The 57,671-nt window shown below is 56.3% G+C and carries 47 protein-coding genes and 1 pseudogene (1 of these 48 running past the window's edge); 19 read left to right on the top strand and 29 right to left on the bottom strand.

Features of this window, described 5'->3' with window-relative positions; translation table 11 throughout:
- The 9 genes from CFT68_RS20495 to CFT68_RS20460 form a co-directional block, all read left to right on the top strand.
- A protein-coding gene (locus CFT68_RS20495) for a HAMP domain-containing sensor histidine kinase (RefSeq protein ID WP_088845561.1) crosses the window boundary here: on the top strand, positions 1–1,389 show its 3' portion. The gene continues 390 nt to the left of window position 1, outside the view; 1,389 of the gene's 1,779 nt are visible here — the last part of the coding sequence; its start codon lies beyond the left edge, outside the window; the stop codon is at positions 1,387–1,389.
- Between the two features lie 515 nt (positions 1,390–1,904).
- Positions 1,905–2,192 (top strand): ArsR/SmtB family transcription factor, encoded by a 288-nt coding sequence (locus CFT68_RS20490; protein WP_088845560.1) that lies wholly within the window; start codon positions 1,905–1,907, stop codon positions 2,190–2,192.
- A 345-nt stretch (positions 2,193–2,537) separates the two neighbouring features.
- The gene (locus tag CFT68_RS21990) at positions 2,538–2,777 is read left to right on the top strand and encodes a hypothetical protein (protein ID WP_212590449.1); all 240 of its coding nucleotides are present in this window, start codon (positions 2,538–2,540) and stop codon (positions 2,775–2,777) included.
- 158 nt (positions 2,778–2,935) lie between these two features.
- On the top strand, positions 2,936–3,211 hold the full coding sequence (locus CFT68_RS20485; RefSeq protein ID WP_088845559.1) for an ArsR/SmtB family transcription factor: 276 nt from the start codon (positions 2,936–2,938) through the stop codon (positions 3,209–3,211).
- Positions 3,212–3,214: 3 nt separating this feature from the next.
- Entirely contained in the window at positions 3,215–4,054 is an 840-nt protein-coding gene (locus CFT68_RS20480; protein ID WP_394340123.1) for an NADPH-dependent F420 reductase, read from the top strand.
- A 46-nt stretch (positions 4,055–4,100) separates the two neighbouring features.
- On the top strand, positions 4,101–5,006 hold the full coding sequence (locus CFT68_RS20475) for an NmrA family NAD(P)-binding protein (protein WP_170934879.1): 906 nt from the start codon (positions 4,101–4,103) through the stop codon (positions 5,004–5,006).
- A gap of 88 nt (positions 5,007–5,094) precedes the next feature.
- Complete coding sequence (locus tag CFT68_RS20470) at positions 5,095–6,219, top strand: LLM class flavin-dependent oxidoreductase (protein WP_088845556.1); 1,125 nt, start codon at positions 5,095–5,097, stop codon at positions 6,217–6,219.
- A 74-nt stretch (positions 6,220–6,293) separates the two neighbouring features.
- Complete coding sequence (locus tag CFT68_RS20465; protein ID WP_088845555.1) at positions 6,294–7,340, top strand: LLM class flavin-dependent oxidoreductase; 1,047 nt, start codon at positions 6,294–6,296, stop codon at positions 7,338–7,340.
- Between the two features lie 150 nt (positions 7,341–7,490).
- Positions 7,491–8,516, top strand: a complete 1,026-nt coding sequence (locus CFT68_RS20460; RefSeq protein WP_141106650.1) for an EthD domain-containing protein — start codon at positions 7,491–7,493, stop codon at positions 8,514–8,516.
- Between the two features lie 80 nt (positions 8,517–8,596).
- On the opposite strand, the gene CFT68_RS20455 is transcribed toward CFT68_RS20460, so the two are convergent.
- The 4 genes from CFT68_RS20455 to CFT68_RS20440 all read right to left on the bottom strand — a co-directional run bounded on the left by CFT68_RS20455 (position 8,597) and on the right by CFT68_RS20440 (position 13,352).
- Positions 8,597–8,797 (bottom strand): hypothetical protein, encoded by a 201-nt coding sequence (locus CFT68_RS20455; RefSeq protein WP_088845553.1) that lies wholly within the window; start codon positions 8,795–8,797, stop codon positions 8,597–8,599.
- A gap of 855 nt (positions 8,798–9,652) precedes the next feature.
- Positions 9,653–11,794, bottom strand: a complete 2,142-nt coding sequence (locus CFT68_RS20450) for a type IV secretory system conjugative DNA transfer family protein (RefSeq protein ID WP_170934878.1) — start codon at positions 11,792–11,794, stop codon at positions 9,653–9,655.
- 40 nt (positions 11,795–11,834) lie between these two features.
- The gene (locus CFT68_RS20445; protein WP_088845551.1) at positions 11,835–12,860 is read right to left on the bottom strand and encodes a DUF5712 family protein; all 1,026 of its coding nucleotides are present in this window, start codon (positions 12,858–12,860) and stop codon (positions 11,835–11,837) included.
- 15 nt (positions 12,861–12,875) lie between these two features.
- Positions 12,876–13,352 carry a hypothetical protein gene (locus CFT68_RS20440; RefSeq protein WP_088845550.1) on the bottom strand — a complete coding sequence of 159 codons (477 nt, stop codon included), beginning with the start codon at positions 13,350–13,352 and terminating at the stop codon, positions 12,876–12,878.
- A gap of 806 nt (positions 13,353–14,158) precedes the next feature.
- Between CFT68_RS20440 and CFT68_RS20435 the strand changes: the two genes are divergently transcribed.
- The 3 genes from CFT68_RS20435 (at position 14,159) to CFT68_RS20425 (ending at position 17,499) form a co-directional block, all read left to right on the top strand.
- Positions 14,159–14,887 (top strand): ParA family protein, encoded by a 729-nt coding sequence (locus CFT68_RS20435; protein WP_088845549.1) that lies wholly within the window; start codon positions 14,159–14,161, stop codon positions 14,885–14,887.
- Complete coding sequence (locus CFT68_RS21625; RefSeq protein WP_141106649.1) at positions 14,887–15,387, top strand: hypothetical protein; 501 nt, start codon at positions 14,887–14,889, stop codon at positions 15,385–15,387. Before CFT68_RS20435 ends, CFT68_RS21625 begins: the two co-directional genes overlap by 1 nt.
- A gap of 129 nt (positions 15,388–15,516) precedes the next feature.
- Positions 15,517–17,499 (top strand): PAS domain-containing sensor histidine kinase, encoded by a 1,983-nt coding sequence (locus CFT68_RS20425; protein WP_088845548.1) that lies wholly within the window; start codon positions 15,517–15,519, stop codon positions 17,497–17,499.
- Between the two features lie 306 nt (positions 17,500–17,805).
- Here CFT68_RS20425 and CFT68_RS20420 read toward each other — a convergent pair whose 3' ends face one another.
- From CFT68_RS20420 to CFT68_RS20410, 3 genes are all read right to left on the bottom strand, one after another.
- A complete protein-coding gene (locus tag CFT68_RS20420; RefSeq protein ID WP_088845547.1) occupies positions 17,806–18,099 on the bottom strand; it encodes a hypothetical protein in 294 nt (97 codons plus the stop codon).
- Positions 18,100–18,197: 98 nt separating this feature from the next.
- Positions 18,198–18,569, bottom strand: coding sequence for a hypothetical protein (locus CFT68_RS20415; RefSeq protein ID WP_088845546.1), 372 nt, complete (start codon positions 18,567–18,569; stop codon positions 18,198–18,200).
- Positions 18,560–18,916: an ArdC-like ssDNA-binding domain-containing protein gene (locus CFT68_RS20410; protein WP_170934877.1), complete on the bottom strand. Its 357-nt coding sequence runs from the start codon at positions 18,914–18,916 to the stop codon at positions 18,560–18,562. The genes CFT68_RS20415 and CFT68_RS20410 overlap by 10 nt, the downstream gene beginning before the upstream one ends.
- A gap of 493 nt (positions 18,917–19,409) precedes the next feature.
- Between CFT68_RS20410 and CFT68_RS20405 the strand changes: the two genes are divergently transcribed.
- The 3 genes from CFT68_RS20405 to CFT68_RS20395 are packed head-to-tail and all read left to right on the top strand — an operon-like array spanning position 19,410 to position 24,175.
- The gene (locus CFT68_RS20405) at positions 19,410–21,833 is read left to right on the top strand and encodes a PAS domain-containing protein (RefSeq protein ID WP_170934876.1); all 2,424 of its coding nucleotides are present in this window, start codon (positions 19,410–19,412) and stop codon (positions 21,831–21,833) included.
- A 13-nt stretch (positions 21,834–21,846) separates the two neighbouring features.
- Positions 21,847–23,250: a conjugative transposon protein TraM gene (gene traM, locus CFT68_RS20400; RefSeq protein ID WP_170934875.1), complete on the top strand. Its 1,404-nt coding sequence runs from the start codon at positions 21,847–21,849 to the stop codon at positions 23,248–23,250.
- A gap of 46 nt (positions 23,251–23,296) precedes the next feature.
- Complete coding sequence (locus CFT68_RS20395; RefSeq protein WP_088845542.1) at positions 23,297–24,175, top strand: hypothetical protein; 879 nt, start codon at positions 23,297–23,299, stop codon at positions 24,173–24,175.
- 200 nt (positions 24,176–24,375) lie between these two features.
- Here CFT68_RS20395 and CFT68_RS20390 read toward each other — a convergent pair whose 3' ends face one another.
- The 5 genes from CFT68_RS20390 to CFT68_RS20370 form a co-directional block, all read right to left on the bottom strand.
- The gene (locus tag CFT68_RS20390; protein WP_088845541.1) at positions 24,376–25,458 is read right to left on the bottom strand and encodes a sensor histidine kinase; all 1,083 of its coding nucleotides are present in this window, start codon (positions 25,456–25,458) and stop codon (positions 24,376–24,378) included.
- A gap of 1,036 nt (positions 25,459–26,494) precedes the next feature.
- Positions 26,495–27,319, bottom strand: coding sequence for a vanadium-dependent haloperoxidase (locus tag CFT68_RS20385; RefSeq protein WP_170934874.1), 825 nt, complete (start codon positions 27,317–27,319; stop codon positions 26,495–26,497).
- Between the two features lie 829 nt (positions 27,320–28,148).
- Positions 28,149–28,913, bottom strand: a complete 765-nt coding sequence (locus tag CFT68_RS20380; RefSeq protein WP_141106648.1) for a DUF4386 domain-containing protein — start codon at positions 28,911–28,913, stop codon at positions 28,149–28,151.
- A gap of 291 nt (positions 28,914–29,204) precedes the next feature.
- Complete coding sequence (locus CFT68_RS20375; RefSeq protein ID WP_088845538.1) at positions 29,205–29,681, bottom strand: hypothetical protein; 477 nt, start codon at positions 29,679–29,681, stop codon at positions 29,205–29,207.
- Positions 29,682–29,800: 119 nt separating this feature from the next.
- A complete protein-coding gene (locus CFT68_RS20370) occupies positions 29,801–30,292 on the bottom strand; it encodes a hypothetical protein (protein WP_088845537.1) in 492 nt (163 codons plus the stop codon).
- A gap of 504 nt (positions 30,293–30,796) precedes the next feature.
- Between CFT68_RS20370 and CFT68_RS20365 the strand changes: the two genes are divergently transcribed.
- Complete coding sequence (locus CFT68_RS20365; RefSeq protein WP_088845536.1) at positions 30,797–31,897, top strand: sensor histidine kinase; 1,101 nt, start codon at positions 30,797–30,799, stop codon at positions 31,895–31,897.
- Positions 31,890–32,582, top strand: coding sequence for a LytR/AlgR family response regulator transcription factor (locus tag CFT68_RS20360; RefSeq protein ID WP_088845535.1), 693 nt, complete (start codon positions 31,890–31,892; stop codon positions 32,580–32,582). The genes CFT68_RS20365 and CFT68_RS20360 overlap by 8 nt, the downstream gene beginning before the upstream one ends.
- A gap of 438 nt (positions 32,583–33,020) precedes the next feature.
- On the opposite strand, the gene CFT68_RS20355 is transcribed toward CFT68_RS20360, so the two are convergent.
- Together CFT68_RS20355 and imm9 are read right to left on the bottom strand one after the other, a co-directional pair.
- The gene (locus CFT68_RS20355) at positions 33,021–33,548 is read right to left on the bottom strand and encodes a hypothetical protein (RefSeq protein WP_088845534.1); all 528 of its coding nucleotides are present in this window, start codon (positions 33,546–33,548) and stop codon (positions 33,021–33,023) included.
- Between the two features lie 187 nt (positions 33,549–33,735).
- A complete protein-coding gene (imm9, locus tag CFT68_RS22450; RefSeq protein WP_088845533.1) occupies positions 33,736–34,221 on the bottom strand; it encodes an Imm9 family immunity protein in 486 nt (161 codons plus the stop codon).
- Positions 34,222–34,359: 138 nt separating this feature from the next.
- Here imm9 and CFT68_RS21620 point away from each other — a divergent pair, with 138 nt between their 5' ends.
- Complete coding sequence (locus tag CFT68_RS21620) at positions 34,360–34,704, top strand: hypothetical protein (protein ID WP_141106647.1); 345 nt, start codon at positions 34,360–34,362, stop codon at positions 34,702–34,704.
- Positions 34,705–35,383: 679 nt separating this feature from the next.
- Here CFT68_RS21620 and CFT68_RS22445 read toward each other — a convergent pair.
- From CFT68_RS22445 to CFT68_RS20320, 4 genes and pseudogenes are all read right to left on the bottom strand, one after another.
- A complete protein-coding gene (locus tag CFT68_RS22445) occupies positions 35,384–35,737 on the bottom strand; it encodes a transposase (protein ID WP_394340122.1) in 354 nt (117 codons plus the stop codon).
- An 8-nt stretch (positions 35,738–35,745) separates the two neighbouring features.
- Positions 35,746–37,008, bottom strand: coding sequence for a GDSL-type esterase/lipase family protein (locus CFT68_RS20330; RefSeq protein ID WP_088845530.1), 1,263 nt, complete (start codon positions 37,006–37,008; stop codon positions 35,746–35,748).
- 77 nt (positions 37,009–37,085) lie between these two features.
- A pseudogene (locus tag CFT68_RS20325) lies at positions 37,086–37,838 on the bottom strand (IS982 family transposase); the annotation flags it as partial.
- Positions 37,839–38,040: 202 nt separating this feature from the next.
- Positions 38,041–38,799, bottom strand: coding sequence for an arylamine N-acetyltransferase family protein (locus tag CFT68_RS20320; protein ID WP_088845528.1), 759 nt, complete (start codon positions 38,797–38,799; stop codon positions 38,041–38,043).
- 591 nt (positions 38,800–39,390) lie between these two features.
- Here CFT68_RS20320 and CFT68_RS20315 point away from each other — a divergent pair.
- Positions 39,391–39,900: a hypothetical protein gene (locus tag CFT68_RS20315; protein ID WP_088845527.1), complete on the top strand. Its 510-nt coding sequence runs from the start codon at positions 39,391–39,393 to the stop codon at positions 39,898–39,900.
- A gap of 862 nt (positions 39,901–40,762) precedes the next feature.
- On the opposite strand, the gene CFT68_RS20305 is transcribed toward CFT68_RS20315, so the two are convergent.
- From CFT68_RS20305 to CFT68_RS20255, 11 genes are all read right to left on the bottom strand, one after another.
- Positions 40,763–45,028, bottom strand: a complete 4,266-nt coding sequence (locus CFT68_RS20305; RefSeq protein ID WP_088845525.1) for a malectin domain-containing carbohydrate-binding protein — start codon at positions 45,026–45,028, stop codon at positions 40,763–40,765.
- 579 nt (positions 45,029–45,607) lie between these two features.
- On the bottom strand, positions 45,608–46,849 hold the full coding sequence (locus CFT68_RS20300; protein ID WP_088845524.1) for a WcaI family glycosyltransferase: 1,242 nt from the start codon (positions 46,847–46,849) through the stop codon (positions 45,608–45,610).
- 50 nt (positions 46,850–46,899) lie between these two features.
- A complete protein-coding gene (locus CFT68_RS20295) occupies positions 46,900–47,307 on the bottom strand; it encodes a VanZ family protein (RefSeq protein ID WP_088845523.1) in 408 nt (135 codons plus the stop codon).
- 3 nt (positions 47,308–47,310) lie between these two features.
- The gene (locus CFT68_RS20290) at positions 47,311–48,192 is read right to left on the bottom strand and encodes a glycosyltransferase family 2 protein (RefSeq protein WP_088845522.1); all 882 of its coding nucleotides are present in this window, start codon (positions 48,190–48,192) and stop codon (positions 47,311–47,313) included.
- 3 nt (positions 48,193–48,195) lie between these two features.
- Complete coding sequence (locus tag CFT68_RS20285) at positions 48,196–48,762, bottom strand: DapH/DapD/GlmU-related protein (RefSeq protein WP_088845706.1); 567 nt, start codon at positions 48,760–48,762, stop codon at positions 48,196–48,198.
- A 95-nt stretch (positions 48,763–48,857) separates the two neighbouring features.
- Entirely contained in the window at positions 48,858–50,099 is a 1,242-nt protein-coding gene (locus tag CFT68_RS20280) for a glycosyltransferase (protein WP_088845521.1), read from the bottom strand.
- Positions 50,100–50,719: 620 nt separating this feature from the next.
- A complete protein-coding gene (locus tag CFT68_RS20275) occupies positions 50,720–51,661 on the bottom strand; it encodes a glycosyltransferase family 2 protein (protein ID WP_088845520.1) in 942 nt (313 codons plus the stop codon).
- Between the two features lie 96 nt (positions 51,662–51,757).
- Positions 51,758–52,963 carry a glycosyltransferase gene (locus tag CFT68_RS20270; protein ID WP_088845519.1) on the bottom strand — a complete coding sequence of 402 codons (1,206 nt, stop codon included), beginning with the start codon at positions 52,961–52,963 and terminating at the stop codon, positions 51,758–51,760.
- A gap of 124 nt (positions 52,964–53,087) precedes the next feature.
- Complete coding sequence (locus CFT68_RS20265; protein WP_141106646.1) at positions 53,088–54,743, bottom strand: hypothetical protein; 1,656 nt, start codon at positions 54,741–54,743, stop codon at positions 53,088–53,090.
- A gap of 68 nt (positions 54,744–54,811) precedes the next feature.
- Positions 54,812–56,350: a lipopolysaccharide biosynthesis protein gene (locus tag CFT68_RS21610; RefSeq protein WP_141106645.1), complete on the bottom strand. Its 1,539-nt coding sequence runs from the start codon at positions 56,348–56,350 to the stop codon at positions 54,812–54,814.
- A 520-nt stretch (positions 56,351–56,870) separates the two neighbouring features.
- On the bottom strand, positions 56,871–57,671 hold an 801-nt coding region (locus tag CFT68_RS20255), incomplete at its 5' end, for a T9SS type A sorting domain-containing protein (protein ID WP_141106644.1).

Below are 57,671 nucleotides of genomic sequence, written 5' to 3'. Positions count from 1 at the left end.
AACACCAACGCCCTGGCCCGCAAAAATGAGCAGGCCAACCAGAGCGCCGAGCGGGTAGAGCGTTACCTGTTCAGCTTTATCGTCCTGAGCCTGCTGCTGGGGCTGATGCTGTTGCTAAGCGTGCCCGAGGCGGCCGTGGGCCCGGTGCGCAAGCTCCAAAGCAGCCTGCAGCACGCCGCCGACCACGATTTCCGCGCCACCATTCCCCTGGAAAGCCACGACGAGTTCGGGCAGCTGGGCCGGGTATTCAACCGCATGCTGGTGCAGCTGCAGGAGTACCGCCGCTCCACCCTGGCCGAGCTGCTGACCGAGCGCAACCGTGTGGCCAGCATCGTGAGCGGCCTCGACGAAGGCCTGCTGCTGCTGGACGAAAACCGCCGGGTGCTGCTGGCCAACCCCGTGGCCTGCGAGCTGCTGGGCTTGCCCGCCGAGCGGCTGGTGGGCCGGCCCGCGGCCGAGGTGGCGCTGGAAAATGATTTGCTGCGCGAAATCCTCACCCCCCTGGACGTGGATGCCGCCCGCCGCGAGCAGGCCGTGGCCGATGCTCCGCTGCTGCGCATTGCTCAGCAGGGCGAGGAGGCATTTTACCGGCTGGCCGTGCAGGAGCTGGTCAGCTACAACGAGGCCCGGGACAAGATGGAGTTTGTGGGCCAGATTCTGACCCTGCGCAACGTTTCGGACTTCAAGAAGCTCGACCAGGTCAAGTCCAATTTCCTGGCCACCGTCTCCCACGAGCTGAAAACGCCGCTTTCCAGCATCCACCTCAACGCCAAGCTGCTGCAGGACGAGCGCTTGCCCGCCGAGGAGCGGGGGCGGGTGGCCGGCTTTATCCGCCAGGAAACCCAGCGCCTGCAGCGCATGGTGGCCGAACTGCTCGACGTTTCCCGCCTCGACGCCGGCGCCGGCATTCAGCTGGACCTGCGCGCTACCAGCCTGGCCGACGTGGTGACCTACGCCGCGGCCACCGTGCAGGCCCAGCTCGACGACAAGCAGCTGCGCCTCCACGTGCAGCTGCCCGCCGACCTGCCCCTGGCCCGGGCCGACGTGGAAAAAACTACCTGGGTGCTCATCAACCTGCTCAGCAATGCCATTCGCTATTCCCCGGCAGGCGAGGCCCTGACCGTCAGGGCGCAGGCCGCTGACCAGTCCGTGCGAGTGAGCGTGCAGGACCGGGGGCCGGGAATTGCCGCCGTGCACCACGACAAAATCTTTCAGCGCTTTGCCCAGATCCCCGATAAGGCCGGCTACCGGGGCGGCTCGGGCCTGGGGCTGAGCATAGCCCGCGAGTTCATCAATGCCCAGGGCGGCCGGCTGTGGGTGGAAAGCGAGCTGGGCAGCGGCAGCACCTTTCACTTCACCTTGCCCGTGGCTAGTGTACCCGCAAACTGAGGCATATCTATAAATCCGTTCATAAAGCTCTTCTCGCCCCGCACAGCCACTAATCCGGCAAGGGTGGGAGGTAGAGCAACGGAACGTTCGTGAACACCAGGCTAACCGCCAAGCCGCTCGGATCGGCAGGCTCTTATACGAACGGGGGCACACCCTGCAGCAGTTTAGGTTCAGCCAAGCTAAGGTGCCACTGACGCGCAAGCACCTGGAAACCCGGGGCAATGCTGAACCCAAGCTGGTGCCAGAGATTCTGCAGTCGGCTATGCAAAGGGATGCCTAATTTGCCTTCGTCTACAAGCTAAAAACTGATAAAATCAAGGCTACCAAAAACCCGGGCGGTCTGTTCTTAAAAATGCAGAGCTTGCGTTAACCGAATGAAGCCAGCACAGTAGTAGCGGCTCGGTCACCTTATTTATCAAACTGAATGGAATAAGCGGCCAGAACCTTTTCATCACCCTAAGAGTTGCTCATGCATCAACTCATGCGCATGAGTTTAAAATGCATACCTTTGCTCCATGGATACTAAGTCCCTCGTAAAGTTAGCTAAGTCGCTCAGCGACCCCACCCGTCTTCGTTTGTTGCAGGAAATTGCAAAAGGGGAGATTGCGGTGTGCGCCGACTTGTTTCAGTACGTGCCTATCAGCCAGCCTTCTATGTCCCAGCACCTCAAGGCCCTCTCCGAGGCGGGCTTGATTGCGTCGCACAAAGAAGGCCGGAATATGCACATGTCCATCAATGCCGAAAAGCTGCAGGAGTTAGAAGACTTCCTGCAACTACTTAAACCGGCTACTGTTAAAGCTTAACTAATTCCCTGGCCGTTGGCGGTATCGCCAGCGGTTTTTGCTTTTTTAAAACATAATTGATTGCTTATGAATTTATGGCTCGTGCTTTTTCTGAAACTTCGCGGGTAGGGTACCCGCTGCCAGCAGAGGATTTTTTTGTCCCAATACTTAATAACATGCTTATTAAATGATTCATTAGAATCACTTAATAGCCTTCCACCGCACCTGCCATTTCACTCCCTGCCCTCGTTTAGGTCGCTTTTTTCTCATGAAACTAACTTCTCTTCTAGCCGGCAGCAAGCTGCGCGGAGCCGCAAGCCCCACAACAGGCCCTGCACCCGGCCCGGCCTCCTGCGGGTAAAGGCGGTGCACACCGATACCAAAACCACCTTTCAATATTACCGCGCTCCCCTTGAGGACATCGTCAACGTGGAGATTCGGCCGCAGGTAGCAGCCAAGCTGGAGCGCATCCTGGCAGATGAAGGCGTGGCGGTGCTCAAAGGCCCGGCGAAGACCAATGCCAACCTGCTATTCCGCAGCGGCCTGGCCAGCTACCTGGAAGTCATCACGGCCCAGAGCAAAGCGAGCTGGAGCTGGCATCGCTGAAACGCAACCAGCTAGGGGCCCATGTAAAGTTGTACCGGGCCGTGGGCGGCGGCTGGCAATAGTAACCTTCTTACAAGCCGCTAACCACGCTATTCACGCGCCCTACTTCGGGCAGCGGATGCCAAGCAAAATCCTTCTACTCCCACCCTCCTGCTGCTATGGATACCAAGTCCCTCGTCAAGCTAGCCAAGTCGCTGAGCGACCCAAACCGCCTGCGCATGTTGCAGGAGATTGCGCGGGCGCAGCGGCTGGGATGCGCCAATCTGTATGAGTTTGTGCCCATCAGTCAGCCCTCCATGTCGCAGCACGTGAAGGCCCTGGTAGAGGCGGGGCTGGTCCATTCGTGTAAGGAAGGCCGCAACATGTACCTGACGATCAACACGGAAAAGCTGCAGGAGCTGGAGAGCTTTCTGGAGCTGCTGAAGATGAGCTAGCTCTTGCACCACCAGTCACTGCTTAAGAATGCGTTTTCAGAACGGCCCGCAGGAGGTCATCGTCATGGAAACGATAAACCACTCAACCCCCATCCCATGAAAATCGGAATTATTGGCACCGGCCCGGTCGGCGGCTCCCTCGCCAAAAACCTGGCCGCCCTAGGCCACCAAGTGAAAGTAACGAATACCCGCCAGCCGGCCGAGCTGGCCCGCAAAGCCCAGGAATTGGGGGCTAGCCCCGCCACTCTGCAAGACGTGGTACAGGATGTGGACCTCGTTTTTATCGCCGTGCCTTTCAAGGTGATTGGCGAGTTTCCCAAGGACCTGTTCCGGTCGTTGCCCGCCGAGGTAATAGTGGTGGACACCGGCAACTACTACCCCTTCCGGGACGGGAAAATCGACGCGCTGGAGCAGGGTCAGCCGGAGAGCGTGCTGGCGGCCGAGCAGTTGGGCCGCCCCCTCCTGAAAGCTTTCAACAACCTGCTGGCCGAAACGATTGCCGACGGCGGCACCGCGCCCGGCACGCCCGGCCGCATCGCCCTTTCCATTGCGGGCGATGACGAGCGCGCGAAACATATCCTATCCGACCTCTGCAATGACCTCGGCTTCGACGTAGTGGACGGGGGCACTCTGGCCGACTCGTGGCGGCAGCAGCCCGGCACCCCGGCCTACTGCACCGAACTCACGGCCCCGGAGCTGACCCAGGCCCTGGCCGCCGCCGTGCCCGGCAAGGCCCCGCGGCTGCGCGATGAAATTATCGGGGAACTGCTGCAACGCAAAGACTGGCCTACCCGCGAAGAGGTAGTGGCCGGCAACCGCGCCCGGCAGCTAGGTAATGCGTAGCCAGTCCTGGCCTTACCAACCGAATTCAACTTCAGTACAAACTCACATGGAAAACCAGCAAAAACCGACCGTTCTGGTCCTGGGCGCCAGCGGCACCATCGGCCGTCAGGTTGTCAAAGACCTGGAAGGTCAAGCCGTCAACGTACGCATCACCTCGCGCAACCAGGAGGTGGTAGCGCAGCTTACCCGTGAAGGCAAAGACTGCAAATACCTGGACCTGGATGACCCCAGAACCTTCGCGCTGGCGCTGGCCGGGGTGGACCGGGTGTTTCTGCTAACCGGCTACACGGTGGCCATGCTCACTCAGAGCAAAACCCTGGTGGACGCGGCCAAGAAAGCGGGCGTCCGTCATATCGTGCACGTGGGCGTGTTTGCGGAGTGGGATACGACCGATGCGCACTTTGCCTGGCACCAGATGATTGAAAAGTACATCGAAGCCAGCGGCATGGCCTGGACCCACCTCCACCCAAACATGTTTATGGAGGTGTTCACGGGGCTGTATATCCCCAAGAACTTAACCTACACCGGCTACTGGGACGACCGGCGAGTCGGCTACATTGCTTCCAGTGACATCGCGGCGGTGGCCGCCAAAGCCCTCGTAGACGGGCCAGAGCGGCACGGTGGGCAACACTACTGGCTGAGCGTGGAAACCTTCAACGGCCAGGAAATTGCGGCGCTGTTGAGCGAGGTGACCGGCCTGGAAATCAAGTATGAGAACAAAGGGCTGGAAGGGTTCAAAAAGCTGATTGATACGTTACTGGCTAATGGGGCGGAGAGCTGGTACGCCAAGGCCAACCTGGACTTTGTGACGCAGATGCTCGACGGCCGAATGTCCTACATGTCCATGGTGCAAAACGATGTTCCTTACGTCTTGGGCCGACCCGCCAAGACCCTCCGGGAGTTTCTGGAGGAGCACAAGGCTGCGATTACGGAATCAGCGGGGGCAATATAGACATGCAGGTGCTGGATAGTATCGGCCAGGACCTACGCCCACGGAGAAGGTTCTGCCAGGGCAAAAGCACCCACTCATAATCCACGTGATGAACAACATAAAAACGTTAAAGCTGGCAGCCGTTATTGACGGGCCGGGGTGGAATTTTTCCTCCTGGCGCCACCCCGCCATGCCTGCTGACGCCGGCGAAAACATCGATTTTTTCATTCAACAGGCGCAGCTGGCGGAGCAGGCCAAATTCGAAACCCTGTTTTTGTATGATGTCAGCCACGTCGGGTCCGGCAACATTCCCTACTACCTGAGCATGTTCGAGGGGGGGACGCTCATGTCGGCCCTGGCCATGAAAACGGAGCACATCGGCCTTTCCCTGACGGCTTCGACGTCCTACACCGACCCCTACAACCTGGCCCGGCAGGTCTTGTCGCTGGACAAGCTCAGCAAGGGCCGGGCCTCGCTAAATGCCATCACTTCCAATCCGGGCGGGATGGTAAACTTCAGCCGGGGCCACTTGGGCAAAGCCGACCAGTACCCCATGCATGAGGAGTTTCTGGAAATTCTGCTGGGCCTCTGGGACACGTATGAGGACGACGCCTTTCCCCGAAATAAAGAGAGCGGCGTGTTCCTGAACCCGCGCCAGATGCACCCCGTCAACTTCCGGGGCCAGTACTTCTCGGTGGATGGCCCGCTGAACCTGAGCCGCTCGGTGCAGGGCCGGCCGGTGCTGTACATGGCTGGCAGCTCCCCGACCTTCGTGGACCTGGCCGCGTCCTATACCGACGGCGTCTTCATGGCCGGCAGCACCTTCGAGGAAACGCTATTGTTGGCGAATGCGCTGACCGCGAAGCTGCTTGAAAAAGGCCGGCAGCCGGAACACTTTGTGCGTTCGGTGTCGCAAAACCCCATTGTGGGCCGCACCGATGCCGAGGCCTACCAGAAGTACCAGGAAATCCGCGCGCTGGGCCCGTACTCGCCCACCCCTGTTCCGCTGTTTATGGGCTCAGCCGAACGAGTTGCCACGGAAATACAGCGGTGGTATGAAGCCGGGGCCATCGATATGTTCATGGTTCGGCAAGACCATCCCCACGGGCTACGGGACTTCATCGAGCTGGTAGTTCCCATTTTACAGGAACGTGGTCTCTTCCACCGAGAATACGAAGCGGAAACCCTGCGGGGAAATCTTGGCCTGCCAAAACCAGCGTTTCGAACCATTTGAGCAGCGCCCTCTTCTGCTCCTGCTAGTCAACCGTGGGGCCTGCTGCTACCAGCGGCCCCTTATCCAAAGAACGTATGCCTACTCCTGTGAACGAGTCCCACCGCCCGGAAAAGCCACCGGTCGCGTATTCCATCTTAGACCTGGCCATCGTCTCGCAAGGCGATACGGTGAAGCAGACGCTGAACAATTCGTTGGCGCTGGCTCAGGCCGCCGAAGCAGCTCACTATACCCGCTACTGGCTGGCCGAACACCACAACTCTGATAACATCGGCAGCAACGCGCCTCCCTTGCTCATCGGGTACGTGGCGGAAAACACGACGACCATCCGGGTGGGCTCCGGCGGCATCATGCTTCCCAACCACTCGCCCCTGCTAGTGGCCGAGCAGTTCGGCACCTTGGCACAGCTCTATCCGGGCCGCATTGATTTGGGGGTGGGCCGGGCGGCGGGTACCGACTCGCCGACCGCAAAGGCCATCCGGTCCGATTTCATGCTGGCCGCCCAGGCCTTTCCGCAGGAAATCGGTAAGATTCAGACCTACTTCTCCCCGGCCAACAAGCAGGCTGCCGTGCGGGCCCCGATTGCCGAGGGCACCGAGGTACCGCTGTACATCTTGGGTTCCAGCACCGACAGCGCCCACCTGGCGGCCAAGCTGGGCCTGCCCTACGCGTTTGCCAGCCACTTTGCCGCCACGTACTTACACCAAGCGCTGCAGATTTACCGCGACGAGTTTCAGCCTTCGGCGGCGCTGAGCCAGCCTTACGCCATCGTGGCCCTCAACGCCTACGTGGCCGACACCGACGAAGAAGCGCAACGACAGTTCACAAGCGTCATCCGGATGTTTGTCGGCATGCTGACCGGGCAAACGAGAGAGCCCCTGCAGCCGCCGACTGCCATGACCGAAGAGCTGCAAGACCTGTGGCAGCACCCATCCGTCTACCAGATGCTCAGGTATTCGTTTGTCGGCAGCAAACAAGCCGTCAAACAGCAGCTGCAAGGCTTTCTGGCCGAAACCCAGGCCAATGAGCTCATCACTGCGTCCAGCATGTATGCCCTGGAAGACCGGCTCAAATCCACCCGGTTGTTTGCAGAAATTATGCAGGAGATTAACGAAAACAGGTAACGCCAAAAGGCAAGTAGCCCCTAACAGGCTGCTCAACCTTACTTCCGAAATGCGCCCAGACTGGCTCCTTCCGTAGGGCCGTTTTCTGATTATCACCGTAAGGAAGTGGGTGGCCATCCGGATGCCCGCTTTTTCTTTTCCTTCCTGCCTATGCCTTCGCTACATCCCAGCACCGCTACTGACAACGAGCTGACCGATAACCGCCACCGTCCGCCCGTGCGCACCGAGTACCGTACCACCGACGCACCGCTCATCGTCACGCCCACCTTCCTGACGCGCGCCGACAACACCCCGCGCGCCGCGCGCACTATGGACCCCGGCTCGACCAAGGGCCGCCACGGTGAGGGCATCGAAAACCCCGACGCTGAGCCGGCTGAAATTGCCCTCGAAGCGAATCCAAACCTGGCCTATGAGCACTGGGACGAATATTGGCGCAAAGTGCACGGCCCCAAGTTTGCTTACGAGGAACCCGGCACCGACAACGAGCCCGTGCTGCGCTACGACCAGGTGCACCGCTTCGCGGGCGGCCCGTCATCATACTTCCGCCCGCCCTACCAGGCCATGATTACGGAAGACAAAAAGCTGGTGCGTGACCCCTACGCCCAGGTGCCGGCCTACCAGCGCCCACGCTTCGACGGCTTCGCCTACATCGCCTACGCCGCTGAGGCCGACATCCAGAAGGTGCTTAAGCAGCCGCAGTACGATAAGCGCATCATCGCCGACGAGCAAACTGTGTTCCGCCTGGTGACCCGCGAGATTGCCCGCGAGTACATCCTGCTGCCCAGCCCCCAGCATCGCGACCCGCTGAGCTTGGTCAAAATTCACTACCGTCGGCCTGAGCTGAGCCGGGAAGAATTCCAGCAGCGCCTGCTTGTTACACACGCCGCGTTGGTGATGGCCCAGCCGGCCACCCACACCTACGTGCGCCGCTACGCCCAGCTGCACAACATCGGCTCAACCCAGCAGCCCGACCCGGAGGGAAATCCCATCGATGCGGTTTCGGTGCTCTCTTTCGCCAGCGTCAACGACGTGGAGGACTACCTCGCCACTGATGACTACCAGGCTGTTGAAGCAGATGAGGCTACATTCATCGACTCGGTGCGGTCCGAGTTCTGGACCGGTCTCAACTACAGCGTCATCAACCGTTTACTGCCCGAGTTGGCTACCCGCCGCTAAGCGGTTCGGAGTAGACTGGGTCCGGCTGCGAGTAAAACCCCAAATGCATAATGCTGGCATTGTGTGAGTAGGACTTGATGTTAATCCGGCATTTCCAGCGACATCCACATACGACGGGTGTCACAAGCAGTGCATTCCATAAGGAACTCCGTGGCTAGTGCATAGCGCTCCAGCACTTCCACATGGGCGTGTAGGGTTTCCTGCTGGCAGGTGGCGCAAAACAGCAATTCGGTAGCCTCAAGTTGCTCCTGCATAAACTGGAGTTCATCGTCCTTCATCATTGGCAAGGTAGCAGTTGGCTCCGGTCATTTGTGAACTACACGTTATTAGGTTGGTTTTCCCGGACGGCTATTTTCCAGCTTAAGCTGCTCGCCCAGCGCATTTAACCCCTGATCAATACGCTCGAAGGGAGCAAAGTGCATCGGCACGGCGGTGGGACCCGGTAGGTCGGCCGCTTTGACGCCTTGAAAGCCGGCCTCCCGGCGGGTTTGCCCAGCCCACTCGAACGTATCCTGAAATAGATGGTGATGCCCAGCCCGCAGCCGCTGGGCGTTAAAAGTGTCGCCTTGGGGACCATAGCCGGCGGCTATCTCTTGCAGGCGGCGCAGCGACGCATCCTTGGTGCCCTGCTCGAGCTCCTACGCGGCGGAGATGCCGAGCTTGTTGTAAAAGACGCCGTGGGGGGGCCGTAAAATTATCCATCGCGGGTAAATACAAGAGCGGTGATTCTCGTTAGCAGGGGCCAAAAAATTAGCCCGACCGAAGCCGGGCTAATGCAAATAAAGACCTGAGAAGGAGCCGAGTTAGGCCACGTGCGATAGGGTGTGCTTGAAGTCGTGGACCTTCAACTGGCGCAGGTGCCCATCGTGGGGGCACCCACGGTGGGCAAGTCAATATAGCCGGCGATGTACTGCGCGTGCAGCTCGGCCAACCATTCGGGCTCCTGGTAAGCGGCCCTGGCTGCGGGTGATGCCCAGCGACTGGTTTATGGTATACCGCCGCTGCTCATGAGTTTGTTCGCGGGGACCAAACTACTGATAGTAACAACCTTAAATGTTCATAAGGTACAGTACGTAAAAGCAGAATGAGAGTAAAAATTAATTAAAAAACCTGACATTATGGTGCCCCGGTGCCCTTTACAGCATGGGCTCATTATCAGGCATCTGCCCTGGCTTAAGGGTGTTGGCATACTGCCCTACAATGCCCGCCACGTCCTCGCGGATAAGCTCAAAATTGGCTTGAATCACCGATTGAAGCGCGTTTACCGGGCCTGTGCTGGGGGTAATACCGGCCTGGCGGGCTGCGCGCCACTGACTTAGCCAATCCTGCGCCCGCTCCTCCCCTGCCGGCGCCTCGGCCAGCGCCGGCAGGGGTCCTCCCTCAAAGGTGGCCAGCGGGTGTAGCGGGTACGAGCCGGGCGCCGCTTGGCGCTCCACTTTGCCTTGGAAAAAGGGCTGCTCGGTTTCCACGGTCTGGCCGATGAACTCGCCGGTTTCGAGCGTAATGGTGTCCTGCAGGCGCACTAGGCTGCGCTCCTGCCAGCTCACGCTTTGGCTGGCGTTACTGCCCGCCCCCCGGCTGCCGCCGCTCTGACTGCGGCCCCGGCTGGCCGACACCATTTCCCGGTCTTCCTTGCCCACCAGCTCCGAGACGAATTTGGCCGTTTCCAGGGAGTTGACCTTGCCGAAAAACTGATTGTTGAGGTTGCTCACCATCACTTGCATCTTGTCGCGGCCGTAGGCGTCAATCATCTGACTTAAATCCTGGGTCATGTAAATCATGGCCACCTTGTTGCTGCGGGCCGTGGCCGGTATCACCTCCAGGTTGGGCACGTAGATGGTCGCGGCCTCGTCGAGAAACACGTAGCTCGGGTGCTTGTGCTGCTGGTTCATCAACTTCAGCGCCACAGCCACAATGCAGCTGATAACCGGCGAGAAGGTTTCCTTCAGCGTGGGGTCGTTGCCCACCACCAGCACCTTGGGTGCCTGCGGGTCATTCAACTCCAGCGAAAACCCCTCCCCTCTTGCCTCGTCGGGTGTGAGCACCCAGGCAATTTCTGGCGAGTTGATGCGCGTGAGCACAATCTGCAGGGAGGCAATGACACCGGCCACCTGCTTTTCGGCCCGCTGCTTTACGGCCGTGGTGATGGAGCGTACCATGTCCCCACACTCGGGGTCGGTGTCGAGCATGCTCAGCACGTGGGTGAAGTCCGGGTGCAGGGCCGTGTTCACCACGTGGGGCAAAGTGCAGAAGACGGGGAAGTTTTTCTTGTAAAACCAGATGATGGCCGTCAGGAAGGCGTTGGCGCTGGTGTCGAAGAAGTCCATCTTCTTGATGCTCTCCGGGTTCAGGTTGGCCATGATGGCGCGGGCGTACTCATTGGCATAAGCTACCACCGGCATCTTGTCGGCCCGCAGCGGGTTTACTCGCTCGCTGCGCTCCAGATCTTTAAAGTTGATGATGTGCAGCTGCACTTCAGGCCTGCCCCCCTCCCCTACCGCCGCGGCTTTCGCATCGGCCAGTACAAACGCCTTCTGGGCGGCCTCGGCCAGCACCGGAAACTTAAAGTCGTAGATGAGCCCGGCAAAGCCCTTTTCGGTGAACTGCTCAATCAGGGGCTCCCCAATCGAGTACGACTTGCCGGCCCCTGCCCCGCCGAGCACCAGTGTGCCCCGAAACGGGTTAGGAATGTTTATCCAGCCCCCGTCCGTGGTGGCCAAACTAAAGCCGTGCTCGGAGACCTGCTGCCGGCGCTCGGTGCGCAGCCCGAACCGCTCGGTTTTGTGCAGGGCCCGCGCAATACCAGCCGCCATGCCCGCCCCCAGCACGAGCAGGGCGGCGCTAGGGTACAGCCAGGCAATAACGCCAGCGGAAAACGAAGCCAGCGCCAGCAGCAATGCCCCACCCACCAGGCCTACGCCGGCGGCCCCCAGTTGAATGCGCCGCAGCTGCAGCTGCGTGGGCTGCCAGCGGCGCTGGCCGGGCCGGGCGGGCGGCGCTTGGAGTAGCAGCGCGAGCAATAGCCCGGTTACCAGCACCGCTGCGCGCACAGCCAGGCCATAGCGCTGGTAGAAGCTCACCAGCCCCGCCAGCAGGCGGCTGGTGATGGACGCTCCTAGGCCAGCCGTGGGCACGCTTGGATCCGCCGCAGTGGCTTTGAATGCCGGATGGGACAGCAGGTAGTACTCGCCGGCAGCCAGCAATACTAACAGTAGGCCTAAGGCCAGATACAGGCCGGTCAGGCGGTGGGTAGCCGGCTGCCGGGGAGCGCTCATCATGCTCATGAGATAATGGAATGAAGTGGTTGGCTCATTGGGGTTATAGTTCAGGCTCCCATTGCCGGTGCCCGCGCTGCTCGCCGATGTCCTGGGTGGCAACATGGTCGGGGCCGCTGGTGGCGCGCAGGGCCTGCTGAAAGCTGTGCAGGGCTTGTCGCACCTGGTGGCCGGTTTGGTCACGGGCGGGCTCCTCGCGTCCGGTGGCTAGCAGGTGGTAGGCATTATCCAATGGCTGCCCCTGCCGGGCGCGCCCCTCCAGCCGGCGGAGCCGGTCGTAGAAAATGCGGTCGTAGCCCCGCCCCTGCGCAATGCGCTGCACCCGCGCCTCATCCAGCCGCTGGCTTGGGTCCGCCTGCCGGTTTAGCTGCGCGACGCGCTCGGCAATGCGGGAATTTCGCTTGGGGTTGGGCTCGGTGATGGCCGGGGCAGCTCTTCGGCTGGGAGTTGGGCCTAGGTAGTGAAATTGGCGCTCGAATAGCACCCGGGCCTCGTCCTGCCAGTCACGCAGGCAGAACCGGCTAATCCGTCCGCCGGGGTTCAGCGTGACGCGCTGCGCTCTATCCCGGGCCGAAACGATCACGTGGATGTGGGCCTGCAGGCCGGGCCGCGCCTGCCCCGGTCGGGCCTCCCCGGCCCGCACGGCTGCGTCGGTGCCGCGGTGGGTGCGCTCGTGGTGGATGATGGCTCCCCACACCAGGTCATCTTTCCCCACGGCCCTGCCGTCTTTGAGACGAAAGCCGGCGGCGTAGGCGGCCATCACCTCCCGGGCATAGGCACGCAGCTTCGCTTCGTCGCCCCCGCCGATGTGCGCTAATTCCTCGGGGCTCGGAGAAAGCACCAGGGAGTGAAACTTGGCCTCCCCTACCCGCAGTCCTTTGACGTTGCCGTCCAGGGAAGCCAGCACCGCCTCCCGGTCCAGCCGGTCCTGCTGGCCATCAAAGAAGCGCGCTTCTTGGCCGTTTTGGTGGGCCTCGTGGGTCAGATAATTTAGCGCCTGGGCCGCACTCCCCTGATTATTGTAGGCTTTTTTGCCGTTTGTTTTAGGATTAATAAGCTTGGCGTGCATGGCATCAACCCGGATTTAACACGTTTTCTTAAGCGCCCTACTATCCAAGGCAGCTGCCCCAGCTGCCACAGCTTCGGCGATGCGTGCCTGGTTTTTCTGCTGTATTTTATGCAACGCCTCGCCTCCTTCCGGGGCCAGTAAATTCTCTACCACGCGTAGCGTTTGTTCCTGCACTGCCTGCTGCCGCAGCTGAAAGCGCAGCATTTCCAGCAGTAGCCCCCGCTCCTGCTCCTGCAGGTAAGAGAATACCCGGTCGCCCAGTCGCTTCACCTCGGCCATGATGAGCTGGCCTTCCCGGGCCTGCGATTCCACCGGGTTCAGGCCTCGCTCCGCGAAGTAGCGAATGGCCGCATCAGCGTACTCGGTGCGGGTAATGCCCAACCGCGACGCCTCTGCCCCCACCAGGCGGTGGGCCGGGCCACTCACGGTAAGGTGCTTGACGGCGGAGCTATTTCTGGGCTGCGGCAGGGTGTTCTGTGGTTGGTTGTGCATACCAGTAACTTTAATTTTTAGAGATTGACAATCAATATTTTAGCTTACCGGATTAAGCAATATCAACTCTGTTGATATTTAACCAGCATTTAATCTGCGCGTTAGCGCGGATAAATACTGGTCTTCTTGCTAAGTACCATCAGGCTAGCTAAGTACCATCAGGCTAGCTAACTACCATTAGGCCGGCTGCTCACTACCGGTAGTCTTGCTGGCTAAGCAGCTTCCAGCTACCAACCTATCCATGCGACGTGCTTACAGTCGTTCCCGTTTAATGACACGCCGGCGGAATCACGCGGTGAAGTCATTGAAAAGGCTATCTGGACGGGGTTAGCAAGGCTAATGGAGCCCATCAGTCGATTTATTTATTTCTCAGGAAACAAGTAAACTCTAAAAGCAACTTCAAATCTTGGTCGCTTTACGACTCGTATTGCGCTTTGTTTCTTAGGATTATAGGAAATAAGTTTCTTGAGAACTTTTGCATAATGTTTACTGAGGAATTTGCTTCTTGATTTATCAAGAAATTCTTATTCTTATTTTTTAAGAAATAAATAAATTGGAAAATAAGTATTGTATTTGCTCACTTTTTTAAGAAATAAGAAAATTGGGAAATAAGTATTATGCTTGCTCGTATTTTTAAGAAATAGAGCAAATGGAAAATAAAGATTTTAGTTTCTTAATATTTTACTTGTTTTATTTTCCAGGAAATAAAAAAACAAGTTTACAAGTAGATTTGAAAACCGGGAAATAAGTTGCTTATTTTGCAAACTGCTTCTCCGGTGGCTTTCCTCATTAGTTCCCCCTGCCTTATGAAAATCATTTGCGTTGCCAACCAGAAGGGTGGCATTGGTAAGAGTACCCTCATCACTGTGCTGGCGGGTGCGCTGGCCGCCGACTACGGCTACCGCGTGCTGGTGGTCGACGCGGACTCCCAGCAGACGCTGGCGGGTGTGCGCCTCACCAACGATCAGCCGAGCGTCGAGCTGGAGCGCGCAGCTGGTACGCTAACCGAGCCGGCCTTTCCCTATGCGCTGGAATCGGTGGGCATGGGCCAGGTGTATGATCGGCTGGACGAAATCAGCGACGATTACGACGTGGTGTTTATTGACGTGCCGGGCCGCTCGGATGACACGGCTATGATTGACGTGCTCAGCGGCGCCAACGTGGTGCTCGTACCAGTAGGGGCCTCGGATGCCGAACGGCTGGCCACGATTTCCTTTATGCAGCTGCTGCAGGAGATTTCCCGGCTCTCGCGGGAGCAGGGGCTGGACTTCCAGTTCTTCGGCGTGCACTCGCACCGCACCAACCTGAAGGAGGAAAAGGACATGGACGAATTCACCGATGCCCTGGGGCTGCCGCGCCTGCAGGCCTCGCTGCGCCAGCTGGGCTGCTACAAGCGCCTGTCTACCCGATACAGCTACCTAAATCCGGCCTATCGCCGGGCCGTGGGGGCCGATGCCTCGGTGGAAGCCGAAGTACGGGCCCTGTGCGACGAACTGATTGCCCGCGCCGGGCTCACCGCTGAACTCGTATCGTAATGGCCAAGATTCAACGCCTGAAAATCTCCACGGACGAGAAGATGTCCATGCTGCGCGGGCAGCCGGGCCACATGCCGGCGGCGCTCCCAGCTGCAGAGCCCGCAGCTGCCCCGGCGGCGGCACCAGCTCCTGAGCCTGAGCCTGCGCCCGTACCCTCACCCGAACCAGCGCCAGTAGCTCCGCCAGTGGTAGAGGCCGCGGCTCCAGCGCCGGCACCTGTGGCAGCAGCAGTAGCAACACCTAAGCCGGTTGCCGCTGCAACGCAGGCAGTAAAGCGGGGCAGGGGTCGCCCCCCCAAAGCCGAATCACCAGCCGTCGAAGCGGCCCCTTCCGGGCTGCAGCCGTCGCTGATTCGCCTGGAAGGGGAGACGCAGCGGGCCGCATTGGCCTACATCCACGAGGAGCTGATGTACCACAGCCGCCGGGTGTATCTGAAAGAGCTGGTCGACGAAGCGGTCAACTACTACCTGCAGCACGGCCCGCCGGCCAAAGGCAAGTAGGGGAGGGGCCGTGGAGAGGGCAATTGCGGCCCATTCCTCAAGCTCCGCCAAGTCATAGTTTGGGCGTGGGGCTGCGCTGGCGCAGCCTGTTCTTCCCTATCACTGCCCAGAATCCCTTTGCCTGCCTGTATGCCCGTGACGCCGGTTCCACTTCCCCTCCGCTCTTTGCCGGCCGACCAGCTGCTAGGCGACTTACTCGCCGTGTCGATGACTGGGGTCATCTACTACACCCCCCTCTACGACCCGGCCGGCTCGGGGCAGATTGTGGATTTTACTTTCGAGTACCTCAACCCCACGGCCCAGCGGATGATGCGCATGCCGGAGGTGCCCACCCGGACCCACAACGAGCAATGGCCCCACAGCATCGCGCACGGCACGTTCGACTTCCACGTGGACGCTTTCGTGAGTGGGGAGTCCCGCGAGTATAACATCAACTACCAGGCCGACGGCTACGACAACTACTATCGCCTCGCGGCCCGCCGCTCCGGCGACGGCCTGCTGGTGAGTTTTACCGACACTGCTGACCAGCCCCGCTCGCCCGTGGAAGTGGCCCTGCGGGAGGCCCAGACCCGGGAGCAAGCCGCCCGCACCGAAGCCGAAGCGCAGCGCCAGCGCCTTCATCACATCCTAATGGAGCTGCCCGCCAAGATGGCTACCCTTTCCGGGCCGGAGCTGACATTTGCCCTCGTGAGCCCCGGCTTCCAGCAGCTCTTTCCCGCCCGGGCCATCCAAGGGCTACCCATCCGCGAGGCCCTGCCGGAACTGGTGGGTCAGCCCCATCTGGAACAACTCAACCAGGTGTATCGGACGGGCGAGCCCTTCTACGGCACAGAATTAGAAACCTGGGTAGACTTCGCCGGCACCGGGCAGCCCCAGTGCCGCTACTTCAACGTGTTTTTTCAAGCCCTGCGCGACGCCAACGGGCACGTGGATGGCGTGCTCAATTTTGCCTACGACGTCACGGAGCAGGTAGAGGCCCGGCAGCAGTTGGTGCAGCTCAACCAGGAGCTAGAAAGCCGGGTGCAGAGCCGCACCCTCGAACTGCAGGAAAGCGAATCCCGCTTCCGCATCATGGCCGACGCGGCGCCCAATCAGGTCTGGGCCGTGAACCCGGATTCGACCATGCGGTACGCCAACCAGGCCTTTCTGGACTTTGTGGGCGTAAGCCTGGAGCAGTACGTGGCGACGGGCTGGGCGGCTTTTCTGCCGGCGGACGAGCTTGAACTGGCTCAGACCACGCTGGAAACGGCTATCCGCACCCGTTCGCAATACATCCTGGAGCACCGCCTGCGCCGCCACGACGGGCAGTACCGCTGGCTGCTGGCCCAGGGCGCGCCCAGCTTCTACCCCAACGGCGACCTCTACGGCTACGTGGGCTCGGCCATTGACATTACCGAGCTGAAGCAAACCAACCAGCGCCTGACCCGCACCAACCAGGACCTCGACAACTTCGTGTACGCGGCCTCCCACGACCTTAAGCAGCCCGTTAACAACCTCGTGGGCCTCTTTACAGAGATGCGCCGCAGCAGCACGTTTGCCGACCCCGCCGAGGAAGAGCTGCTCGTGCCCCTGGTGCAGGAGGCGCTGCAGCAGCTGGGCCGCACCATTGATGATCTGGCCACCCTGGGCGAGGCCCAGCAGACGGCCGGCAAGGCTTCGGCGGAAGAGGTGTCGCTGGCCGATTTGACGGAAGAAGTGGTGAACACCCTCGAACCCCAGGTGCGGGCGGCCCGGGCTCGCATCACGGTAGACTTCGCGGCGTGGCCCACCGTGGCCTTTGCCCGGGCCAACCTGCGCACCATCCTGCTCAATCTGCTCAGCAACGCCCTCAAGTACGCCGACCCGGCGCGGCCAGCGCGCATCCATGTTTCCGTGTGGGCCGACGCCGACCAGCCCGTGCTGGTAGTCAAAGACAACGGCCTGGGGTTTGACGCGGCCCGCTACGGCCCGGAGCTGTTTCACCTTTTCCGCCGGTTTCACCACCACACGACCGGCTCCGGGGTGGGCTTATACCTGGTCAACCGCATCGTGCAGGCCAGCGGCGGCGGCATCGAGGTAGACAGCCAGGAAGGGGAGGGGGCCACCTTTCGCATTCGGCTGGGCCGAGGGTAAACGGGTAGGCCGGGCGGTTCCCCTGGGATGATTTACCTGTTAGGCCGGCCGCCATAGCTCAGGGTTCCTGCAACCGGGCCGCAATTGCGGCCCGGGACTGCTGCACCGCAGCAGCGCGCGGTGGGCGGCGCCGAACTGCGCCGGCTCAATCATTAGGTCGGCATAGGTCAGCCGCTCGCCCGGCGGAAAAGCAGCACCTGCTGACGGACGCGCTGCGTAATCGACTCGGACATGGATAACGCGGGAAGTGGCTGGGTAAAAGCACGAAACAATGTCAAGTTCTTACAGGTGAAAACTTGTCATCGTTTACCCGACCGGAGCTCCTTTCGCGGGTGGTTGAGGGGCACCTTGCACTTCGGCCAGGACCACGGCGATAATATCCTGCACGGGTTCGTCGAGCAAGTCGGCCACGCGCAGCAGCTCGGCAATGGTGAGGGTAGAGGGGTCGGCCTCGCGCAGCTTGATGGTGCGGTAAGTCATGCGCAGGTGCTCCATCAGCTCGCGCTCGGTGAAGGTGAAGCGGCCATGGCGCAGCAAGTCGGTAAAGCGGCGCGGCGTCATGGCGGCGTCATCCGGGGGCAGTGGGGGAGGGGAGAGCATAGGCAGCAGGAAATCAAAACAATAAGTCAAAGGCAGCGGGACGGTACCCCACCGCTCCCGGCCCCGCCCGATACTGGGCGGGGTAAGGGGGAGGGGGGTTATTCCGGCGCTTGCTCCAAGGCCGTAAAGTGGGGGTTATGCCGTGCTGCTTCGGCCAAGGTATGCTCCTCCCACTGCGTGATATGCCGCATGATGTTGGTCAGCCAGCGGCCCAGCCGGGTGGGGTCGGCCTCGGCCAGAATTCGGGCCGTAGCGGTGCAGCGCTGCTCGTCGGTGAAGGCGGGGTGCTCCATGAGTCGCATCAGCTCGATGCGCTGCGTGGAAACCACCACAGCCGCGAGCATGGGCAGCGTTTCCTGCCCCAAGGCAACAACAGGCAAGGTGGGCAGAGCCGGCTGGGTCAGCACGGCCCCGGCATCAACGGGTAGTACGGTGGCGGGGGCGCCTTCGGGCTCGTTGTTTAACTCCATGGCTGCGGGGCTTGCGGTGGGTGGGGTTGGTCAGGGGCACCGTGCTCGATGCGGGGGCAGGTAGTCCAGTTTGCTACCAGGTCTTCGGCGGCTAGGGGCTCGTGGTTCCGGTCTTGGGACTGCGTAGGTAGGACAATGTTCACACCTTTGCCGTCATCCACCGAAAAGACGTTGTAGTACTTGATAAAGGACGTTTTCTCTTCCTCACCCGGTTGCTTGTCGGTGCGGGTGGTGACGGTGTAGTAAATCACGGGCATGCCTTTGGCCCCTTTGCGAATGTTGCCGCCCAGCTCCTTGGCCTGCCGGAACGTGAGAAAGAACGGCCTGCCGCCTACCAGGTGCAGCAAAAAGGCATTGATGCCGGTATAGCATGCCAGGGCTGGCGCCTACGGGTTGCCCCGCTTCAAAAGCCGCAATTACGCGGTTGGTAACAAGCTGATACACGTCGGGGCGGTCGGTTGGGCGGCGATGCTGGTTTGCTTTTTCATCGCTAAGTGGAGGCTAAGTGACTGTTTATAAAACGTTTCCTTGCTTATTAAACGCAAAACAACCGTTTTTGTTGCTTAAAAGACAACGAAAATATACAAAAAGGGGATTATTTTGTTTCTCTAAAACATTTGTTCCCACTGCCCCAACACCTTTGTCGAAAACTGCTGGCTCGTGCATCATGCACAGGCCTAGTGATACTGACAATTCGTGAAGCGATGTTAAACGCCTGGGCTTATGGTGATTCAACTAGTAATCCGGGCGAACCAGCTGGTCCGCTCGTTTCTTTTGCCCGTCATTCAGTTACAGAGGCCCAGCCTACGTAATACCATTTCCGACCCCCATAACTGCTTAATGCCTACGGCCCCGCCACTGCTCGACTTACTGCCTGTCTTCAACGCCCAGCCCGGCGCTACCCTGCTGCTCTCGCCCGAGTGGATAATCGTGGGCGCCAGCGAGGATTACCTGGTCGCAACCCTCACCGAGCGGGATATTATCGTCGGGCAACACATTTTTGATGCCTTTCCGGATAACCCCGACGCTCCTGAGGCCAACGGCGTGGCCAACGTGCGTGCCTCCCTGGAGCAGGTCATGGCCACCAAGCAGCCGCACGACATGGACCCGCAGCACTATGATGTGCCCGACCGCGCGCGACCCGGCCACTTCGTGGAGCGCCATTGGAAGCCCCGCCACACGCCCGTGCTCAACGCGGCGGGAGAGGTGCAGTTCATTATCCAGTCCGTGCAAGATATCACTGCCAGCCGCCTGGCCGAGCGGCAGCTGCGCGAGAGCCAGGCCGCAGAACAAGTGGCCCGCGCTGACGCCTATGCCCAGCGCCAGCGCTTCTACGACGCGCTCCAGCACCTGCCCGCCCAGATTGCCACCTACCACGGGCCCGACCACGTTTACCAGTTCGTCAACCCCCGCTACCAGCAATACTTTGCCACCCAGCCCTTGCTAGGTCGTTCCATTCGTGAGGTCCTGCCGGGAGTGGCCAAGCAGGGTATTTTCGCGCTCATGGACCGCGTGTACCAGACCGGGGAGTCCTTTGCGAATCCAGAAGTCGAAGCGTGGGTGGATTTCGCTGGTACGGGCCACCCCCAGCAGGTCTACCTCAACCTCTCCTTTCACGCCCTGCGCGACGGGCAGGGCTGCATCGACGGACTGCTCGACTTTTCCACCGACGTGACGGAGCAGGTGCGGGCCCGCCGGCAGCTTGAACAGCTCAACCAGGAGCTGGAAACCCGGGTGCAGGAGCGCACCCGCGAGGCCGAGCGCCAGCGCCAGCAGTGGGAGCAGCTGTTTCTGCGCGTGCCCGCCGCCATCTGTATCTTCGATGGCCCCGAGTGGGTGTATGAATTCGTGAATCCCGACTACCAGTCCATGTTCCCCGGTCGCGAGCTGCTGGGTAAGCCCCTGCTCGAAGCCCTGCCCGAGCTGCACGGCCAGCCCCTGGTGGGCATCCTGCGCCGCGTATACGACACGGGCGAGCCATTCCAGGCCACCGAGGTGCTGGTGCCGCTGTCCCGCACCGCCGGCGGCCCCGTCGAGGACATTTACTTTGACCTAACCTACCTGGCCCGCTACGACGAGCAGGGCCGCATCGACGGCTTCGTCACCTACGCCCATGACGTGAGCGAGCAGGTGCGGGCCCGCCGCGAGCGGGAGGCTCTGCAGGCCGAACGGCTGGCCGCAGCTGAACGCCGCGCCCTGGAACGCGAGGAGTTGTACCAAGTGTTCGAGCAGGCCCCCGTGGTGGTGGCCCTGCTGCGCGGACCCGAGCACCTTTTCCACTACCGCAACCCTGCTTTTCAGAGCCTGTTTCCAAACCGTTTCCTCATCGGGCGGCTCTATGCCGAGGCTATGCCGGAAATCGTGGCCGCCGGCCTTATGCCGGAACTCGACCGCGTGTACACCACCGGCCAGCCCTACTTCGGCACGGCCGTGCCCTTCGTCACTACCCCGCCCGATGGCTCCGCTCCCCACGAGCGGTACTACGATTTCAGCTACGAGCCCCACCGGGAAAACGGCGACATCGTGGGCGTGTCCATTATTGCCCACGACGTGACCGAGCAGGCCCCGCACTACCTGGTCAAGATTGAAAGCAACGCCGTGTTCGTGCGGGCCAGGCGCCGCAATCCGCCGCCCACGCCCATTTTGGTGCGCTACGGCTCACGCTATTGGATGGGGCACCTGGTGTACACCGGCCGGCCGGTCCTGCAGCTCTACGACTTTCAGGATGGCGGAAAGCTCGGTGTCAGCGCCGGCGGCAAGGCCCGCAACGGGGCCGGGGTGAATGACGCGCTGGCCCTGGACCAGGGCCACGAAAAGCGGGAGCTCGCCGAGGCGCGCCTGGCCAAGCTGGCTACCGCCAAGCACACTGATACCAGCGGGCTGCGCACGGCCGATAACGACCTCGTGCTCTCGCTGGCCAACGTGCGCAACGACAAAGACTTTACCTACCTGCGCCTGAAGCTGCGCAATACCACCACCATCGACTACGCCGTGGATTTCACCGACTTCGAGCTGGTGGAAAACTCGCGCAAGAAGTTCCTGGGCAAGAAGAAGAACGAAGCCCGGCGTTCCCTGGCGCCTGCTGGCGGGGCCGAAAGTCAAACCATCCCGGCCCGGGCCACGGGCTACCTGCTCTACGCCGTGCCCCTGTACGCGGCCACTGACCGGGGCCACCTGGAAATCACCCTGCGCGAGAAGTTCGGGGCCCGGGTGCTGGTGCTGAAAGTGCCAAGCAAAGTCATCAACACGGCAGATGCCATTTAACACTCTCCCCACCATGTCCGAGCACAACATGCGGCCGGTGTTTCCTGCCGGCGACAACTCCACTTCTGAACCACAGCCCGCTTCCGGTTCGGCTCCTGTACCCACTACTTCCACTTCGCCTCGATCTTCGATAGGAGAGCTGGCCCGCCGGCACTGGTTGCCCCTGCTCGTGGGCATCGGCCTGCTGACGGCGGTGACCCTGTTTTTTTACGCCCGCTCCCTTTCTCAGGAAGTAGCGCAGCAGGTCAGCCCCGTGGCGGCCTCTTCCCAAAATCTGGAGCCTACCATTGCGCCGGCCGCGCCCGAAGCAGCCCCGGCCCCTACGGACGTGCTGGAGCAAAAGCAGGCGGCCGCGCGGCAAGCCGGGGCGCAGCTACCGGGCTCCGTTCCCTCGCCCGACCAACTGGCTGGCGGGATGGCGGTCGACACGGTGGGTCAGGCGGCGCTGCGCCGGCGCACGGCACTGGCCGCAGCGGAGCGGCAGGCCCGGGCAGCCGCAAACCGCGCGGCCCTGCCGCCACCCGACTCCACGGAGGTGACGGCGGTGGATGCGCAGACGGGCGCCTACCGGGCCGTGCGCATCCCGGTGGGGCAAACCGGGGGCCGCAGAGATGGTTACGGCGCTGACCCGCGCGGGCATTTACGGGCCGAGGCCCGGCCGCGCACGGCGCCCGATGGAGTGCCCTACGAGCAAAACGACGACGTGCTGGACATGCTCGACGCGGCTTCCCCGGCCTCGCGCACCTCGTACGAGCAGATGACGGGGCGCCGCTATTTCGACCGGCGGGCGGCGGTGCGCTCCGGCGGTGCCGCTGCGCTAAGCAGCAATGGTGCGATGGCATTCGATGCCTTTGGCACTGTTAAGGCGGGCTCCTACCGATATGCCGCCGATAATGAGCAGGCACCGCTGCTGCCCGATATATTCTACAAGGCGGTAGTCAACGGCGAGCAGAAGGTTCGCACGGGTTCCGTCGTGCTGCTGCGCCTGGTCGAGGACGCCGTGATCAGCGGGCAGACCTTTCCCAAAAACCTGGTGTTCGCCGGCGTGGCCAGCGTCGAAACCAACCACGTGGCCATCCGCATCAATCGCCTGGGCCCCACCCGGGTGGCCGCCGACATCTACGACTACCACTACCTGCCCGGCCTGATGATTGACCCGCAGAAGCGCCAGCCGCTGCCGGCCGCCGATAATCCCCTCAACGATGCCCGCGCCCTTGGGGCGCAGGAAGTGGGCCTGGCCATTGACCGCTCGGCTTCGGCGGCCAACTCCGTGGTGGGGGTGGGTGGCCGGGTGGTGGCGGCCATGGTGGGCCGGGCCGCTACGCCGCGCCAGAAGCTGCGCGACGTGCGCCTGCCCGACGGGTACCCCGTGCTCCTGACTACCGGCGCGACGGATGCCAGGGCAGGAGCTCAATAATTTATTTTCTAAGAAATAAGTATTTCAATTTCTTATTTTTCTGATTATGAAAAAAATTGTTCAATTTACTCTGCTGGTGGCCTCGGCGAGCACGGTGCCATTTTTCACGTCGGCCCAGATGGTCGTTAACGACCCGGTGCACATGGGCGTGCACATCGGCCAGTTTGCCAAGCAGCTCAAGCAGTGGGGCGAGACTATTCAGAACTACCAGGTTATCAAAGACGCTCGCCAGATTGCCGGCGTGACGCGTGACATCACGGGCGAAGTCAAGAACATCACTGGCCAAACCCTCCTGCTGCAGCGCCAGATTCAGGCGGACCTACGCAAAGTGGAATCGGTGAAGGATTTGCGCTACGCTAACCCCCTGGAGCTGTTCAGCCGGGCCCTGGCCATGAACACCACCTCGCAGCCGGACTACATGCCCCCGGTAAATAAGGCCCGGCGGTTGCGCCAGGCTCTGCAGGGCCGCACGGAGCAGGATGTGGAAACGGTGTACCAGGCTTTCTCCGGGCTGGATATTGGCCGCAATGGGGCCCAGACCTTCACCTACCGCGACTACAAGAACATGCGGCAGGAAGCTTTTGCGTCAGCTTATGCCTACGAGGAGGTGCTCAAGAAAAAGAATGTTGAAACAGCCTTCAACTACCAAAAGATTGCCGACGAGATGACGGCGCAAAGCGTGGAGCTGATGGCCACGCTGAAAAACCCGGGCCGGTATTCCATGACCGAGGCAGAGCGCCTGCGGGCCATGGGTCAGGCCAATGAAAACATGGTTAAAGCCCTGCAGCTGCGCCAGGAAGCTGACCGCCTCATCCACGAAGCGGGCCGGCCTGGACCCGCGCGACAGGCCGTGGAAGGGGCATACCGGGACCAACTGCTGCAGAACCAGCTGTTAAAGAGCATCAGTCGTTCGGGAAGGTTTTAGATGCATAGGGCCACCAGCATCGCACCCGATAAAGTACTTGAAGGCTGTGTATCTGGGGCTCCCCAACTGCAGGCTCACCGCGGAGACTGGTTGCGGGCTTCGGCTCACCCTGGCCAGGTACCAAGCCATGTTCCGCTGGATTTGCTGGCCATAACGTAAGAAATGCAGGTCCTTCTTCTCTCCGTCAAGCCTAGGCTATCTCAGTTGGTTAAGGCCGAATGCGGCACTCGAATCGTGACCCAGGTGCCATCGCCTGGGGAAGAGCTGAGCACAAACTGCCCTCCCAGCAGCTTCACCCGGTCCTGCACGCTGCGCACGCCCAACCCCCGGGGGGCCACGGCCGGGTCAAATCCCTGCCCATTGTCCCGCACCCGCAGCTCCAGCCAGGAGCCCTGGGTGGTAATCAAAATCTGCCCCTGCGTAGCCGCCGCATGCCGGATAATGTTTGCGACCAACTCCTGCATCATGCGGTACAGCGGTAGAGCCAGCTCAATCGGCACGTCCAACGCGGGAGCTACAATGGCCTGTAGTTTCAAGTTGGCAGTACAACTCTCCAAGCAGAGCCGGCGTACGGCCTCAGCCAAGCCAAAGTCGAGCAGTACCAGGGGGACGAGCTGGTGAGAGAGCTCTCGCGTTTGGGTCAGGGCAGTGCTCAGTAGGTGAACGGCCTTGCGTTGACTTTCCGCGAAAACTGGCTCCAATGTCTTCTGGGACATCTGCTCCAAGTGCAGCTTGGCGGCGTAGAGCAGCTGGCAGATGCCATTGTGCAAGCCTTCGGCCATGCGCTGACGCTCGGCTTCCTGGGCCTCCAGCACCGCGTTGGCCAGCTGGCGCTGCTGGCCGAGCTGTAAAGCCAACAGCTCAGCTTCCGCCTGCTTGCGCGGCGAGATGTTTTCCACGCTCACCACGGCCCCGTCGTTCAGGGGTACGGCCGTCCACCGGTACCAGGCCTGCACCCCTTCCCCCTCGTAATACTGCTCGAGGTCCAGGGGCTGGCGGGTTTCCACGGTCTGCACCACGCCGGCGAATAGACCCACGGTCAGCGTGGTGGGCCACTGCTGGCGCATGCGCAGGCCGAGGACCGAGTAGCCGACCTGCCGTTCGGCCTCCGCGTTGGCCTGCACAACCTCAAAGTCCACAATCGTGCCCGCCGCGTCGCGGATGCTGCGCATCACGTGCAAGGCCAGCGGCGAGTTGTCGAAGACGGCTTCCAGCAGTACCTGGTTATCGGGCGGCGCTTGTAGGAGAGAGCGGCGTAGTTTGGGGACTTTCGGGACGGGCATACTCCTAATATACCGGCAAATACCATCGCTTGTGCCGGAGGTAGTTGCCACCAGGCCTTTCTTGGCCCTCCACGGCGGCCCCCTCGCCCAGAGGACCCTTCTGCACCGGGCCGGTTGCTCCTTCAGGGAAAGCCAGGAAGCATTGCCCGGCAGGATGGATATATCTCTGGAGCCAACCGGGCGGGGTTTTCTTGTACAAACGGCATTCTTAGGAGGAAAAAGGCGTATATGGAGTTTGTAACTGGCTTGGTAAGGGTGGAAATTTAAGCGCTGAAGCCTTCCTTTCCTTCCCAGCTGCCCGCACCCAGGGCCTCGAAAGCCGACTTGTAAGAGACCGAGCACGGCCGGAAACGGTTGGTAACGGTCGCCTTTCGCAGGACACTTCCTCAATACCTGGCCAGTACGAACGCATGCTGCTCGAGCAGGCCAGTGCCCTACAAGTAGCTGGCCTTTCTCTCGGCAATTGGTCAGACAGTGTCTGACCAATTGCCACCGACCACCAGCCCGTCGGCCTCGAGCCCGCCTGCTAGCTGCAGCGGCTGAGTTTCTAGCCTTTTATCGAATTAGCAGCCCTGGATACGTCGCGCAACGGGCCTTTTACGAGGTGCAAAGCGTGAGCAAGTAAGCGAGGCGTAGCCAGTACGCTTTACCTGTTTGGCCCCTCAGGAATCGAAGAGTATCGCCCGTTAACTTTTAGAGAGGGGCCATTGGGGATGGAACTTGCTCGTGGTAGGGTTAAAGACCAAATTCCAGCGCACGGGGGTGACCGTGAGCAGATTCGGGCCCCTGCTTGGTCTCGTTCCGGTTCACGGCCCCGATCCCAGTCCCAAATTTTACCCGGCCGGAGAAAGAATATAGCCTGGATCACCGCATTGCGGGCCTCGCCCTTATGCCCCCTACAGGCGGCGCCATCGATCTACGCTATGCAGCCAGTCTAGGATAGAGAGGCTCCGTGCCACTCGGTCCAGCTACCATAGGGCAATCGCCGGTGCGGTCATGGGTAGCAGCCTAGAAGGGGGCTAGGATTTGTCCGGCATTAGGGCCGCGGGGGCACCAGGGATTTTTGGGGGGCTTGCCCCGCCCCAAAGTCGAAAATATCTTCTGCAATTTGTAGTCCCAAGGGTACGCCCCCAATGTACTTACCCCCGATTTTCTTCGTAAAATCAGGGCGATTATTGTTTTTAACGGCGAAGGCATCGAACACCCAGTGCACGCCCAAGTACACCCGGCTGCGCCCGTTTTCTTCAATCATCTGCCATAATCCATCGGCAAAATCACGCCGGTGGCGTGGTCGCACGGTACCCTTATTGTCCGTGCTGACCCCGTTTAACTCATCGGACGTAAACTCGAGCCCTTGAAATAACGTGTCCGCTACGAGGGTATTCGTCTGTAATCTTCCTCCTTGCCCATAGAATAGGCGGGTGATGTGAAAGGCCGCCGCCCCGAAGGTGGCATGCCCGGACGGATAGGCGGGAAAGGGCGGGGTAAAGTTCTTGCCCAGCCGGTTCGTCCTCGGCCCTCCCAAGGGTAGCCACTGGCTGTCACAGTCATCCGAGACATTGTTGTTGGCTTCGGTGGCACCGGGCCCCATGGACCGGTCGTGTTCGCGAATCCCGACCACCGGCCGCCAAAAATTATAGATAAACTTCTGATCCCAGGCGAGAATCCCCGCATCGGCCATGGCCACGTTCACGAACGCGAAGAGATGGGCGTTCTCGGCAAATGTATTCGGCACCGCCGGGTTGCCAGGGCTACGAGTCATGGCGACCTGACGGATGATCTGATTATAGAGACGCGGGGGCGTCCCGAGTTCAGCCACGCCGTCATAGGCCCAAAAGAGGCCGATTAAGGTTTGATCCACAGTCCTACCGGGAATCGTGTTGGGGAGCGTTCCCATCAGTTCGGGCATAATACCCTGCCCTCGAACCTCGCGTAAAGCCTTTACATACGCGGGATTATCGAGGAAGGGAGGCGCGAGCTCATGACGCGCGGTGATGCCAAACCCTTTGGATCGCGCCCCATAGTGCGCGCCATGATACCCCTGGCCGGGGTTGTCCGGATCAGGTCGATGGCCACTACGCGCTAGCGAGGGAACATACCCAGCGCTGGTGGCATCGGGGTCAAGCGCTCGGTCAGCAAGAATGGCCGTAGCAACCGTTAAGCCAAAAGCATGTCCTGCATTGGCCACATCCCCTACTCCTGCTAAGATTAGGTCAAAAAAAGGGCTTTGCCCGGGGTACAAACTCGAGAGGGTAGCGTAAGCTGCCGCTGCAACTGCCGTCCGGCAGCGCATTCCAGGGTGTATTCCGGTCTGGGTTAATCGGATAGCTCATCTAACGTTTGCAGGTAAGTCACTTGGCCTATTGGCAGCACAAACTACTGATCATTATCAGACATTAAAAAAGCATCTCATTTAATGTCTACTCTTATTTAGACCTCATTAGAAACTCACATAACTAAATCAGACATTGAAAATGCACTTTTCTTAATGTTTACTTTCTTTTGGGCCTCATTAGGATCAAGCATACAGGAGCAGACATTAAAAAAGAACATGTTTTAACGTCTCCGTTACCGTGGCTCAATCACTTCACAAGGGAACATATCGAGCACCTATTTGCCAACTTTAGGGTTTATAATCCTTCCTTATTTTGCTTAAGCTGTAGAAGACAATAGATGTAAACCGATGATTATCAGCTCGATATCGCGTATTTAATTTTCGATACGGGTGCTAACCCAGGTGATGTATCAGGTACTCCCTTTACAACTAACCATATAGAAACAAGAATTTGAATCGGAAGCAACGGCATAGCCATCGGGCCGATGGCAGGATATCCAAGGAACATCATCAAGGTTACCCCCGTGAACTGCAGACTGACGCCGATAACCCCAATTGCAGCTAACACCCGCGGCACCAGGTGAAAGCGTAACAACGAACAATAGAAAATAAACATCCAAGCACTGATGGCTAGCAACTGCGTGGCATGGGCCGAGCGCCTGGCAGATGCCACGGCGGCCCCCACCACCTGATACAGCTCGGAGTCAGCGGCCCCGGCTTCCATGAACTTGTTGCTAATGGCCAGCATCGACATTACAGTACCGGCCTGCACGATATCCAAGGTGCAGCTCACCCCGCAAACGATGATGAATAGGAGCGCCGCCGATGGACTGTAGCGCCGGAATAGGGGAAAAGTCGTAACCCCCAGATAAACGGTCAACGCGGAGCCAATGAACGAGAGCAGAACTGCCCCGCGAATCTGCAAAGAATGCGCGGCCACTTCTGTCAGGAAAGCCGGCGTGCCCACCGTTAGCGGCTTCGTCAAGATAAAGGGCAATGTGAGCGCGGCCGCTAATTGTAACAATAGCAAAATGCCGACTTTCCGTCCAACGGCAAAAGCCGTAGGGGTGGATGGGTAAGCGCTCTGTACTTTGGGGTCCAGCAGATTAGTGGGATGCATGGCAATGGAATTAAGCGCAGGTTGGGGAATCGAGTTAGGTCGTAAGCCCAAAGGCTTGGCGAATTGGGAGCGGAGCTGCTTGGCTCCGGCCGCTTGACAGGGAAACAGTATCACTCCCTTGCTGAGAAAGGCAACGTGTTGCGCCGCGGCTACTGCGGTAAGGCCCGCTCAGCTTCTCGGGCCCAAAGGGAGGAGCCAAGGTGCGGACACAGCAATAGTGGCGCTAGCTGCGCTCACAGCGCAACAGAACCCGTGAAGGGGTGCAATTACTATTGGCCCCTAGTAAACAGCCTATTGGGACAGGTTCAGGGCGCCTTGCTCCGGGTGCGAGAGTAAAATGTACTGTTTAAAGACATACCCCCAGGGTATGACGAGCAGGTCTAATACGACTCCCAGTAGGTTGGCCTTGGTAAGCCCCTGGGCTTGCGACAGTACTAACTGGTTTGCCGCCCATAAGGGATAGGCCACCATCAGCAGCCAAATCAGCTTGTAACCGAACTGTATCAACAGCAGGGGAATCATTTTCAGGGGATTTACCAGCCCTAAAATCGCCAGCGCCGATAACGCCCCCCAAAAACTGAAGGCTACTGCCGGCAATGGCTGCCACGCTACGGGATGGGTCACTATTTCGGTCCAGACCTGAACGCCCAACAGCAGGATTATCACGGCGTAAAAGAAGCGCAGGACCATGATTCGAAAGCGAGAGAGGCCCAGCAAGGGGGCAACCTGAAAGAACCGTTTGGTATGAGCTGCTGCATTAGCGGACATGGTAGGCTTTGAGCTCTTGTTGGGAGCTGCTTGAGAAGGAGTTACAGTTACCATAAGGGAAAGGGAATGTTGGTTCGTAGGTTATTTGATTTGGCTGTCGTGGCCAGCACTTCCCAGTACTAGGGACGTACGGCCGGCGCACCCCATACATGGGTCCTCAAAAAATACCGCCACGGCATGGCCACGATGGGGAGTACCACCCAGATAAAAACCCGGGTCATGCTTTCGGCCGGCGAACCGATTAACTCCTGCTTCACCCACAACGGGTAAGCCACGACCGATAGCCAGGCCACTTTGTACACTACCTCAAACAAGACAATGGGCCGCACCTTGAGCGGCCGCCGGATGCCGATAACGGAGATGACGGAGTAGGAGCCCCACATGAACCAGGCGGCGGCATTGGCATTGTCCCAGGGGCCCCGGTGCGTTAGAATATGCGCCCATGACTCGTAGGTAAGAAAGAAAAACACCAGCGTAAAGAGTAGCCGCAACCGGTAGATGTTGAGGCGGGGCACTCCCTCGTAGCGTTCATAATCCCGCTGGAACACATGGAATCGAGACGAACTCAGCCCGCGCTGGTTGGCTGACGAGGGTACGTTGAGGGACTGCATAGTCAGTAGCCTTGGTTGGGAATTTCACGAGCGTATAGCTAAGCTAAGGCCTTGTCCCAGGCATTGCACACGGGTGTCTATGAACGACGGGTTATCATCAACAGAAGACCGAAAGCAGCTGACTTTTTGCCGCTTACATCTTGTATTTTTGTCTGCCGCGCCAGCCAGACCGGCTTTCCCGCAATGCCCGAGCAGGCGTCAAGGCGGGCTGAAAGCGTTACCCACGCAAACCATCAATAAGTTACTCCGACGAATAAGCGCGGAAGCCTGCGACCAAGCCCAGGTAAAGGGGGCTGGGTAGCGGACGGAGAGCCGCTTTGGCCCATGCAGGGATGAGTCAAGGGCAAGCGGAGAACAGTAGGTCTTGCCAACACGATGCAAAAACCACCTTCCCTTCAACACACGCTACCCGATTATTTAAGCGCAACTTGCTTGAGCCAATCTGTTTAGTATCCACCAAAGACCCCAGCCTGAAAACCAGGCATCCCGTTACCTGGATTTCCGATGAATAATGGAGGAGTAGCCGCAAACACTTTCAGCGACAAACGGTCGAAAGGGGCAATCGACCGGAAGAGGGTTGCCTTTTATGGATGGGTAGGCCTGGCCTATTTAGTTCTATGGCTGATTATCGACTTCTCGCAGTACCCTGCGCCGGTGGTGCCCATCCTTATCAATAATATCTGGCTGGCCCTCTACCTGGTCGTCATCAACTTTCTTTTTTTCGAACGGATCCTGCCATTTGCCCGGCGAAAAAGAAGAACGGTGCTGCTCCCTATTCTGCTGGTCATTTTGGCTGTAATGGGTCAAATTGCCCTCTATTCGATTGGCTTATACCTGTGGAGAAAGGCGGGAATTGAGCTTCACCTTTACACGGCGCTCCGAACGTTTACCTCCACCAAGCATGCAGTCGCCTATATTTTTCCGCATGGGTTGGTTTCCATCCTGTTTTTTGGCCTAGCCAAGCACCATTACGACTTCATCCAATTGAAGCAATTCGCACAGCAGCTGCGCATAGAAAAACAGGAGGCCGAACTGCACTACCTCCGGTTGCAAACGAACCCCCACTTCTTATTCAACACCTTAAACAACATTTATTCCTTGGCACGGGACAAGAGCGACCTGGCCCCCGAGTCGCTGTTACGGCTATCCAAAATATTGCGGTTTATGCTCTACGAAACGGGCGCGGGGGACATTCCGATTGAAAACGAGCTGAAAATCATCGCCGACTACATTGCCCTTGAAAAACTGCGCTACGACGATTCCCTGCAGGTTAACTTCAGCTACCACTTACCCGAAATTCCGGAACGCCTACCGCCGTTGTTGCTGATTCCCTTGGTCGAGAATGCGTTTAAGCACGGCGTATCCGAAACCCGGGACAATCCCTTCGTAGACATCCAGCTGGCTGTGGAGCAGCGGCAGTTGATGTTTTCGGTAAGAAACTCGGCCGAAGCCTCAGTTGGTAACGCCAGCGAAAAAGAAACCATCGGCCTCCCCAACCTGAGGCGGCAACTGGAGCTGCTCTACCAGGAGTATGAGCTCACCATTCAACCCGGCCCCGCCACTTTTACCGCCGTGTTAAAAATCAACCTGGCCAGCCATGTCTAAGATAAAATGCATCATCGTGGAAGATGAGCCCCTGGCCGTAAAGATTTTAGTCGATTACATCGCCCAGGTGCCCTTTATGGAGTTCCAGCAGGCCTTCAAAGATGCGCTTCTGGCGACCGACTACTTACGGGAAAATGAAACCGACCTTATTTTTTTAGACATTCACCTGCCGAAACTGAAAGGCATGGCGTTTTTGAAAACGCTCCAAAATCCCCCGGCCGTCATCATCACCACGGCATACCATCAGTACGCTGTGGAGGGATTTGATTTAAATGTAACGGACTACCTCTTAAAACCCTTTGAGTTCGAACGGTTTCTAAGTGCCGTCAATAAAGTGAAGCTCCCGCAACCGGAAGCCGATGCACACCGTGAAAAACTCCCGGAAAAGGATTGCCTGTTTCTGAACGTGCAGAAAAAGAAAGTAAAAGTGTTGTTCGCGGACATTGTATACGTCGAAAGCCAACGCGAGTACATCAAGCTGGTGACTACCAAGAACGAATACGTCGCCAAGATGAGCACGCATGAAATCGAAAGCCTGCTGCCCTCGCATTCATTCAAAAGAATTCATCGCTCGTTTATTGTGTCACTGGGCAAAATCGAATCCTATTCCGCCGATACCGTAGAGGCGCATGGCGTATCCCTTCCCATTGGCAGGGGATACAAAGACACCCTCGAAAACCTATAGAAGGAGTATTGAGGCCGCTGACAAGATTGATGCAGCGGATGGCGCGACGCCCAAGCACGTTCATCCTAACCAGTGCAGTTGTACCAAAGCGTTGGTGCGGGATCTTGGCAGAGCATCAACTCAGGTGAGCTGCGGTACCCCGTTGGTGCAACTACAGTGGCGATAAGAATCATGCAGCCTCCTGCCTTCTTGCCGGGCCAGTCTAGTGGTTTGCAGGTTCAACACTGTTAAGGTTTGTTTAACCAAAATAATTGGAGTAGAAAGCATAATTAAGACTTATACTAATCAAAGCATCAACACCGATAAAGAATAGCTGCTCGGGATAGGTTGCGATAACTTTCAACTATTACACCCAAGTTGCGGCTACTACGGGCGGCATTTAGTTTGATGGATAAGGTCCGATAAGACTCGCTTATCAGTCCTTATCGGCGGCTGATACTAGGACTGCTTGTTCAGGTGCTTAGCCAACCAAGTGGTATAGATTGGCAGCCAGTCCGGCAGCTCCAGAATCAAGACTTTGTTAGCATCTGGGGCGTTCTGCTGGTTGTCGTTCCACATCGCCCAACTCTGCGTGTGCTCGACGAGGAACCGCAAATCGACCAGTTCCTCGGGGTCAATGTGACGGGTCCACCTCCGCTGCAGGTCTCCTTCCAAATCATCGCCTACCAGCAATGCCCACAGTTCACATTCGATGGAGTCGTTCCACCCGGAGGCGTAATACTCCTCACTCATCTCGGCGATGTAGTCGACCAAGAGTTGTTGCAACTCGGTGGCACTATAGTAGGCGTGCACATCTACCGCGCGGGCAATGGCTGTTTCGATCCGTTTATGGCCCTTGGCCTTCGCGAGTTCCAGTGGGGATTGCCCGGTAGGCGTCAGCTGCTTGAGCAACTTAGGTTTGGTTTTAGCTAACGCCCGTACCTGAAATAGATGGGTATTGATAATAGCGCGGATAAGCTCGTCCATGTGCCTAGGTACATACAAGTTTTACGAAGTGTTGCTCAGGTAAAGTGCTAATCTGGTTGTTCACAAAGGCTCACCCCGAACCGGCACATTTCCGAGATGGGTCCGAGATCAAAAGTTATGTAAAGAGACGAAACCAAGTTTATGCAAAGGGCATAGGGTTGACGCTTACTCTGGAATAGTCCACTTACTACTGCAGGAGGCCCGGCTCTACTTGTACTCGTTGCCCTCCTACAGTCAAGCCAGTCGTAAGCGCCAGCAGTATACCTACACGGGCCGCTATACAGCAATGCTCCTGAAGAGTGGAGGCGATAGACAAATCACCGGGAACTGTCCTAAACCATTTCTCATCCCCAACCTCTGCTTGTAGAGTAATGACTGCTTGCGGAGGAGCGCCCCACTTCACTTGCACAGTGGTAGGAATTGGGACATGAACCATCACCCACTTTTCTCGGCGTCTCGGATCTGAACTATACCTGTGGTAAACTCTGATATCGGATATACCTCCGTTGAAGATGAGCTTGAAAACTACTTCCCATTCGTCTAGTTTGGAGTGAAGTGTCGCATGAGTTGCTCGTTGTAGGAGAGAAGCTAGAGAGGCATCAATTCCTTCTGTTTCTATCAAGTCAAATAACCCCAAGACTAGTGACGTATGCCCTTTGATAGAGAACTGCATTTGCCGTCTGATAAGTCGTTTTATGTTAAATAGAGAGTCAAATTTAACACAAGAAGGTTTTGTAAAAGAGCGATTCAAAGCCCTTATCGGACTTTACGATAAGGGGGCTAACTTGCTTTAGTCTACCAACTTGATCCAATGCCTAATCGCACAGCTACATTTCCCGCTATTGCGCTGTTAAGTGTCTTATTGACGTATGGTGGGTTATTAGCGATAATTACTTGTTCTGTGGCAGATAATTGGTCAGGACAGGCTTCGTTGATTAGTTTTTATCTGGTGTTTGTTGCACCAGTTGTCATGGCTGTGGTAGGCTACCGCAGCCGCCAGGCCCGGCAGACTTCTGCACCGCATAAATGGGTGTATTATGCCGGTTTCGGGTACTTTATTATCCTGCCGGCGGCACTCAGCCTCCTCATTCTTTATGATTCCTTCAAGCAGTCGGAAGCTGAAAGGGTGATCTTGAGTAAGCCTTTAGTGAAATAGGAGTTTAGGGGCAGTGAGAAGGTGAAAATACTCCCTTGTCATCTTGGAATAGGTGTTTTACATAACGTTTACTTCTCGGACATCCTATAATTAGCTAAATGCTTGAAAAAGATATTGCAAATCATCTCCACTAATTGGATTCATCTCGTTGGATTTTATCTAATGACCTATGCTTTCAATATCACTTTCAAAGTGTTCGGTATAGGGAGTGAGCACGAGACCTGGGAATCCGTTTTATTGGAAAGTTTGCTCACTATTCCCTTACTATTCCTTCTGTATGGCCCCTTGATCATCGGGGGCTTTTATGCCGTTCTAATCGGGTTGGATGTGCTCTGTTTTACGGTAACGAGGCTACCGCTTTGGCGAGTCCTCTTACTGGAATGGCTATTGATCGTACCCATTTTCATTTGGTGGGCTTTTGTCTACCACTATTGGCTTTGGCTTGCTTTAGCCCTATCCTTCCTTCTGACTCAGTGGATGAGAATACCGAAGATTGCGCGAATTCTTCAGGCTAAGCACCACGCTTGACATTACTTCCTGCAGCTGTTAAGAGATGACAACTTAGATGCGTCGGCTGGAGACGTTCCGTAGCTAAGTAGGATTTTGGCCTGCTAGAGAAGCCGAGAAGCGAAGGTTAGTATCCTGGAATCAGTCATTAACATAACTTTTGTTATAAACGCTATATCGTAACTGTGATAGATTTCGCTTCATTGCCACAGATGCCCGAACGTAGTACTTTAGCAAGACGCCCCGCTACTTCTGGGCGTGTGTCCACGCCCAACAGCAGGCCTAGCGTAGCGACGGCAACATGGGCCTTGCTGCCTTTGCGTTTTTGAGCCCCGTCATAGCCCGCCCGGGGCCCGCTTTCGGGCGTACTCTGCAAGGTACGCCCGTCGACAAGAACGGCCGTCGGGGCGGGTGCCCGGCCCAGCAATACGCGCTGCGACTCGTTTAAATCATGTACGCTAGTCTCGAACACGCAGGCGTTAGGGCGGGTTCGCTTGCCATACCCCAAATTTCGGCACACGTGCATGACAGGCTCTAGAAGGTGCCTAGCGCGTCGAGCGCTGCCTTAGCGATGCGGAAACCGAGATAGGAATGGCCGTAGTCGGTAGGGTGAACCCTATCCGTGCTGGTGACCAGGTTGGAGTTGCCGGTGCCGTTGGGTGCCCCGGTGTAGCCCGTACCGGTCACCCAGGCCCCATCCGTGGCGGTAGCCATCGCAATGAAGCGCGTGTTCGTGTCGTTAAAGGCTGTGACAGCGGCCGAAATTTTGTTCTCCTTGCTCAGCACGGCCGCATTTGGGCCGGTGCTGCCCGACCAGACGCCGTACACCAGCAGAATGGCGTCGGGCAGGGCCGCGCGCGTGGATTTCAGCAGCGAAAGCACGGCCGGTTGCAGGGCGGTGTCGTCGGCGTCGTTGAATCCGCCCGCAAACATGACGATATCGGGTGATTTGGTGGTCCAGTCCGAGAGGCGCTGGGCGAAGTTGTAGATGTTGACGGGCGCGGTGACGTAGCCTGTGCCGCCCACGCCAGAGGCCACGATGTTGCCCACCCCGAGGTAGTCGCCGGCCACGCGCACGAGGCCGTTGCCATCGAAGGTGGCGCCGGTGCCGGTGCAGAAGCTGTCGCCGACGAACACGATTTTGGGCGTAGCCGGGGGCGCCCACACATTGTAGCTCGGGGCCACCGACACGCCGGAAAAACCACCGGCCTGCGCTCCCTCCACCTGAATGGTGCGGGGCTTGGCGCCGCCCGCATTGGTGAAGTCTAGGTTCAGGTACTGCAAGCCGCCGACGCCTAGCACGCCGGTCGTTGTTTTGCTCACGTACGTGTCGTCCACTAAAATGCGGTACTTGTAGCCGCCGAGCACGCCAATGCTGACCAAGGGCGAATCCGTCCGCATGGCCACGCGCCAAATCGTGCCCTGCGTGCCGCCGCCCGTGTTGCCGTCCGTGCTGGAGATGGTCGCGGCGGGGAAGCGCACATAGGTGCCCGCGTATATCAGCGGAGTGCCGCCCCAATAAGCGAAAGGCGCACTGGACACCAGCGACCCAGCCGAGGCCGCCGCGTAGGCCACGGTGACCCCGGCCGTCAGCGTGCCCGTGACCAAGGTGGGCGCGGGCGAGGCAATGGGGTTGTTGACGGCGGCACTGGTGGCCAGCCGCTCAACTTGGCGGGCGACCTTCTGCTGCGGTGACAGCGTTAACGCCGCCGTGGCCTGTGGGTCGTCGGCTTTTTTGCCGCAGCCGCCCAAGGCAAGGGCTCCGGTGAGTAGGAAGGGAAGGACTCGGGCGCGCATAGCCTTAGGGCTGAGGGGGATGGCAGTGTGTTAATATACAAGAATTTAATTATATAATACAAGTTTTTGGGGGATTGACCGGCTTGGTGGAGGGTGTGCACAAAAATGAATAAGACGAGTTTGATCACGAACCCGGCGGTCGTGACGGTGTCAATATGCTTGGGACAGCGGGCCTTGAGCTGGCTGAACGTCGTTTCAATGCCCTTGCGGAAGTGCTGAATCACAAAGCGTTCGGCCGGCGAGTGCGGGCGCTTGCTGTTGGCTTTGCGCACGGTCTACTGCTGCCCGCCCGTGTCCTCGGCAAACACGTCTTCCCCAGCGTAGTCGGTGTAGGCGCTATCGGTGTAGAGCTCGCTGCCTTCGGGCAAATCGACGGCCATGGCCCGCAATCCGGTGATGTCGGCCTCGCGGCCGGCGTGGCTATAAAACACAACGGGCAACCCGTCGCTGGTGGCGATGACCTGGACGTTGAATCCGTAAAACCACTGCCGCTTGCTGGCCAAGCGGCCCCGGTAGGCCTCGCCCGTTAAGAGCTTGCAGCGCGGGATGCGGATGTTTTGGCACACGGTCACCGGAAAGGAGTTGATGAGGTAGCGGGCCTCGGTGTGCAACTCATTGAGCACCTGGCCGCAGGTGGCAAACAGACCCCAGAGCGTGTCGGCCAGCGCGTGCAACTGCCGGGTGAAGCCGCTCTTATCCTGCCGGTTTTGGCCCCAGTGCTGCTCCATGTAGGGCTGGGCCAGCACCAGGTTGCCCTCGAAAAAGCGGGCTGCCACCAGCGCCGTGGTCAGCACCTGCGCGTCGCTCAAGCGGCGGCGCGGGTCGGCTGGCGCTAATTGTTAACCAGGAGGGTACCCTTCTATGGGCAAATCGGGAATGTAGAGGGGCAGGGGAGCTCCCGAAGGTCCAGCAGTTCCGTTAAGGCGCCTCTTTCGGAGGCGATGTGCAGGCCGGTACGAAGGGCGGCCGTGAAGTAGGAGCCTACCCGTAAGCTGCCTCCCAGACCAACCAATTTGGGGGCGGGGTTGCTCGTCAAATCCGGATGGAAAAATGCGCCTGCAAGGCTTGTGAGAATTCTGCTTCCGACTCGAGGATAGTTTCCGTCCGACTAGCGCCCTGGGTTACAACCAGGCGCTGGTCACTGAAGGTAACCCGGCCCTCCACCGTGGCCCGGGAGCAGACCCTCTTGTGGGTAAAGTGGGATTCCGGTGACGTCTGGTGGTAGTGGCACATGGGGCTGAAATCGGCGAGCTGCCGCGCCTGCCGCGTGAAGCGATAATGAGGTTTCCAGTCTGCCCCTGGTTCTGCTAGCTTTTTATGGTGGAGAACATAGGTATCCCCTTCTTGACGGATGAGATAGGCCGTTGTCCCCTGCATTTGGGAGCCGCGCTGCTGGAGGCGCAACGGCCTGATAAAGGAATCGCCAAAGCCGACATCCACCAGGAAAACGTCGTCCAGCTCCACCAGCAGGGCCAGGTGGTCAAAGGCGGGACCGAAGGTGCCATCCGATTGGCACACTTCGGCAGAAATCAGCGTGACTGTGAACCCGATTTCTTGCAGTAGCTGGGCAAATAACCCATTCAATTCATAACAAAACCCACCACGGCGGTTCCCGACAATCTTTCGAAACAACCGGTCTTCATTCAATAGGATAGGCTGCTGGTAATGAATCGCTAGGTTTTCAAACGGCACTGCCCGCATATGGCAGTGCTGTAGCTCCGCGAGCGAATTGAACGTCACACTAGGCGTACCGGGGTAGTGGATTCTCGCTAAATATTCGTTACGATTCATCGTATGGTGGGCTGACCAGCAAGTCATGGATATTGCACATGCTCCCCCTTGGTCAGCCGCAGTGGAAGGAGGGAACTACAGCCGATTGGGTAAAAGTAGAAGTTGAAATGAAATGCTCCTGCTGTTACTACGAGCGGCCTGTCACCTGGCCCTGCTGGCTTCAGGCGAAGCATTACAAGAAGGCAATCCACTGAAGTGCTTCACTCCGGGTTGATTAAGGTGGTTGACTTAGATGAGACAGAGTTGGGCGTTCATTAGAAGAGAATGTTACAACCTTAGATAAGGCCTGATACAGCTTAGTTATCAGTCCTTAAAGGTAATGAAAGAGGGTCTGCCCGCGCTTCTAGGGACAGAGCAGACTCACCGCGCCAGGTAGCCCAGCAGCGCCTACGCCAGGCCGGACCGCCGCATTGCCACAGAGGGATAGACTTATTTAGGGCATACCTTGCTTATACCACCGTTTTCTTAACTCGCGCTCGCGCTTTCTTCTTTTCGGTCTGTTGCCATGCCGCATCTAGCTAGGTAGAATAACTACCTTCGAAACCGAAGGCGGCGTAGCGGCCACAACTCAACTGCCTCCATCTACTACCCATGCTTTTTCGCTCCTTCCCTACGCTTCTGCTCGCCACCACGCTTCTGCTCAGCATAGGGGGCTGTGCTAAAAAAGAGGTTCCTGCTCCGGTGAAGGCCACGAGCCGCTACACACTCCGCACGAAGCAAATCGGTACCGGCCAAGTTACTTCCCGACAAGTAACCGCCCAGGCACACGTGGTGGCCAGTTCGGACACGGGCTATGACTTTATCGAAGTACAGCTCGCCACAACTCCTCAGCCGGCCAGTGGCGTGGAAATGCTCACGCTCTACTTCTCCAAACCAAGTGGCCAACCTTCCACGGCCTTTACCTTGGATGACATTGTCCAGTACGATAACACCTGGCCCAAGGGACTTCCATTCGAAAACGATGCCGCTACGCTGACGCTGACGAGCCCCGGCAGCTATTCCGGCACTTTCTCCGGCACGCGAGGGCAGCCCACGGGGGGCTTTGTCACGTCCACCTATGTCACGCTCGAAGCGGGCGTGTTCACTGAGGCGCGCCCGTAAAGGTGGAGCCCAGTTCTAGTGCCCAGGGTCTCACTACGAGACGGTACGAGTGTAAGAATCTCGTCTATGGTTCGAAGTTTACGAAATACCCCACCGGGATGCATTTCGTAAATGCCCAAACTGGAACCTGCCCCGCAAAGTATTATACCGGCAGCCCGCCGCGCAGAGAGGTCAGAACCGCACTTATTCTAAGAGTAGGGTGATTATGCTTGGGGCTGTTGCAAAAGTAAAGTATGATCCAACAAAAGGGCGCGGGCGCTGGTAGGGAGCTCACGCTACCGCCTGGCTGACAGGTATGGAAACGCAGGCACTTCTTCAGGTTGTAGGCCATTACAGCGACATACAGGACTTTGGCGGCCCGCAGGGCGCGCACCTCCGAGTCGCGGGCCAGCTCGACACTGCCTACTTCGCCCACGACTTGCGCCTGCAGCCCGTCGCGCGGCAGCTGGGCATTAGCCCCAAGCTGCCGCGCGACGGGCTGGGTGCTGCGGCTGTCGCTGGCCGGACGCAGGGCTTCGGCCTTGTACGCCTCGTCGTACTTGCGCCGTTGGTCGGGCGATGTCCCGCTGGGTTTGGTTGCCCTAACAGAAGAAATATACGTCCTGCTTCTGTCTGCCTGGTCTAGACCACCTTATCGTAACTCTTTTAAATTTTCCAGCAAAATGACCGTAACTGGTAATTACATACTGTTGGTTTGTTACCGGACGTATCAAGGCTATCTCTGGCTACAGAAGCTATATCAGCTTAATTGCCGGTGGCTCGTCATGTAAATTGGAAGTTTGAGATCCATTAAAAAATCTCGGCCAGATATCGTTTGCTGGAAACAATATCTGGCCGAGATGCCCTTTAAAAAATGGCGATGTTATCGCTTTACGAATCGGTGCTTGCTAGAAGCGCCGCTGCCACTTTGAATTACCAGCAGGTACGTTCCGACGGGCAGGTTCTGCACGTTCAGGGTAGCGTGCGTAGCGGTGGCCTTTTGTTGCAAGAGCTTGCTACCCGCCAAGGAGTATACTGTCAGCATTGCCCCACCCTCCGGTACCGGTACGTTGAGAACATCACTCGTGGGGTTCGGGTATACTCCAGCCATTAGCGTAGAGGTTGCAGGAGACGAAGTAGCCATTTGGCTGGCGACCAAGCGTACGGCCATATCGGTCACGGTAAAGCTGAGCGAGAGTGGGGTGCCGGCCGTGCCACTAGCATTGCCCATAGTAAAGGGAGTTCCTACCAGGGTGTACGAACCCACTGCCGGCGTCCAGGGGTTATAGTTGCCGCTGACATCGGCAAACAGCGCGTAAGGCGCGGCCGTCTCGACCTGGGTGCGGGAGGCAGCTCCGCTGAGCACGAACTTGACGCTGCCCACGGTGACGGGGGAGGTGTTGGCCCGAATGTTCAGGTTGCGGGTCGGCAGCATCGACAGGTTGAGCTGCTCGCCCGGCGCCAGCTCGCGGATGGGCTGGTCCGTGTCCGCGTTCATCAGCGTGAAGCTTACCACTGACTGACCAGTCGGAGATGGGGTCGTTGTAGGGCTGCCGCTGCGTACCTCGATAGCGGACACCTTAGGGCTGTCTTTGCCGCCGGTGTTCAAGGACGAGAAGTCCAGGTTGAGCGTGCCGTCCGTGACGTTGACCGTGAACGTTTCCGTTTTGGCCGTCAAGGCCCCGCCGGCCTTGGCCACGATGTCGTACGCGGTGAGCACCTTTGTGTTTTCAGCCGACACGTCGAACACGCGCTGGCCCGCCGAATTCCAGTAGAGCTCGGCAAAGTGCAGCACCACGGTGTAGGTGCCGCTGGCTACGGGCAAGGCATAGCCGAAGGCGCCGCTTGCGCTATAGCGCTCGGTTTGGTAGAGCGCGTCGTCGCTGGTGCCGGCGATGGCGGCCGTGGTGGAGTATACGCTAGCTGAGGAGGGCGCGAAGTTCTGATCGGCGGTAAAGCTGCCCAGCGAGGTGCTTAAGGCCCCACCCCCCGCGTTAATACGATATGAACTCTGCGTACCAGGAGTTGAAGCAGGCGCATTAGCTGTGAGCAGGAAGGTGTCGGTGACCTGCCCGCCCTTGCCGTCACTGGCCGTCACCTGCAACGTGTAGGTGGCCGCGGCCAGCGGCGTGCCGCTGAACGTGCGCGTCGTGGCGTTGAAGCTCAACCACGCGGGCAGCGCGGCTCCGCCCTGCTGGGCCGCCACGTAGGCCAAGGCGTCATTGTTGGCGTCGGCGAAGGTGCCCGCCGGGAAGCTGTAGCTGTAGGCCACCCCAACCGTAGCCGTCTGGTCCGGGCTTGGCACGGCCACCACCGGCGCCGCATTAGCCGTTGTTGAGCTTGCCAGCACTTCAATAGCGGACACCTTGGGGCTGTCTTTGCCGCCGGTGTTCAGGGAGGAGAAGTCCAGATTCAAGGTGCCGTCCGTGACGTTGACCGTGAACGTTTCCGTTTTGGCCGTCAAGGCCCCGCCGGCCTTGGCCACGATGTCATACGCGGTGAGCACCTTCGCGTTTTCGGCCGACACGTCGAACACCCGCTGACCAGCGGACGTCCAGTACAGCTCGGCAAAGTGCAGCACCACTTTGTAAGTGCCGTTCACGATAGGTAGTGCGTAAGCGAATATTCCGTTCGTCCCGTAATGTTCTGTTTGGTAGAGCGCGTCGTCCGTGGTGCCGGCAATGGCCGAGGGCGTGGAGTAAGTTAAGCCTGGCGTAGGTGCGAAGTTCTGGTCGGCCACGAAGCTACCCACGGAAGTGCTTAAGGACTCGCCGCCGGCATTGATGCGGTACTCGGTTTGCGTGCTGCCAGTGGGGTTCGTTACCGGGCTTGTGGGGGCGGTACACGTTACCGTGCGTACCGACCCGTGGTTTACGCCCGTGAAACGCTCATCCGAAATCAGATTAGGCGAGTTGGTTAACTGCGTACCACAGATTAAGGTGTTGTATGATCCCGTGTTGAGGTAGAAGGCATTGTTGCAGTTGATGGCCGTGTTGTCCTGGAAGATGCTACCTAAAACAGCCGGAATCTGTTCGTCGACGTAGTTAGTGCCCCCCACTTGAAACTGCAAATTGTTTAGGTAGCCTTCGGGGAAGACAGCATCAACTATCGCAGGCGTATTGGGGGTATGCGCCCGAAGCGTATTGCGGCGTACTTCCAAGCCGATCACAGAAGTACCTAAGGTGCGCTCCTGTACGTACTGGACGGTGTGAACTCCAATGAACACGCCGTTGGAGCCATCCGTGTTCGACACCGTGTTGCCCACGATCTGGTTGGTGTACATGGGCACGAATTGCTGCCCATAGCTCATTTGCTGCTGTACCGGAGTCAGGTCAATGGAGCCACTGTTGGTCAGGGTGTTATTGACAATTGCTACCTGGTGCGTGGCATTGTGGTAAAGAGTAACGCCGCGGCGGTTTCCTTCCAGGTTGTTTCCCTGGATAAGCCAGTTGCGGGCTCCCCAGTTGAATATGGCATAGCGGCTGCCGGCGGTGGGCACGACATCCCACGGGCGGTCCAGGTTCAGCGTGTTGCCGCTGCGGCTGGTAATAGTTCGCCACTGGCCCATGCCTTTCCCATTGATTATGGCTACTACTGGTTTTTTCCGGGAGACACCCCAGCTCTTCGTGTTATCCTGCAGCGTACTAGCAGTAGCGGCAGTGACCGTACCAGCTTCCTCATCCGGGCGGTCGCCCGCGCCTCCTTCGGCAATAATGGTTTCGCCATCGTTGCTGTTTTGGGCAGGGCCATTTATTACCTTGAACAGGTTATTAAGCACCGCCACGTTTTCGGCGAAGTTCATTACCAGTACGTGGTTAACCACGGTGGTGGGATAACGAGCACTGCCGTCGCGGTAGACATTGTTGTCCTCAAATACGCCTTCGTGCGCCGAGTTAAGGTTTAGCCCGTCTACGGCATAAGTAAAGTTGTTGCGAGCAATGACGAAGTTCGTGCAGCCGTTCAGCTGCACTGGCCCATGGTAGCCGGATTTGCTGTCAATTCCCTGTTTAAAGTCGGAATTGGCAATTACCATTTTGTTGCTGTTTGCCCACCACAGCCAGTCACCCGTGCTTAGATCGAAGTTTATGCGCTGCATGAAGACTTCGGTGCCTGAACCGGTCATGTTGTTGATCCAGTTCGTGGACTCGTTTACGTTTTGGATGGTTAAATCAGCTAATCCTGCTTGAGTAGTGGAGGACCACATCAGCCCCCACTTATCATTGCTGAACGTGCCATACCCAAACTTTATAAACGTCTGGCCTTTGCCGGCGCCCTGCAATACTACCCGGCTGCGCATATTCAGCCCAATCCCGTTGTATACTAGCTTAAAGGTACCTGCCGGAAGGTAGACGATGCCACCACCCGCGGCGCTGGCTTTATCAATAGCGGCCTGAATGGCTGGTTGATCGTTAGCCACGCCATCGCCGGTAGCTTTAAGGGTAAGGCGAGAATCGCTGCGAACGTTGTAAACGTTGTTGTAAAAGTTGAGCTTAGCCGCCCAGCCTACTCCCAGCTGGAAGTAGTCAGTACCGCTAGCTACGGCCTTTACCACCTGGTCTACCTTGGTTTCGCCGGCACTCCCCCCGCGGCCGTTGCTTACGAACACGTCGTACGTCGTGCCCGGCTGCAGGGTGGTAGGGGTCGTAACAGTTAATTTGTAGCTATTGCTCTGGCTGGTGTTGACAACGGCGGTGGCACTGCCACTGCCGTTTTGGGCCGCGAATCTTACCTGGGGAGCGCTGCCACTAAGCTGCAGGTTGCGCCCAAAAATTCGCAGGGCACCCCCTGGAGTAACTTCCGGGGTATCAAAGTGCATCCCCCAGGCGCGGTTTACAAACACGGCCGGGCTGCGCTGCCCTGAATCTTCTACCCAGACCTGGAATACTTCCTGGCCAAGAGCAGCGGGCACCTGCACCGATGCTTGCCCGGCGCTTTGTACCTGCACGGGGAGGACGGTACCGGAAGTTGAAGATCCAGGAGCGCCGTACACTTTCGCGGTGGCACTAAAGTTACCCTGCACGCTGATTGCCTCGCCCGCCTGGGCGGAGGGACTTGCATTGAAAATGGCGACTTGTGCGTTTGCTTTCGGGACTATCAGGCCACTACCCAGCGTAAGGCCAGTTAACAGAAAAAGGAAACGGTGAAGCATGCAGTATGCACTAAAATGAAGCCGTAACGGCAGAATTCACCAGGCCAAATTGCCTGAACAGTGCAATACTAGAATAATATTTTTTGAAGCCGATTAAACTCGCATAAAAGTCAACTACTTTGTTTTAATAATTATATAAACGCCTGTTTTATCGCTTAACTCAATAGAATCATATTACTTCACAGCCATAGATTTCAGAACGAGGCAACTGCGGTAATCATCAGTATACAAGAACATTGCTTTGTTGAAATGACTTTCAACGGTCCATATAGGGGCATATTTTTAATAATAAATTGCAATTAAAAACACGCTGTGAAAAAATATGTGAAAAAATAATTACATTTTTCATCCCTAATATATACACAATTATTATTGGACAAAATCAATATCCACGACCGATGGGGAATCAGTTTTAAATCAAAAGTTGGTATTGTTCCATAAATCTCGGTGGGTTTAGCATTGAGCACAGCGACTACAATATCAGGCCCAGCCTGCCATTAACTTTGGCAAGTGCGGCATGTATAGCCTGAAAAGAAATGGGCGTATCAGAAGTGGGAAGGTGACCCGGGCTACGCGTTTTTACTTTAATACCGAGCTGACAAACTCATTCATAATGCTGTCAATGGACAAGTAGCTTTCGGCATATCTCCTGGCATTGCCGCGCAGTTGATCATGGTCATTCGCAAGCGCTTTTTCTAGGCAGGCATTTAAAGCCATTTGGTCTTCTGCCGGCACTAGCAGGCCAATGTTGTAGTGGCTGACCATAGCGTATAGACCGGAACCTTCATTCGCGGTGATGATGGCTAGGCCGCCTACTGCCAGGATGGTGGTCAGCTTTGAAGGCATGACCAAGTCGCCAGCTGACGACTTCTGAATTACCAGGTGTACATCAGCCATGTTTAGAAAGGCGTTGAACTGAATATCTGCCTGCAGGGGAATAAACTGAACATTGGTTAACTGTAGCTTTTCGCACAGGGCCTCGAGTCTCTGTTTGTAAGGACCAGAACCACAGATTAGAAATTTGAAGCGGGCTTGGTGGCGGAAGACCTGAGCAGCATACAGGATTGCTTCTAAGCCCTGCTTTTCGCCGATGGCTCCCGAGTAAAGTACTATCTTATCACCTTCCTGAAAACCAAACTTTCGCTTGAGCTGTCCTCGGTCAGGCAACGGGTAAAAACGGCAGGTATCGGCCCAGTTTGGCAGCAGCATAACCTTGCGTCCTACTTTCGATTGAATACGGGCGACCATGGGAGCCGAAATGCTGCTGATATAATCCGCTCTGTTCAGGATAAAGCGTTCTAGGCCAAACATGGCTTTCACTGCCTTTGCTGATTTGATAATGCCCAGATCCCGGGCCGCTTCAATCTGCAAGTCCTGGATATGATACATAAACAAGCATTTGCGGATTGACCTGGCTAAAAGAGCCAACAGCCCAAAATGAAAAGAAGGGGCCACTGATATGATCAAGTCAAACCGATTCCGGGGAATAAGCCAAAGCAGTTTCAAGCAAGCTGAAAAAAGAAAGGAAGCATCAAGCAATACCCGCTTCAGCCCGGATGGCACACTCGGTACATACATCGGGCAGCGATGAATGCACAGGGTCCCGCCCGAAGGAAATTCCTTGTGCTCCGTAGTGTAGCTAAATTGCCGGCTTACATAAGGGTCCTGTACTTTCCAGGAGGGATAGTAGGGATAGGCAGTAAGTGCGGTACAGTTAAACCCTTGCCGGGACAACCACAACAGCATTTCACCGCTGTATTTGCCGATTCCGGTTAGCTCTGGATAAAAGTTGTAGCCAATCAACAGGATGCGCTTCTTCATAAGACCCTTAACATTCAGTATTAAATAAAACACTTGCCTTAAGCGCTGGCTTAATAGGGTCTGCCTGGTTTTCTGAACAAAGCCATCAGCTTAATCGCTAGCTGACCAATGAAAGCCCCACCGGCGGCCCAGAGAATGTCGCCTAAGTCGAAGCTGCGCTTTGGCAAAAACAGCTGCCCAGTTTCGGCAATCAAGGCCAGGCCTACCCAAACAAGCCAGGTAGTTAGTGCCAGGCGCCAGGTACCTCCCTGAAGGGTAAGCCAAATGCCGGAAAGCAGGCCAAGAAACAGGAAAGGAATACCGGTCCTTATATTATCGTGGGTGCTGTCATCGGTCCAGGCCGTGATCCAAACCGGCAGCATGCCCGAGGTGGCAAGTCTGGGTGTGGGTAACCAGCTCAGGTAAAGGATGAGCAGCATTACCAGGCTGGCGCTGGCATACAGTAGCTTTTGCCGCATAAGTCAAGCCGACGTAAGCAAGATACCTGCATCGGGCAAAGCATCCAGGGGTTTAATTTGGCGGTGCGGTTGCCGGTTAAGCAACTCTTGGCTTTTCAGAACAATAAAATATTCATAAATGGCTTGCAAAGTGGCGTAGGTAAAGCCTGCAGAGCCATCCAGCATTCCCCTACGCCAAAACATGATATACAACCACTTAAGCAAGGGGCGAGCAGGTAGCTTATAGAAAAGCCCTTTCTGATGAAAGCGGCGCTCGTGAAAATCCTTGGAAAGCAGAGCCTTAACAAGCGAGAACTTAATAATACCCTGGTTTTCTGCAATCCATCGCTGGGCTTCCATAAGGGAGTACTGATTGTGCCTGGCCAGCCAGTGCTGCATGCCTTTGGAAAAAGGGAAGTGATCAAAGTACCCTTCCAGCTCCTGTACGGTGCCATCTATTTGCAAAACCTCATTTATCTCCCGGTGATAGGAGCCGTGGCCTTGACGTAGCAAGCGGATGTAGTAAGGTGAAACCTGGGCATGCTTAAGCCAGGTACGACCCATAAAGTCTCTTCTTCTCAGTCGGAAGGCGGCAACATCATCGGGAGCGGCAAGTACCGCCTTCTCCAGCACGGCTTTCATGAAGGCGGGAATCTGCTCATCCGCATCAAGAATCAAAATCCAGGAATGCTTAAAGGGGATCTGAAGGAGGGCGGCATTGCGCTGGGCAGCGTAATTGTCAAAAATTCGCTGGGTTACGCAGGCCCCTGCTCTTTGCGCGATGTCCACTGTCTGATCCTGGCTGAAAGAATCCAGCACGTGAATGTCATCACACCATGCGACGGATGCCAGACAAGCGGGAAGGTCCTGCTCTTCGTCTTTGGTTAATATCAGAACAGAGATCATACCTCAGAAGGGTGTACGGGCTTTAATGGGGTGACAAGGGTGCCCGGCGCAGATGGTCCAGGCGGGCAGATCTTTTACCACCACGGAGCGGGCGCCAACCAGGCAGCCCTCGCCGAGTGTCACGCCGGGATGAAGAAACGCCTCGGCAGCTACCCAGGCATGGTCTCCAATGCGGATTGGTTTGGTCAGCAGCGGAAAGCCCGGCTTGGTGTGATCGTGGGTGCCGGTAACTAAATGGGCCCCTTGGGAAATAACGGCCCGGCGCCCAATAGTTATCTCACCTTGGCTATAGAGGGTAGCACCGTTGGCAATCCCACATTCGTCCCCTAAATGCAGGTTCCAAGGAGCCCAGATTTTCACCTTGGGATAGACGTGCACTCCCTGGCCTACCTGAGCTCCGAATGCGCGCAGCACAAAGGAACGCCAGGCATGGAAGGGGCGGGGGGAATAGCGGAACAGCAGGAGATCGGCCACTTCCCAGACCACGCGACGTAAGCGGTTGCTCAGTGAAAAAGAAGGCCCCTTAAAGGTATCCTGATTGGTGCCTGTTGGTGCATATGTCGTCGCCATGTTCATGCTGATCTAAATACTATGACATCCAAGCCGGCTCGGTTCCACTGGGAGGTAAGTGCCGCTGTACTAGCAGCGTAGCGGCGGCGCCTTTTTTACCCGCTAAGCGCGGCCAGCAGCTTGGTGGCTGCGCGGTCCATGGCAAACTGATTTTCATACACCTGCCTGGCGTGCTTACCCATGAGCTGCTTTTGCTCAGGGCTCATAGTCAGCCACTGCTTCAGTGCGTCAGCCGTTCCTTGTACCGTATCATCGGCAACTAACCCGCTCTTCCCCGCGGCTATTTCACGCCAGATATTGATCTGATTTGAAATCATTACCGGCCGTCCACAGGCCAGCGCCTCAACCACAGCAATACCGAAATTTTCCTGGTGACTGGGCAATACAAAAAGCTCGCACCCGTAATACGCGCCCCATTTAGCCTCACCTTGCAGCATGCCCGGGAATAAGACGGATCGTTGCATACCAGGGGTATCATGCACCAGCCGCCGCAGCTCCCGGCCATACGCCGTATCCAACCCCGGTCCTGCGATAACTAGCTTGGGAAGGCGGGCTAGAAACCCACAAGCCGGATAGGTAGTACAGGCATCCGCTGCCTCTTCCTGGGGCTGGGTGTTGAGTAACTGTGCATACGCGTCCAGCAGTATTTTTACTCCCTTCTTTTCGTGCAGGCGCCCAAGGTAGAGTAGGTAGGGCTCCGCTTCTACCTCCGGGCACTTGGTTGAAAAAGCTTGCTTTAAACTGGAGTGGCAGGCCGGAGGTGAGGGAATGCCTAGGCCCACCACTTGCTCCTGGCGAGGGGAGTAGGGGCGGAATGGCTGACGGGCGAGAAGTAGTTCATCAGCGCTGGTGAAGAAAATCCCCTCCGCTCGGTTTATCAGCTTGCTTTCAAGCAGGCGCCAATACAAGCTATTGCGTAAGGCCTTCCACTTACGGTTCGCAGCCCGTTGGAAATAAGGATCCAACATGCCATGCGGAAGGATGAACACATCAGGAATGCTTATCGCCGCGGAATGTTGGGGCAGCTTCTTTAACGCTTGGCGGACGGCAAACCCGGGATAAAGCCACAGGCCATGTACCAGCACCTTGTCATAGCTGGGTAGCTGCTCGTACAGCCAAGGCAAGAGCCGTGCGCTATATTGCCATGGTCCACTCGCAGGTCCTAAGGCATGAATAGGAAAAGGGTCAATGGATAAAAATGGAGCAGATGGGGCATCAAGGCTGACAACCTCATTCTGAATACCTAGCTGACTAAGCCCGGCTACCATGCTTCGCACAGCTTGGCAAACCCCACCCTTTACTGGGTCCATATCCGCAATGACATGAAGTACCTTCATGGATAAGTTGCCTGGTGGTTAGCGCTGGACGATCTCTTGCTCTTCAGTTTGATGGGTTCGACTCCAACCACGTTAGGGTAGGGTATTAGCTAATGACAGAGATTAACTAATATTGCTTTCAACCAATAATTTATATCATTTTTTCATTGAAACAAAGTGCCGGTGCTGCACTCCAGGCTTATATGCTTGAATGAAGATCGGCACCCGCCTACGTTGGGTACTAGATAATGAAGCTCTGGGGAGTGAAGTTCAGCACGGCCAGCAAGCCAACGGGTAAGTGGCTGGGCAGGTAGATACATGGCTGCCGCGCACCGGCAGCCCGTCCGTCACACGAAGTTTAGTGTTTAGTGAAGGCACAAGCAGGGGATACCTTGCTACTGCGAGTCACTGGGGTTTGATAAAACTTAACTATAGGGCCCCCCCGCAACTAATTGGCTTCTATAAGCCCAATCCTGAATAACGCACTTAGGTAAAAAGCAATAATGATTGACAAAGCAGTGTATTCTTATTAAAATACAAGTTGGTTTGATCAAAGCTCCTAAACTGTCCATAATAGGCAGGCAAGTGCCCAGGATTAAGCACTATTGTTAGGCAGCGCATCTGCTAGAATGTTTATATGGCTATCTTCCCGATAGCCCCCTAAACTTAAGCAATAGGTGATTTGGGGAAAGCAGGGCAGAAACCAGGATTTGCCAGCCAAAATCAACATATTTTTTGGACATAATAGCAATGGCTGCGTTACGGAAAAAGATCTGTGCGTAGTTGTAGCGTCGACGATTAACCTTCATCCACCAGGGATGGCGCTGACGCTCGGCCATGAACTCTGCGAAAGTCAGGGGAGGCTGCCCGGTGATGCGCCGTCTGACACAATCCATGATGTGTCCTGTTTTGTCGTACATGAACAAAGGTCGGCTCATGCTTGCGGAAGTAGAATGGATGCGATAAAGCATCAGGGGCTCGGGCAAGATGACCAGCGAGTAGCCCTGTTCTACCAAGCGGTTAAAGAATTCAAAATCGTCGCAAGGCCAGAATTGACTATCTAGTCCGCCATTGGCCAGGTAGACCTCTTTTTTAATAAATAATCCAGTGAAAGCGCATTGCACAAACTCGCCCTTCGCCAAAGCGCGGCGGCCCTCTTCCGCAGTGCGCAGGCCTGGGTAGCGCTGAATGCCCAGGCGCTGCCCCTGCTCGTTGATGTAGTAGCAGTGACAGCTGCTGGCATCCACCTCGGGGTGCTCCAGGTGGTAGGCCAGCTGCCGGGCCAGGCGCTCGGGCAGCATCACGTCGTCCGCGTCGAGAAACACGCACCACTTCCCTTGGGCCTGCGACACGAGCAAGTTCGTCGAGGTCGGCCTTCCGGCATTGGCGGCAAACGTGGCCCGAATACGCGGGTCTTGGGCGGCGTAGCGCCGGATGATGGCGGCGGAGTTGTCGGTCGAGCCGTCATCGTGCAGCAGCAGCTCGAAGTTTTGGTACTGCTGTCCCAGGACGCTATCGAGGGTCTCGGCCAAACAACGCTCCTGGTTGTAAACCGGCAGGATAATGGAAATCAATAGAGCCATAGTAAGAAAAGTCCTGTCCTTCCCAAAGCATGCAGGAAGTTTTTTTGCTTGTCTACGCACTTGAACCTGGATTCATGTCCAGTAAGAATTCAGGTCCTATTCCACAGCTAAAGCCTTGGCTTTTGCATAAATTTTGCTCTCGCTACACTGCAAAATTTCCAAGTAGATTGACTCAATGCGGTCGAGTGCCTCGCTTGTATTAAAGCGGTGGGCATTCGTCAGGCATTGCAAAATTGTTTCCTGCCGTTCTTCAGGACAGAGTTGTACTACCTTCTCCACTACTCGCGCTCCCACTTCCGCCCAGTGAACAAGATCTTCATTTTCACTTTGTAGTGGAATGTAGAAGGCAGCAGACCCGCCTACTTCAGTCATAGGGGTTTCTTCAGTGGTAATAACGGGGCACCCAGAAGCCATAGCTTCTGCAATGGGCCAGCCAAAGCCTTCGGCTAATGAAGGGAAAAGCAGGGCAGTAGCGCCTGAGTAGGCTAATCGCACTTCCTCATCTGCTAAGCCCTCTACAAAGTATATATCCTGTTTAAAATCCGAATCTTGGTGTTGTCGCGCCAGCTCGTGAGTAGGTGCTGCGCCTACCATCAGTAGAGGTAAACTCACCTGGCTTTTAGCTCTCCAAGCATTGTAAATGGCAATGACGCCTTCCCGATTTTTGTACCATTGATTTCCGCCTACGTGCAGTAAATAGCCGTTCAGAAGCTGAAAGCCGGTTCTTATAGTTAACTGTTGGCGGGCTTGCTCAGGGATTAGCTGGGTAAATTGCTGGTTGAAGCCATTGTAAACAACTTCTGTGCAGGTGGGTATTCGGGAAAGGAAACGGTGCAAATCCCGTCGGGTACGTAGCGAAACCGAAATAAAATTGGCGCCATGTTTATATCCCCACCTGATAAAAGCTTGATATATCCGCCCAGTCCACCCCGTAGAATGCTGGGGAATCTCTCCCAGAGCAGACCGTTGGGCTAAGAAGTCATGGCAATGAATGGCATGAGGACGTTCTGCTACCAACGGAACCCACGGACCGAGAGCATGGTCGGTGAATACAAACAAGGTATCGACGGGACAATGTTTTATCCGCTGATATACTTGTAAAGGAAACAGCACATATTGATCAATGTATCCTAACCATTTACTGGCAGAACTTGCGGATTTAACCCATGGGAATCTAGCCGTTGGAGCCCACACGACAACCTGATGGCCACGGCGTCTCATCCCCTCTGCCAAAAGGCTGGTAAATCGTGGCATGCTTTGGTGGCCTAGTAAGACCGAATGTGAAAAAAAGACAAGTTTCATGCTCAACCATTATTGCATTTAATCTTTAATCTTTTTAACGCTTAAATCAATATACACAATAATTTAAATCAATTCTTATATATAATAGACACACTAGTAGTTCTCACTGCCCATGGACCTGCCTTTAAAATGGTAATCGCTTAAGCGACAAAATCGCGCTTAAAGCACGTGAAACATGGTAAATAACGAAGTAAGTGAAAACCATTTGAAGCCAACCCCGGGTTAAAAAGGCTGCAGTAAAAACCACACTCTCACAGGGTAAGTATTGAAATATAGCAGTCAGGGCTAGTAAGCCACAGAAGCTAAAGCGAAGAGTTGGATGAAGAGTTGGATTGTCACTAAAAGATTTCCAGTGAAAAAGAGGAGCTTCCTTGGTAACGAGCACATCCAGCAAAGTGAAAACTGGTATAATTCCAATCCCAAGAATCAGCAAGTACCACCAACCGAACGCAGCCATGCCGGTTCCAGCAAAATGTCCGGTACGAAATCCACTAAGAGTTTCCTTCACATTACCCGCTATCCAAAATAGATAATCGCCGAATGAGCATATATTTATTTTATTTTTGTCAATCTCACTACCAATTGATTTAAGCAAAGGATCCGGTAATGAAGCCCATATATATGCTATAGAATATTCGTACATTTTGGGGTTTTTATCTCCTACTTCCTTACTCAAGGTAAGACTTTGATCATTGTATTTTAAATTAGCAAACCTTGCTGTAAATACATTATCTAAATAGGCTTCATCCCATGCGGTTTCTTGGTATCGGTTGCTCTCCCTATACGCCTGGATAGCCTCCTTATCTAGAAAGGCCGAAAATGTTTGTTTAATTAATTCTTGCTTGGAAATGCTATGCCTTTGTTCCCTTACAATAACCATCGCAGTGCCCAGATCCGACATAGGCCCGATGAATAGCCATACACCAACCAGCACAATTACTATATTTTTCCATGATAAAATCTTTATTTTGTATACACCCAGTAGAAGACCAAGCCCATAAGAGAAGCCAACCGCGGTGAAACTCAGCATGAATGCTGCACGACTATTACGCCCCATACTAACGAGAAACAAGACTATAGTAAATACACAAATGAAAATATTGTAGGCCCGGTTTGGCTTGGTATGATCACCATACAATTTGCCGCAGTAAGCAAAGTAAGGGGCATAGGAAAAGGGTATAAATGTTTGAATAAACTTATCTGAAGCAGAGCCAGTTACTTCCCACCCAGTCCGTGAGAATACATACACATAGAACATTGATAACACTCCACATAATCCCATAATCCATAGTTGGGATTTGCTTGGAGGGCTGAATATTCCTGACTGTTGGAGAATAGAACGAATATTTATAATATTAATCTTGGCAATTACACGATAAATCAAATAAGAAGTAGTTAGCACCAACAGGGCTAAAAAAGAGTGAAGAAAAACTTCATAAGGAAGATCTAGGTTAAAAATCAAAGGCTTGCCCTCAATGAGGGTGAATACCAAGGGAAAGTAGAACTGAGTCGCAGAAAAACCCAGCATAAGAAAAGTAGAAAGCGGATATTTTTGAAGCGATGCCCGACTAAGAAAAACGCATGTTACAATGCCCCACGAAATAATCACGCAGCCAACGCAAATTATATTAGCCTTTGTGTCGAACAAGACAATTTGAAATAAAGCCGAGAATACTAATACCAGCCACGACCACTGAATAAAAGAAGAAAGAAACTCTCTTTTTGCTACCTGGGGCAGCAGTTCAGCTGGAAGTTCAAATTGGTTTAAATAATGGCGCATAAAGATTGGGGTTGGCTCCGCGTTTCTACCTGTATGCCTGGGAATTATTGGCTTTTTTAAGTTAGGCGCTATGCGTTAGCCATCAATCGTTTACGAGCTCGCCACCCGTCGTAAATCGACCGAACACGTTGGGTAGCTATATCCGGTAATCGACGCCAAAACCTTATAGAATTGATGAGCAACAATGCAAGTGACAGCATCAGAGTTATCCACTTCATCGCGGGCAGCCAAACCAACATCAAATTGGCAATTATGGCTATAGCAACGGAAATAACCGCCACTGTAAAAGATGCAGACGGCCACTGTAGTGCATTCTTTTTGAGCCATTTAACCGCCACTGCTATGTAACAAAATGCAGCAACTAACTCAGCTGCCAACAGTAGTACGCCTACGCCAATAAGCCCAGCGATTGGCAAGCAAAGTGGCACCCCTATTACGATCAATGCAGCAGAACAAAATGAAATAAGCAGTTGTGGTCTCAGCAAATTGTTGCCTTTCACAACCGCTACTGCCGGCTGAGCCACAGCAAAGACTAATACTCCTGCAGTGAGTAAAGCAAAAAGGCTAGGATTGAAAGGCACTTGCCCTCTAGTCCAGAGTGTATAAAGAGGTTCAACAACGAACTGCAGTATTACTATCGCCGGTGCCATAAGGCCTACCACGATAACCCATACAGTACCAAAAGCGGCTTCTAACCTTGCCTGGTCGCGCTGGTGTAAAAAGCGCATTAGTTCTGGCATCAAGGGCTGAATTACAGTATTAAGTCCTTGCAATGCTAAATTTGACCCTGTCTTAATGGTTGAGAAAGTAGCTAGGCCTGAGACCCCTACCGCTTTTGGCAAGAACAGACGCACACCTTGCTGGCGTACATTTTCTAAAACGCCTTTACTGGCTATTACAAGGGAATTCAAGAAATTATTCAAACCTAAATGCCAGGATGGAGAGCTAAATAATATCCCTTCTTTCTTTAGCTTCTTGGCTAAATCTACATAAACCAATATACTCATTGAGGTTGAACAAACGGTTATTGTAGTTCCAGTCACTAATATATTTGCACCAAGAACAATAGCAGTAATTGTTATTATTGTCAAGCTTGTGGTTGTAAATAAATTCCACCAGGCCATGCGAGTATAATAACCAAACGGAAGTAATACTCTATAAATTAAACCTAATAAACTAAAACTTAGACACCAATTGACGCTATAAAGTAAAAGCAATATGGACCCCTGCTCGATAAGCGCATTATCTTTATTAAGATCACCAAATAGCCATTGCCATGAATTTATTTTCCATAATATAGCAAAGACCATTACCTGAGATAAGCTAATTAAAAAACTAAACAACATACCCGACCATAAATACTTGCTTAAATCCGAGAGTTTAGCGGTACCTATCCGCATGAATTCATAGGTTAGATACTCATGATGGCCAAGGTCTAAAACAGACATCAATGTTATCAATGATTGCACAGCTAACCATATACCATACGAAGCTACGCTCCAATGGGAAAGCATTATAGGCACTAATGCTAGTTGAGAGATAACATTAACAATAATTTGTATCCATGAAATTGCAGCACCTGAAACTAATCGACTTGCAGTAGACATATCAACGCAGCATTATTAGAATTAAATGAACATGATCAATACGTACAATGAAACAGTTCATTTTTCCACCGCTTTAAATAACCTAAAGAGGTTTACAAATCAGGCTCTTTAAGCTTGAATAAATTTTAGTTCAGGCATTTTACTTCAAATGTTTTATATGTGTGTAAATTAGGCCATCTCCGGAGAGAGTAACCTACGGGAGTGTTGACGTGCTGCAAAGGTTGGTGCGCATACTTTCGAGTAGGGCTGAAAGTAAGGTCTCGATTAACTATCGCTATATGCGGTGAGACTATTCTGCGCCATTAGCCAGAATCATCCGTCAGGCCCATATCGTTATTCCAAGTACTTAATATACGATTTTTATAAGCTGTATCATCTGAAGCTGAAGGAATTCCCACTTCGGATGCTGTTTAGGGTAAAAATTCTGGTTAAGGACTGAGATTACCGGTTATCACCTGATAAAAGAATTTTAATGAAATACCAGCATTACACCCTACAGGAATGTTTCACATGATTATTTTTACTGTTTTATGAGTTTGACAGTGGTGCTAAAGCGTTGGCCTTTGAGCTGCAGGTAGTAGAGTCCGGGGGCGGGCAAACGCCCCCCCAGCTCGAGCACCTGCTCAGAGCTGCCCGCAGGCAGCGAGAGCGTGCCTTGGCCCACGGTGGCACCTACGGCCGAGATCAGCTCGTAGGCCACCGGACCAGCGGCGGCGGCGCGGAAGGCCAGGTGGAACCGGCCGGAAGCCGAGGGGTTGGGATAGGCTTCGACGGCGGCCGGCGCGGCCACAGCTGCCGTGGCCGTGGTCAGGGCGGCGGGGCGGGCGGCCTGATTGGTGACGGAGAAGGCCAGCGTCAGCGCCGTGCCGGCCGTGCCGCTCCCGCTGCCCCCGCTGTATGGCGTGGCCTTGAGCGAGTAGCTGCCCAGCGGCGGGGTCCAGGCATAGTAGTTGCCGCCGGCATCAGCAAACAGGGCGTAGGGCGCCGCTGTCTCGGTCTGGGTTTTGCTCACCGCCCCGCTGAGCACGAACGTGACGCTGCCCACGCTAGTGGGGGAGGTGTTGGCGCGGATGTTGAGGTTTTTGGTGGGCAGCGTGGCCAGGTTGAGCACGTCATTGGCCACCAGCTGGCGAATGGGCTGGTCGGAGTCGGCGTTGATGAGCGTGAAGCTGACCACCTGCTGGCCACTGCTGGTGGGCGCCGGATTCACCGTCACGGTCACCGAACTCGGCGAGCTTGGGAGGCCCTTGCTGTCAGTCACGACTAAAGCAAACACGTAGCTCCCGGCCACCAGGCCACTGACCGTAGGGGAGGCCACGGT

This window comes from Hymenobacter gelipurpurascens (assembly GCF_900187375.1).
Lineage (GTDB): Bacteria > Bacteroidota > Bacteroidia > Cytophagales > Hymenobacteraceae > Hymenobacter > Hymenobacter gelipurpurascens.
Note: the sequence above shows the minus strand (reverse complement) of the source record. Positions and strands in the feature narration are given on the sequence as shown.

What these genes read in the sequence shown, in the direction of transcription:
- CFT68_RS20490 (WP_088845560.1), top strand. Translation starts at nt 1,905, where the DNA reads ATGGATACTAAGTCCCTCGTAAAGTTAGCTAAGTCGCTCAGCGACCCC.
- CFT68_RS20485 (WP_088845559.1), top strand. Translation starts at nt 2,936, where the DNA reads ATGGATACCAAGTCCCTCGTCAAGCTAGCCAAGTCGCTGAGCGACCCA.
- CFT68_RS20475 (WP_170934879.1), top strand. Translation starts at nt 4,101, where the DNA reads ATGGAAAACCAGCAAAAACCGACCGTTCTGGTCCTGGGCGCCAGCGGC.
- CFT68_RS20470 (WP_088845556.1), top strand. Translation starts at nt 5,095, where the DNA reads ATGAACAACATAAAAACGTTAAAGCTGGCAGCCGTTATTGACGGGCCG.
- CFT68_RS20465 (WP_088845555.1), top strand. Translation starts at nt 6,294, where the DNA reads ATGCCTACTCCTGTGAACGAGTCCCACCGCCCGGAAAAGCCACCGGTC.
- CFT68_RS20460 (WP_141106650.1), top strand. Translation starts at nt 7,491, where the DNA reads ATGCCTTCGCTACATCCCAGCACCGCTACTGACAACGAGCTGACCGAT.
- CFT68_RS20455 (WP_088845553.1), bottom strand. Translation starts at nt 8,797, where the DNA reads ATGATGAAGGACGATGAACTCCAGTTTATGCAGGAGCAACTTGAGGCT.
- CFT68_RS20450 (WP_170934878.1), bottom strand. Translation starts at nt 11,794, where the DNA reads ATGATGAGCGCTCCCCGGCAGCCGGCTACCCACCGCCTGACCGGCCTG.
- CFT68_RS20445 (WP_088845551.1), bottom strand. Translation starts at nt 12,860, where the DNA reads ATGCACGCCAAGCTTATTAATCCTAAAACAAACGGCAAAAAAGCCTAC.
- CFT68_RS20440 (WP_088845550.1), bottom strand. Translation starts at nt 13,352, where the DNA reads ATGCACAACCAACCACAGAACACCCTGCCGCAGCCCAGAAATAGCTCC.
- CFT68_RS20435 (WP_088845549.1), top strand. Translation starts at nt 14,159, where the DNA reads ATGAAAATCATTTGCGTTGCCAACCAGAAGGGTGGCATTGGTAAGAGT.
- CFT68_RS21625 (WP_141106649.1), top strand. Translation starts at nt 14,887, where the DNA reads ATGGCCAAGATTCAACGCCTGAAAATCTCCACGGACGAGAAGATGTCC.
- CFT68_RS20425 (WP_088845548.1), top strand. Translation starts at nt 15,517, where the DNA reads ATGCCCGTGACGCCGGTTCCACTTCCCCTCCGCTCTTTGCCGGCCGAC.
- CFT68_RS20420 (WP_088845547.1), bottom strand. Translation starts at nt 18,099, where the DNA reads ATGCTCTCCCCTCCCCCACTGCCCCCGGATGACGCCGCCATGACGCCG.
- CFT68_RS20415 (WP_088845546.1), bottom strand. Translation starts at nt 18,569, where the DNA reads ATGGAGTTAAACAACGAGCCCGAAGGCGCCCCCGCCACCGTACTACCC.
- CFT68_RS20405 (WP_170934876.1), top strand. Translation starts at nt 19,410, where the DNA reads ATGCCTACGGCCCCGCCACTGCTCGACTTACTGCCTGTCTTCAACGCC.
- traM (WP_170934875.1), top strand. Translation starts at nt 21,847, where the DNA reads ATGTCCGAGCACAACATGCGGCCGGTGTTTCCTGCCGGCGACAACTCC.
- CFT68_RS20395 (WP_088845542.1), top strand. Translation starts at nt 23,297, where the DNA reads ATGAAAAAAATTGTTCAATTTACTCTGCTGGTGGCCTCGGCGAGCACG.
- CFT68_RS20390 (WP_088845541.1), bottom strand. Translation starts at nt 25,458, where the DNA reads ATGCCCGTCCCGAAAGTCCCCAAACTACGCCGCTCTCTCCTACAAGCG.
- CFT68_RS20380 (WP_141106648.1), bottom strand. Translation starts at nt 28,913, where the DNA reads ATGCATCCCACTAATCTGCTGGACCCCAAAGTACAGAGCGCTTACCCA.
- CFT68_RS20375 (WP_088845538.1), bottom strand. Translation starts at nt 29,681, where the DNA reads ATGTCCGCTAATGCAGCAGCTCATACCAAACGGTTCTTTCAGGTTGCC.
- CFT68_RS20370 (WP_088845537.1), bottom strand. Translation starts at nt 30,292, where the DNA reads ATGCAGTCCCTCAACGTACCCTCGTCAGCCAACCAGCGCGGGCTGAGT.
- CFT68_RS20365 (WP_088845536.1), top strand. Translation starts at nt 30,797, where the DNA reads ATGAATAATGGAGGAGTAGCCGCAAACACTTTCAGCGACAAACGGTCG.
- CFT68_RS20360 (WP_088845535.1), top strand. Translation starts at nt 31,890, where the DNA reads ATGTCTAAGATAAAATGCATCATCGTGGAAGATGAGCCCCTGGCCGTA.
- CFT68_RS20355 (WP_088845534.1), bottom strand. Translation starts at nt 33,548, where the DNA reads ATGGACGAGCTTATCCGCGCTATTATCAATACCCATCTATTTCAGGTA.
- imm9 (WP_088845533.1), bottom strand. Translation starts at nt 34,221, where the DNA reads ATGCAGTTCTCTATCAAAGGGCATACGTCACTAGTCTTGGGGTTATTT.
- CFT68_RS21620 (WP_141106647.1), top strand. Translation starts at nt 34,360, where the DNA reads ATGCCTAATCGCACAGCTACATTTCCCGCTATTGCGCTGTTAAGTGTC.
- CFT68_RS22445 (WP_394340122.1), bottom strand. Translation starts at nt 35,737, where the DNA reads ATGCACGTGTGCCGAAATTTGGGGTATGGCAAGCGAACCCGCCCTAAC.
- CFT68_RS20330 (WP_088845530.1), bottom strand. Translation starts at nt 37,008, where the DNA reads ATGCGCGCCCGAGTCCTTCCCTTCCTACTCACCGGAGCCCTTGCCTTG.
- CFT68_RS20320 (WP_088845528.1), bottom strand. Translation starts at nt 38,799, where the DNA reads ATGAATCGTAACGAATATTTAGCGAGAATCCACTACCCCGGTACGCCT.
- CFT68_RS20315 (WP_088845527.1), top strand. Translation starts at nt 39,391, where the DNA reads ATGCTTTTTCGCTCCTTCCCTACGCTTCTGCTCGCCACCACGCTTCTG.
- CFT68_RS20305 (WP_088845525.1), bottom strand. Translation starts at nt 45,028, where the DNA reads ATGCTTCACCGTTTCCTTTTTCTGTTAACTGGCCTTACGCTGGGTAGT.
- CFT68_RS20300 (WP_088845524.1), bottom strand. Translation starts at nt 46,849, where the DNA reads ATGAAGAAGCGCATCCTGTTGATTGGCTACAACTTTTATCCAGAGCTA.
- CFT68_RS20295 (WP_088845523.1), bottom strand. Translation starts at nt 47,307, where the DNA reads ATGCGGCAAAAGCTACTGTATGCCAGCGCCAGCCTGGTAATGCTGCTC.
- CFT68_RS20290 (WP_088845522.1), bottom strand. Translation starts at nt 48,192, where the DNA reads ATGATCTCTGTTCTGATATTAACCAAAGACGAAGAGCAGGACCTTCCC.
- CFT68_RS20285 (WP_088845706.1), bottom strand. Translation starts at nt 48,762, where the DNA reads ATGGCGACGACATATGCACCAACAGGCACCAATCAGGATACCTTTAAG.
- CFT68_RS20280 (WP_088845521.1), bottom strand. Translation starts at nt 50,099, where the DNA reads ATGAAGGTACTTCATGTCATTGCGGATATGGACCCAGTAAAGGGTGGG.
- CFT68_RS20275 (WP_088845520.1), bottom strand. Translation starts at nt 51,661, where the DNA reads ATGGCTCTATTGATTTCCATTATCCTGCCGGTTTACAACCAGGAGCGT.
- CFT68_RS20270 (WP_088845519.1), bottom strand. Translation starts at nt 52,963, where the DNA reads ATGAAACTTGTCTTTTTTTCACATTCGGTCTTACTAGGCCACCAAAGC.
- CFT68_RS20265 (WP_141106646.1), bottom strand. Translation starts at nt 54,743, where the DNA reads ATGCGCCATTATTTAAACCAATTTGAACTTCCAGCTGAACTGCTGCCC.
- CFT68_RS21610 (WP_141106645.1), bottom strand. Translation starts at nt 56,350, where the DNA reads ATGTCTACTGCAAGTCGATTAGTTTCAGGTGCTGCAATTTCATGGATA.